Annotated in this window: 60 protein-coding genes (2 of these 60 cut by a window edge); 25 read left to right on the top strand and 35 right to left on the bottom strand. The window is 62.6% G+C overall.

All coding sequences use genetic code 11. The features are described from left to right. Window positions 1-68, top strand: partial view of a hypothetical protein gene (locus AC244_RS20605; RefSeq protein ID WP_053250785.1) — the final stretch only. Its footprint begins 346 nt before the window's first position; 68 of the gene's 414 nt are visible here — the last part of the coding sequence; its start codon lies beyond the left edge, outside the window; the stop codon is at window positions 66-68. A gap of 277 nt (window positions 69-345) precedes the next feature. Here the strand turns inward: AC244_RS20605 and AC244_RS20610 are convergent, their stop codons facing one another. Further along, window positions 346-525: a hypothetical protein gene (locus AC244_RS20610; protein ID WP_053250786.1), complete on the bottom strand. Its 180-nt coding sequence runs from the start codon at window positions 523-525 to the stop codon at window positions 346-348. 599 nt (window positions 526-1,124) lie between these two features. Beyond that, window positions 1,125-1,499: a hypothetical protein gene (locus AC244_RS20615; RefSeq protein ID WP_152976040.1), complete on the bottom strand. Its 375-nt coding sequence runs from the start codon at window positions 1,497-1,499 to the stop codon at window positions 1,125-1,127. 257 nt (window positions 1,500-1,756) lie between these two features. Here AC244_RS20615 and AC244_RS37625 point away from each other — a divergent pair, with 257 nt between their 5' ends. Continuing rightward, on the top strand, window positions 1,757-1,900 hold the full coding sequence (locus AC244_RS37625) for a hypothetical protein (RefSeq protein WP_202596099.1): 144 nt from the start codon (window positions 1,757-1,759) through the stop codon (window positions 1,898-1,900). Window positions 1,901-2,032: 132 nt separating this feature from the next. Here the strand turns inward: AC244_RS37625 and AC244_RS20620 are convergent, their stop codons facing one another. The 5 genes from AC244_RS20620 to AC244_RS20640 form a co-directional block, all read right to left on the bottom strand. Then, entirely contained in the window at window positions 2,033-2,227 is a 195-nt protein-coding gene (locus AC244_RS20620) for a hypothetical protein (RefSeq protein WP_053250691.1), read from the bottom strand. A gap of 148 nt (window positions 2,228-2,375) precedes the next feature. After that, a complete protein-coding gene (gene cysN, locus AC244_RS20625) occupies window positions 2,376-3,881 on the bottom strand; it encodes a sulfate adenylyltransferase subunit CysN (RefSeq protein WP_053250692.1) in 1,506 nt (501 codons plus the stop codon). Continuing rightward, window positions 3,881-4,834 (bottom strand): sulfate adenylyltransferase subunit CysD, encoded by a 954-nt coding sequence (gene cysD / locus AC244_RS20630; protein ID WP_053250693.1) that lies wholly within the window; start codon window positions 4,832-4,834, stop codon window positions 3,881-3,883. The genes cysN and cysD overlap by 1 nt, the downstream gene beginning before the upstream one ends. Window positions 4,835-4,880: 46 nt before the next feature. Continuing rightward, a complete protein-coding gene (locus AC244_RS20635; RefSeq protein WP_053250694.1) occupies window positions 4,881-5,636 on the bottom strand; it encodes a phosphoadenylyl-sulfate reductase in 756 nt (251 codons plus the stop codon). 258 nt (window positions 5,637-5,894) lie between these two features. Beyond that, window positions 5,895-7,805 (bottom strand): methyl-accepting chemotaxis protein, encoded by a 1,911-nt coding sequence (locus tag AC244_RS20640; protein WP_053250695.1) that lies wholly within the window; start codon window positions 7,803-7,805, stop codon window positions 5,895-5,897. Window positions 7,806-8,199: 394 nt separating this feature from the next. Between AC244_RS20640 and AC244_RS20645 the strand changes: the two genes are divergently transcribed. Both AC244_RS20645 and AC244_RS20650 read left to right on the top strand, forming a co-directional pair. Then, the gene (locus AC244_RS20645; RefSeq protein ID WP_053250696.1) at window positions 8,200-8,589 is read left to right on the top strand and encodes a DUF6152 family protein; all 390 of its coding nucleotides are present in this window, start codon (window positions 8,200-8,202) and stop codon (window positions 8,587-8,589) included. Continuing rightward, complete coding sequence (locus AC244_RS20650) at window positions 8,586-9,065, top strand: hypothetical protein (RefSeq protein WP_053250697.1); 480 nt, start codon at window positions 8,586-8,588, stop codon at window positions 9,063-9,065. Before AC244_RS20645 ends, AC244_RS20650 begins: the two co-directional genes overlap by 4 nt. Window positions 9,066-9,073: 8 nt before the next feature. Here the strand turns inward: AC244_RS20650 and AC244_RS20655 are convergent, their stop codons facing one another. The 6 genes from AC244_RS20655 to betI (AC244_RS20680) all read right to left on the bottom strand — a co-directional run bounded on the left by AC244_RS20655 (window position 9,074) and on the right by betI (AC244_RS20680) (window position 16,548). Further along, on the bottom strand, window positions 9,074-9,709 hold the full coding sequence (locus AC244_RS20655) for a flavodoxin family protein (RefSeq protein WP_053250698.1): 636 nt from the start codon (window positions 9,707-9,709) through the stop codon (window positions 9,074-9,076). 159 nt (window positions 9,710-9,868) lie between these two features. Continuing rightward, a complete protein-coding gene (locus AC244_RS20660; protein WP_053250787.1) occupies window positions 9,869-10,765 on the bottom strand; it encodes a sigma-70 family RNA polymerase sigma factor in 897 nt (298 codons plus the stop codon). Between the two features lie 335 nt (window positions 10,766-11,100). Then, window positions 11,101-12,750 (bottom strand): choline dehydrogenase, encoded by a 1,650-nt coding sequence (gene betA, locus AC244_RS20665; RefSeq protein ID WP_053250699.1) that lies wholly within the window; start codon window positions 12,748-12,750, stop codon window positions 11,101-11,103. Between the two features lie 198 nt (window positions 12,751-12,948). Beyond that, window positions 12,949-14,412, bottom strand: coding sequence for a betaine-aldehyde dehydrogenase (betB, locus tag AC244_RS20670; RefSeq protein ID WP_053250700.1), 1,464 nt, complete (start codon window positions 14,410-14,412; stop codon window positions 12,949-12,951). 1 nt (window position 14,413) lies between these two features. Next, a complete protein-coding gene (gene betC, locus AC244_RS20675; protein ID WP_053250701.1) occupies window positions 14,414-15,949 on the bottom strand; it encodes a choline-sulfatase in 1,536 nt (511 codons plus the stop codon). Next, window positions 15,946-16,548, bottom strand: coding sequence for a transcriptional regulator BetI (gene betI, locus AC244_RS20680; protein ID WP_053250702.1), 603 nt, complete (start codon window positions 16,546-16,548; stop codon window positions 15,946-15,948). The genes betC and betI (AC244_RS20680) overlap by 4 nt, the downstream gene beginning before the upstream one ends. Before the next feature lie 145 nt (window positions 16,549-16,693). On the opposite strand from betI (AC244_RS20680), the gene AC244_RS20685 reads away from it, so the two are divergent. Continuing rightward, window positions 16,694-17,242, top strand: a complete 549-nt coding sequence (locus AC244_RS20685; protein ID WP_053250703.1) for an HdeD family acid-resistance protein — start codon at window positions 16,694-16,696, stop codon at window positions 17,240-17,242. Window positions 17,243-17,246: 4 nt separating this feature from the next. Here AC244_RS20685 and AC244_RS20690 read toward each other — a convergent pair whose 3' ends face one another. After that, window positions 17,247-17,828 (bottom strand): TetR/AcrR family transcriptional regulator, encoded by a 582-nt coding sequence (locus tag AC244_RS20690; protein WP_053250704.1) that lies wholly within the window; start codon window positions 17,826-17,828, stop codon window positions 17,247-17,249. Between the two features lie 84 nt (window positions 17,829-17,912). On the opposite strand from AC244_RS20690, the gene AC244_RS20695 reads away from it, so the two are divergent. The 3 genes from AC244_RS20695 (at window position 17,913) to AC244_RS20705 (ending at window position 20,783) form a co-directional block, all read left to right on the top strand. Further along, the gene (locus AC244_RS20695) at window positions 17,913-18,314 is read left to right on the top strand and encodes a hypothetical protein (protein WP_053250705.1); all 402 of its coding nucleotides are present in this window, start codon (window positions 17,913-17,915) and stop codon (window positions 18,312-18,314) included. A gap of 34 nt (window positions 18,315-18,348) precedes the next feature. Then, complete coding sequence (locus AC244_RS20700; RefSeq protein ID WP_161807884.1) at window positions 18,349-18,786, top strand: DUF3995 domain-containing protein; 438 nt, start codon at window positions 18,349-18,351, stop codon at window positions 18,784-18,786. Between the two features lie 200 nt (window positions 18,787-18,986). Then, window positions 18,987-20,783, top strand: a complete 1,797-nt coding sequence (locus AC244_RS20705; RefSeq protein ID WP_053250788.1) for a GGDEF domain-containing protein — start codon at window positions 18,987-18,989, stop codon at window positions 20,781-20,783. A 54-nt stretch (window positions 20,784-20,837) separates the two neighbouring features. Here the strand turns inward: AC244_RS20705 and betI (AC244_RS20710) are convergent, their stop codons facing one another. After that, entirely contained in the window at window positions 20,838-21,425 is a 588-nt protein-coding gene (betI, locus tag AC244_RS20710) for a choline-responsive transcriptional repressor BetI (protein WP_053250707.1), read from the bottom strand. A gap of 103 nt (window positions 21,426-21,528) precedes the next feature. Between betI (AC244_RS20710) and choX the strand changes: the two genes are divergently transcribed. The 3 genes from choX to AC244_RS20725 are packed head-to-tail and all read left to right on the top strand — an operon-like array spanning window position 21,529 to window position 24,364. Next, window positions 21,529-22,464 carry a choline ABC transporter substrate-binding protein gene (gene choX / locus AC244_RS20715; RefSeq protein ID WP_053250708.1) on the top strand — a complete coding sequence of 312 codons (936 nt, stop codon included), beginning with the start codon at window positions 21,529-21,531 and terminating at the stop codon, window positions 22,462-22,464. Window positions 22,465-22,466: 2 nt separating this feature from the next. Then, the gene (locus AC244_RS20720) at window positions 22,467-23,321 is read left to right on the top strand and encodes an alpha/beta fold hydrolase (RefSeq protein WP_152976041.1); all 855 of its coding nucleotides are present in this window, start codon (window positions 22,467-22,469) and stop codon (window positions 23,319-23,321) included. Window positions 23,322-23,353: 32 nt separating this feature from the next. Further along, window positions 23,354-24,364, top strand: coding sequence for an NAD(P)H-quinone oxidoreductase (locus AC244_RS20725; protein ID WP_053250710.1), 1,011 nt, complete (start codon window positions 23,354-23,356; stop codon window positions 24,362-24,364). 350 nt (window positions 24,365-24,714) lie between these two features. Here the strand turns inward: AC244_RS20725 and AC244_RS20730 are convergent, their stop codons facing one another. Next, window positions 24,715-25,452 carry a DUF3750 domain-containing protein gene (locus AC244_RS20730; RefSeq protein WP_053250711.1) on the bottom strand — a complete coding sequence of 246 codons (738 nt, stop codon included), beginning with the start codon at window positions 25,450-25,452 and terminating at the stop codon, window positions 24,715-24,717. Window positions 25,453-25,524: 72 nt separating this feature from the next. On the opposite strand from AC244_RS20730, the gene AC244_RS20735 reads away from it, so the two are divergent. Further along, window positions 25,525-26,532, top strand: a complete 1,008-nt coding sequence (locus tag AC244_RS20735) for an asparaginase (RefSeq protein ID WP_053250712.1) — start codon at window positions 25,525-25,527, stop codon at window positions 26,530-26,532. 80 nt (window positions 26,533-26,612) lie between these two features. On the opposite strand, the gene AC244_RS20740 is transcribed toward AC244_RS20735, so the two are convergent. Then, entirely contained in the window at window positions 26,613-27,365 is a 753-nt protein-coding gene (locus AC244_RS20740; RefSeq protein ID WP_053250713.1) for a DeoR/GlpR family DNA-binding transcription regulator, read from the bottom strand. A 93-nt stretch (window positions 27,366-27,458) separates the two neighbouring features. Between AC244_RS20740 and AC244_RS20745 the strand changes: the two genes are divergently transcribed. Then, window positions 27,459-27,830, top strand: coding sequence for an NUDIX hydrolase (locus AC244_RS20745; protein WP_053250714.1), 372 nt, complete (start codon window positions 27,459-27,461; stop codon window positions 27,828-27,830). Between the two features lie 83 nt (window positions 27,831-27,913). Here AC244_RS20745 and AC244_RS20750 read toward each other — a convergent pair whose 3' ends face one another. Next, on the bottom strand, window positions 27,914-28,645 hold the full coding sequence (locus tag AC244_RS20750) for a DUF4198 domain-containing protein (RefSeq protein ID WP_053250715.1): 732 nt from the start codon (window positions 28,643-28,645) through the stop codon (window positions 27,914-27,916). A 140-nt stretch (window positions 28,646-28,785) separates the two neighbouring features. Here AC244_RS20750 and AC244_RS20755 point away from each other — a divergent pair, with 140 nt between their 5' ends. Further along, window positions 28,786-29,406: a glutathione S-transferase family protein gene (locus tag AC244_RS20755; RefSeq protein ID WP_053250716.1), complete on the top strand. Its 621-nt coding sequence runs from the start codon at window positions 28,786-28,788 to the stop codon at window positions 29,404-29,406. Between the two features lie 9 nt (window positions 29,407-29,415). On the opposite strand, the gene AC244_RS20760 is transcribed toward AC244_RS20755, so the two are convergent. Further along, entirely contained in the window at window positions 29,416-29,832 is a 417-nt protein-coding gene (locus AC244_RS20760; RefSeq protein WP_053250717.1) for a hypothetical protein, read from the bottom strand. Window positions 29,833-29,961: 129 nt separating this feature from the next. Continuing rightward, window positions 29,962-30,888: a bestrophin family protein gene (locus AC244_RS20765; RefSeq protein WP_053250718.1), complete on the bottom strand. Its 927-nt coding sequence runs from the start codon at window positions 30,886-30,888 to the stop codon at window positions 29,962-29,964. Between the two features lie 252 nt (window positions 30,889-31,140). Between AC244_RS20765 and AC244_RS20770 the strand changes: the two genes are divergently transcribed. Together AC244_RS20770 and AC244_RS20775 are read left to right on the top strand one after the other, a co-directional pair. Continuing rightward, window positions 31,141-31,719 (top strand): dihydrofolate reductase family protein, encoded by a 579-nt coding sequence (locus AC244_RS20770; RefSeq protein WP_053250719.1) that lies wholly within the window; start codon window positions 31,141-31,143, stop codon window positions 31,717-31,719. Window positions 31,720-31,813: 94 nt separating this feature from the next. Next, window positions 31,814-32,362, top strand: coding sequence for a GrpB family protein (locus AC244_RS20775; RefSeq protein WP_268750771.1), 549 nt, complete (start codon window positions 31,814-31,816; stop codon window positions 32,360-32,362). A gap of 24 nt (window positions 32,363-32,386) precedes the next feature. On the opposite strand, the gene AC244_RS20780 is transcribed toward AC244_RS20775, so the two are convergent. Both AC244_RS20780 and AC244_RS20785 read right to left on the bottom strand, forming a co-directional pair. Further along, window positions 32,387-32,773 (bottom strand): MmcQ/YjbR family DNA-binding protein, encoded by a 387-nt coding sequence (locus AC244_RS20780; protein ID WP_053250721.1) that lies wholly within the window; start codon window positions 32,771-32,773, stop codon window positions 32,387-32,389. Further along, window positions 32,770-32,979 carry a hypothetical protein gene (locus AC244_RS20785; protein ID WP_053250722.1) on the bottom strand — a complete coding sequence of 70 codons (210 nt, stop codon included), beginning with the start codon at window positions 32,977-32,979 and terminating at the stop codon, window positions 32,770-32,772. The genes AC244_RS20780 and AC244_RS20785 overlap by 4 nt, the downstream gene beginning before the upstream one ends. A gap of 90 nt (window positions 32,980-33,069) precedes the next feature. Between AC244_RS20785 and AC244_RS20790 the strand changes: the two genes are divergently transcribed. After that, window positions 33,070-34,011, top strand: a complete 942-nt coding sequence (locus AC244_RS20790) for a LysR substrate-binding domain-containing protein (protein ID WP_053250723.1) — start codon at window positions 33,070-33,072, stop codon at window positions 34,009-34,011. Between the two features lie 36 nt (window positions 34,012-34,047). Here AC244_RS20790 and AC244_RS20795 read toward each other — a convergent pair whose 3' ends face one another. After that, window positions 34,048-34,707 (bottom strand): glutathione S-transferase family protein, encoded by a 660-nt coding sequence (locus AC244_RS20795; protein ID WP_053250724.1) that lies wholly within the window; start codon window positions 34,705-34,707, stop codon window positions 34,048-34,050. Window positions 34,708-34,929: 222 nt separating this feature from the next. On the opposite strand from AC244_RS20795, the gene AC244_RS20800 reads away from it, so the two are divergent. From AC244_RS20800 to AC244_RS20815, 4 genes are all read left to right on the top strand, one after another. Beyond that, window positions 34,930-35,283, top strand: a complete 354-nt coding sequence (locus AC244_RS20800; RefSeq protein WP_053250725.1) for a hypothetical protein — start codon at window positions 34,930-34,932, stop codon at window positions 35,281-35,283. Between the two features lie 160 nt (window positions 35,284-35,443). Further along, on the top strand, window positions 35,444-36,820 hold the full coding sequence (locus AC244_RS20805; protein ID WP_053250726.1) for a PepSY-associated TM helix domain-containing protein: 1,377 nt from the start codon (window positions 35,444-35,446) through the stop codon (window positions 36,818-36,820). Between the two features lie 170 nt (window positions 36,821-36,990). Next, window positions 36,991-39,324 carry an EAL domain-containing protein gene (locus AC244_RS20810; protein ID WP_053250727.1) on the top strand — a complete coding sequence of 778 codons (2,334 nt, stop codon included), beginning with the start codon at window positions 36,991-36,993 and terminating at the stop codon, window positions 39,322-39,324. A 181-nt stretch (window positions 39,325-39,505) separates the two neighbouring features. Then, the gene (locus AC244_RS20815) at window positions 39,506-40,294 is read left to right on the top strand and encodes a L,D-transpeptidase family protein (protein ID WP_053250728.1); all 789 of its coding nucleotides are present in this window, start codon (window positions 39,506-39,508) and stop codon (window positions 40,292-40,294) included. Between the two features lie 153 nt (window positions 40,295-40,447). On the opposite strand, the gene AC244_RS20820 is transcribed toward AC244_RS20815, so the two are convergent. Next, window positions 40,448-40,924, bottom strand: coding sequence for a MarR family winged helix-turn-helix transcriptional regulator (locus AC244_RS20820; protein WP_053250729.1), 477 nt, complete (start codon window positions 40,922-40,924; stop codon window positions 40,448-40,450). A gap of 117 nt (window positions 40,925-41,041) precedes the next feature. Between AC244_RS20820 and AC244_RS20825 the strand changes: the two genes are divergently transcribed. Further along, complete coding sequence (locus AC244_RS20825; RefSeq protein WP_053250789.1) at window positions 41,042-41,464, top strand: organic hydroperoxide resistance protein; 423 nt, start codon at window positions 41,042-41,044, stop codon at window positions 41,462-41,464. Window positions 41,465-41,660: 196 nt separating this feature from the next. Here the strand turns inward: AC244_RS20825 and AC244_RS20830 are convergent, their stop codons facing one another. Then, the gene (locus tag AC244_RS20830) at window positions 41,661-43,223 is read right to left on the bottom strand and encodes a helicase HerA-like C-terminal domain-containing protein (RefSeq protein ID WP_053250730.1); all 1,563 of its coding nucleotides are present in this window, start codon (window positions 43,221-43,223) and stop codon (window positions 41,661-41,663) included. 359 nt (window positions 43,224-43,582) lie between these two features. Between AC244_RS20830 and AC244_RS20835 the strand changes: the two genes are divergently transcribed. Next, window positions 43,583-43,975 (top strand): DUF2780 domain-containing protein, encoded by a 393-nt coding sequence (locus AC244_RS20835; protein ID WP_053250731.1) that lies wholly within the window; start codon window positions 43,583-43,585, stop codon window positions 43,973-43,975. A gap of 87 nt (window positions 43,976-44,062) precedes the next feature. On the opposite strand, the gene AC244_RS37200 is transcribed toward AC244_RS20835, so the two are convergent. Genes AC244_RS37200 through wrbA form a run of 3 tightly spaced genes read right to left on the bottom strand, consistent with a single transcriptional unit; the run spans window position 44,063 to window position 46,063 of the window. Then, the gene (locus AC244_RS37200; protein ID WP_161807886.1) at window positions 44,063-44,221 is read right to left on the bottom strand and encodes a hypothetical protein; all 159 of its coding nucleotides are present in this window, start codon (window positions 44,219-44,221) and stop codon (window positions 44,063-44,065) included. After that, window positions 44,175-45,431 carry a CynX/NimT family MFS transporter gene (locus AC244_RS20840; RefSeq protein WP_063934130.1) on the bottom strand — a complete coding sequence of 419 codons (1,257 nt, stop codon included), beginning with the start codon at window positions 45,429-45,431 and terminating at the stop codon, window positions 44,175-44,177. Before AC244_RS20840 ends, AC244_RS37200 begins: the two co-directional genes overlap by 47 nt. Continuing rightward, complete coding sequence (gene wrbA, locus AC244_RS20845; RefSeq protein ID WP_053250790.1) at window positions 45,431-46,063, bottom strand: NAD(P)H:quinone oxidoreductase; 633 nt, start codon at window positions 46,061-46,063, stop codon at window positions 45,431-45,433. Before wrbA ends, AC244_RS20840 begins: the two co-directional genes overlap by 1 nt. A 129-nt stretch (window positions 46,064-46,192) precedes the next feature. On the opposite strand from wrbA, the gene AC244_RS20850 reads away from it, so the two are divergent. Further along, window positions 46,193-47,101, top strand: a complete 909-nt coding sequence (locus tag AC244_RS20850; RefSeq protein ID WP_053250791.1) for a LysR family transcriptional regulator — start codon at window positions 46,193-46,195, stop codon at window positions 47,099-47,101. Window positions 47,102-47,110: 9 nt separating this feature from the next. Here AC244_RS20850 and AC244_RS20855 read toward each other — a convergent pair whose 3' ends face one another. The 3 genes from AC244_RS20855 to AC244_RS20865 all read right to left on the bottom strand — a co-directional run bounded on the left by AC244_RS20855 (window position 47,111) and on the right by AC244_RS20865 (window position 50,496). Then, a complete protein-coding gene (locus tag AC244_RS20855; RefSeq protein ID WP_053250732.1) occupies window positions 47,111-48,271 on the bottom strand; it encodes an MFS transporter in 1,161 nt (386 codons plus the stop codon). 119 nt (window positions 48,272-48,390) lie between these two features. Then, window positions 48,391-49,227 (bottom strand): aldo/keto reductase, encoded by an 837-nt coding sequence (locus tag AC244_RS20860; protein ID WP_053250733.1) that lies wholly within the window; start codon window positions 49,225-49,227, stop codon window positions 48,391-48,393. Between the two features lie 87 nt (window positions 49,228-49,314). Continuing rightward, window positions 49,315-50,496 carry an MFS transporter gene (locus AC244_RS20865; RefSeq protein ID WP_053250734.1) on the bottom strand — a complete coding sequence of 394 codons (1,182 nt, stop codon included), beginning with the start codon at window positions 50,494-50,496 and terminating at the stop codon, window positions 49,315-49,317. 140 nt (window positions 50,497-50,636) lie between these two features. Between AC244_RS20865 and AC244_RS20870 the strand changes: the two genes are divergently transcribed. Beyond that, window positions 50,637-51,530 carry a LysR family transcriptional regulator gene (locus AC244_RS20870; RefSeq protein WP_053250792.1) on the top strand — a complete coding sequence of 298 codons (894 nt, stop codon included), beginning with the start codon at window positions 50,637-50,639 and terminating at the stop codon, window positions 51,528-51,530. A 47-nt stretch (window positions 51,531-51,577) separates the two neighbouring features. Here the strand turns inward: AC244_RS20870 and tam are convergent, their stop codons facing one another. The 4 genes from tam to AC244_RS20890 all read right to left on the bottom strand — a co-directional run. Beyond that, window positions 51,578-52,351: a trans-aconitate 2-methyltransferase gene (gene tam / locus AC244_RS20875; RefSeq protein ID WP_053250735.1), complete on the bottom strand. Its 774-nt coding sequence runs from the start codon at window positions 52,349-52,351 to the stop codon at window positions 51,578-51,580. A gap of 12 nt (window positions 52,352-52,363) precedes the next feature. Then, window positions 52,364-53,026, bottom strand: coding sequence for a haloacid dehalogenase type II (locus AC244_RS20880; protein ID WP_053250736.1), 663 nt, complete (start codon window positions 53,024-53,026; stop codon window positions 52,364-52,366). Window positions 53,027-53,207: 181 nt separating this feature from the next. Further along, a complete protein-coding gene (locus tag AC244_RS20885) occupies window positions 53,208-53,768 on the bottom strand; it encodes a phosphatase (protein ID WP_053250737.1) in 561 nt (186 codons plus the stop codon). A 113-nt stretch (window positions 53,769-53,881) separates the two neighbouring features. After that, window positions 53,882-53,990, bottom strand: the 3' end of a protein-coding gene (locus AC244_RS20890) for a zinc-dependent alcohol dehydrogenase family protein (RefSeq protein ID WP_053250738.1). Its footprint extends 932 nt past the window's final position; 109 of the gene's 1,041 nt are visible here — the last part of the coding sequence; the start codon falls outside the window, past its right edge — the gene reads right to left on this strand; it ends in the stop codon at window positions 53,882-53,884.

Below are 53,990 nucleotides of genomic sequence, written 5' to 3' on the forward strand. Positions count from 1 at the left end.
GGCAGATGACCTCCAAGGACATCGTGCGCGACGGTCTCTGCAACATCATTCGCTCGGCGACGGAATAGCCGTCAGGCAGTATCTCTGGCCGCCCGATTGCGAAGTGATCCGCAAATCCATTCGAGATGGTGGAGGCAGAATTGTACGGTGGACGGCTCGCTGCCATTGTGCGACCTGATGGGGCGGCAAGCGAAGGGCTCCGATCAGCGCGGCCACTGCATGTGTCCTTAAATCCTAGCCGATTTAAGGACAAAAACATGCAGCAATTCAAAGCGCTACAGCGACCTTTGCGCGTCTGATAAGACGCGCGGCGCTGTAGGTGGCCGCATCGACCGGCCGGCATTCTCAGCCCTGCTTTTCCAGAGCCTTCAGGAAGGATTGGCCGATTGCCTGCGCCTGCAGCATCGAGGAAAAATTTCCCTGTGCCGGATGGGTGACGCCGCGATACTTTACGACAAAGCACCATTTGCCGTTCATTCGTTTCTCGACGGTCACGGTCGTTTCCGGTTTTTTGTCCGTGGTCATCTTCGTCTCCCTGAGATGCTGCGCGTCGTCGCGTGAGAACTGGATATCCGCATGATGCGGCTGATGTCCATATGCATCGGGTTTGTCATGGCTTGACCGGCACAAGGTCGGGACATCCGGCCGCTTTTTGGGCATGTCGATGCGGTAGGCCAGGGCGCCGAGCCGGCGTCAGTACGCGCTGATCGAGAATTGGACAGTAGATGATGGGAGAGGGCTCGCAAGGGCCCTTTCTTGTTGCCTGGCCGGATCCTGAGCGGATCGATGGTCAGGCGGACTGTCCCACGACGTTCGGAAACGATGAAACAGCCCTATCGATCATCATGATCGACGCGCCAACTTACAAATGCGTCCGCGAATTTGAAGACACGTATTTCGCGACCGCCGATCAAGGTGAAGCAATTTCGAGGGGTGTCCCATTTCGGGACAATCCCGCTTTCGTCATTGCAAGGACTACGATCTCTCGACCGTTATCGCGGCGGCGGAAGCCTCGGGTGAGGGGCAGTCTCCATCGCTGCATCCGAAGCGCTCGCCGTGTCGGCATCTGATCCCTGCGGATGCAGATCGACGAATTCAAGCCGCGTGTTCGGGGTATCGAGGCTCTAGCCGGTGACGCGGCCGCCGCCTTTTTCGCGCAGGGGAGCAGCACCCGTCAGAACGAAACCCGGCAGGCCCGGATCGTAGCCGCCGGAAACGGTATAGGCCGCCGCGTCGCATCCCCTGCGGAAGGTGAACGCGGTTCCACGGGTTTTACCGCGCGGCGTAATCTCGCCGGAAAAGGCGACAAGGCCGGGTCTGACGAAAGCGCTCAGCGACGATTTCACCGTCTGGTAGGGTGATGCACCGCGCTGGTAGTCGATCGCCATCAGCGAGCCATTGTGGTCGAAGAGCGCCTCGTCGGCACGTGCCGCGCTCAACGCTGCAGTGAGCGTGGCAACGACGGCGAAGCTGCTCGATAGCGTCTTGGGCGCAATCATCTGCGTGTTCACGTCTCGCGGGTTGGCCGGATCCTGTCTGAAGTGAAGCAGATCGGTGGACGGAGTCAATCTCCCGGCCCGTTCTCGGTACCGGGATCCGAGACGCGACGACAGCGTAGGGAAAGCGCATGGGCGCCCAACGCGTCACGCTCCGTTATTGTTCAATTTGAAACGGCCTGTTCACTGAGTGATGTCTTATCAGGGTGAACAATAAAGGCGATATTGTCTTCAACAATCGTTCTCCCCGTGAGGCTCAGATGTTGAAGGAACCGATATTCACATTTCGCGAGATCGCCATATGGTCTGCCATCCTCGGCAGCGTGGTCGGCTACCAGCTTTGGCAGCACGCAGATCCCGCCCCGCTGACGATGGTGCTTCCGGGCATCGAGCAACGGTCGTGATTGACTGCATTATTCCTTGAATCGAAATCGATCTAAGGGGAAAATCATGCAGCAAGATTAAAGCGCTAACCGCGTCCTTTGCGCGTCATCTTTGACGCGCGGCGCTGTAACGGCATTTCGGCGCAGGTGGTATTACTCCTCCGGCATTCCGTTGCGCCGCGCGGCCTGCAGCAGTTCGATCTCGCCGGCCTTGGGGCCAAACTGGCTTTGGAGCCGTTCTGTTTCCTCCGCGTCGAGCCGATACTTTCGTGCGAAGGCCTCGATCGTCACGGCCCGCCCAGGAAAGCCTCGGCGCGGCACCTCTTCCCGTTCATGGTTCAGCATCATGGCTGCTCCTCCTTCCCGATCCCTGCGAAGTAGCGCGACAGGTCGTTTCGGGAAGGTGCGCCGGAGCAATTTGGCGAGGTGTCGAATAGAGATGCAGAAACGGAAAAGGGCCCGGAGGGGCCCTTTTCTGATCTTGGTTGACCGGCGGTCAGCCGTCGATCGTGTCGATGATCTCGCTCGCCTTGCCGGCGCTGACGCGACGCACTTCGGCATCCTCGCGACGACCCGCGAACAACTCGGTTGCCATCAGCTGATCGGCGAGATCGGCAGGCAGCGACAGGATCACACGGGCGTCTTCCGTATGGATGCCGCCGAGTGCCGAGCGCTTGGCCGTGATCATGCCGCCGGCCACCGTGTTGTTGGTGTCGGGGTCGATCAGGATGAAGGCGCCCGTCGTCCGGTTCTGCTCGTAGGGATCGAAAATCGCCTGTTCGTCGAAGACAAGGTGAATCTTGCCGATCGCGTTCATCGACAACTGCTCGGCGTGTTCCCATTTGCCCGTCTGCAGGTCCAGCTGGCTTGCCGGCTGCACCTGGACACGCTGGCGGCGGCTACCGCTCTTCAGCCAGTAGCGCTTGCCCGGCTGGATGCCGTCCGGCTGCAATGCAACGATATGGGCGTCGAAGGCAAGGCCCGTCAGCGGCTGGCTGTCGATGGCGACGATCATGTCGCCGCGCGAAACGTCGACCTGGCGGTCGAGCACCAGCGTGATGGCATCGCCGGCAACCGCGGCGTTGCGCACGAGGTCGAAGGTGACGATCTTGGTGACGTTGGCGACCATGCCGGAGGGCAGGATCACGACGCTGTCGCCCGGCTTGACCGAGCCGCCGGCAACCGTTCCCTGGTAGCCGCGGAAGCTTTCGCCCGGGCGCGAGACGCGCTGCACCGGCAGGCGGAAGCCGACGGTCTGGGCGGAGCGTGTCGTCGCCAGCTCAAGCACCTCGACCAGTGTCGGGCCATCGTACCAGGGCATCGAAGCGCGGCCGTCGTAAACGACGTTTTCGCCCTTCAGCGCCGAAAGCGGAATTGCCGTCACCTGGCGCACGCCGAGCGACAGTGCCAGCTCGCGAAACTCGTGGCTGATCTGTTCGAACCGGGCGCGGTCGTAGTCCGTCAAATCGATCTTGTTGACCGCCAGAACGAACTGCTTGATGCCCATCAGGGTTGCGATGGTGGCGTGCCGCCGGGTCTGCTCGAGCAGCCCGACGCGGGCGTCGACCAGCAACACCGCGAGGTCGGCCGTCGAGGCGCCGGTTGCCATGTTGCGGGTGTACTGTTCGTGGCCGGGCGTGTCGGCGACGATGAAGGATCGTTTGTCGGTCGAGAAATAGCGATAGGCAACGTCGATGGTGATGCCCTGTTCGCGCTCGGCCTGGAGGCCGTCGAGCAGAAGTGCAAAATCCGGCAGACCCAGATCGTTCTGCTTGCCGTTGGAATCACGCCGCAGCGTGGCCGCCTGGTCTTCCTTGACCGCCTTGGTGTCCCAAAGCAGCCGGCCGATCAGCGTCGACTTCCCGTCGTCGACCGAACCGCAGGTGATGAGGCGGAGGGGACGGCTGTCGCGCGTGGCGCGCGCCGTGTCGGCGGCCGGAAACGCCAGAACGTGGCCGGCTGCGTCTTCCTGAACGGCATTCGCGGTTGCTGGTGCGGTCATCAGAAATATCCTTCGCGTTTCTTCTTTTCCATCGAGCCGGATTGATCGCGGTCGATGGCGCGGCCCTGGCGTTCGGATACGGTCGCGGTTTCAAGTTCGGAGATGATGTCGTCGAGCGACGTGGCGTCGGAGCGGATCGCGCCGGTCAGCGGGAAGCATCCGAGCGTGCGGAAGCGGATCACTTCGTCGCGCTTGGTTTCACCCGGCAGCAGTTCGAGGCGCTGATCTTCGGCAAGGATCATCATGCCGTCGCGTTCGACGACAGGGCGCTTCTTGGCGAAATAAAGCGGCACGATCGGAATGTCTTCGGCCTGGATATAACGCCAGATGTCCACTTCGGTCCAGTTCGACAACGGGAAGGCGCGCACGCTTTCGCCCTTGCGCACCATGCCGTTATAGACGTTCCAGAGCTCAGGGCGCTGGTTGCGCGGATCCCAGCGGTGGTCGGGGGTGCGGAAGGAGTAGATGCGCTCCTTGGCGCGCGAGGCCTCTTCGTCGCGGCGAGCGCCGCCGAAGGCGGCGTCATATTGGCCGGCGTCGAGCGCCTGGCGTAGCGCCTCGGTCTTCATGATGTCGGTATAGAGCGCCGAACCGTGGCTGAACGGCGTGACGCTCTCGGCGGCACCGCGCGGATTGACGTGCTCGATCAGGTCGAGATCGTAGCGCTTCACGATCTCGTCGCGAAACGCGATCATCTCGGCGAACTTCCAGCCGGTGTTGACGTGCAGCAGCGGAAAGGGAACGCGGCCGGGATAGAAGGCCTTGCGCGCCAGATGCAGCAGCACCGAGGAATCCTTGCCGATCGAATAGAGCATCACCGGCCGTTCGAACTCGGCGGCCACTTCGCGGAAGATGTGGATCGCTTCGTTTTCCAGGGCCTTCAGATGCGGATCAAGCGGCGGCTTGGTGCTCTGCGGATTGTGCAGTTCCGTTTCCGGATGGGTATGGGGCATTTCAGTCTCCGGGAGGATCTTTGTCTTGGGAGGAGCGCGCCAGCCCTCAGGCGGCGCTGCTCGAGTTCGGGATGGTTGAGACGGCAGCTTCAGGCACGTGAAGACCACATTCGCGCTTCTCGTCGTTTTCCCACCACCAGCGGCCGGCCCGTTCGGGCTCGCCCGGCTTGATGGCGCGGGTACAGGGCTCGCAGCCGATCGAGGGGTAACCGCGGGCATGCAGCGGGTTTACCGGGACCGCGTTGGTAGCGACGTGAGCGCGAATGGTTTCGATGTCCCAGTCGGCCAGCGGATTGATCTTGATGAGGCCACGTTCGGCATCCGCTTCGGCAAAGGGGGTCGCTGCCCGGTTGCCGGACTGGCCGCGGCGAAGTCCCGTCACCCAGTAGCTGGCGCCCTCAAGTGCGCGCGCAAGCGGCTTCAGCTTGCGCACGTCACAACAGGCATGCCTGGCCTCGACGCTGTCGTAAAAACCGTTGAGGCCATACTGCGCCGCGTAGGCGTCGACGTCGGCCTTTTCCGGATGGTAACGCTTGATCAGGATGCCGTAGGTCTCTTCCGTCTCGTCGATCAGTGCCACCGTCTCATTGAAGAGGCGACCGGTTTCAAGCGTGGCAACATCGACCGCCAGCTTGTTCTTGCCGATGACGGCCGTGATCACCTGATCTTCGATGCCGAGCGACGTCGTAAAGACGGTGCGACCTTCAAGGCCGGCAACGAGCGCCAGACGCCCTGCGAGATCCAGGCCTTCAAGCGCTTCGTTCAGAGCTTTTGCGGTGGCGTCGAGGGATGACGTGGTCATGGCTGCGTCCTGTTCCAACTTCAGCGGAATATCGCAGCCAGGTGTGACGAGGGACAGAAATAGCGGTTTCTAATGCTGCGCGTTTGGAGCAAATCTGCCTCTCAGATCGAAAAGCAGTGAAAAACACAAGATAAGCTAGTAAAATACTAGACTTTATACTTCAATTCGCGGTCGCTGATGTCGAGCCTTTGAGCCGTATCCGCTGCCATTTGCAGCTCTACCCCGGGGACGCGCTTGTTCGCGCCCCCGGGGTAGAGCTCAGAATTCGGTCCAGTTGGCGGCCTGCTGCGCCTTGCCGCCGAAGGTGCCCGCCAGTTTACGGCCGAGAGCATGGACAGGGGAGGGCGCGGCCTCCCGCATGGTCGTGGTGGCTGTGACAGACGTGGGCGCCTGGCGCTCGCTGCCGGTCTTGAAGCGCATCAGCAGATCGTTGAGCGCACCGGCCTCGCGGGCGAGGCTGTGGCTTGCCGCCGTCGACTGCTCCACCATCGCCGCATTCTGCTGGGTGCCCTGGTCGATCGAATTGACCGCGGTGTTGATCTGCTGGATGCCGGCCGCCTGCTCGCGGGCGCTTTCGACGATCGCCGTCACATGCGCGCTGATTTCCTGCACCTCGGCAATGATGCCCTCGAGCGCGGATCCGGTTTCGCGAACCAGGCTGACGCCGGATTTGACCTGGGCGCCGGAGGTGGCAATCAGGACCTTGATCTCCTTGGCGGCCTGCGCCGAGCGCTGGGCGAGTTCGCGCACCTCCTGGGCAACGACGGCAAAGCCCTTGCCGGCCTCACCGGCGCGGGCAGCCTCGACGCCGGCATTGAGCGCCAGCAGGTTGGTCTGGAAGGCGATATCGTCGATCACGCCGATGATGCTGGAGATCTCACGGGAGGAGGCCTCGATGCCGCTCATGGCGGTGACGGCATTGCCGACGATTTCGCCGGATTTTTCCGCCGCGCCGCGGGTTCTGGCCACCAGGCTTCCGGCTTCCTCTGCGCGCCGGCTGGCATCCGCCACGGTCGTTGCGATCTGGTCGAGTGCCGCGGCCGTCTCCTCGACGGAGGCCGCCTGCTGTTCTGTCCGTTTCGACAGGTCGCCGGCCGCCGAGCGGATCTCGCTGGCGCCGGCATTGATGCTGCGGGCGTTGTCGCCGACGGAGCGCAGGGCATCCTCGAGATTGCCGACCGAACTGTTGAAGTTGGTGCGAAGCGCGTCCAGCCGATCGGCAAGTGCTGCGCCGATGCGATAGGTAAGGTCGCCTTCGGCAAGGCGACCGAGCCCGAAGGCCAGCGCTTCGACGGCCGCCTGGACTTCGGCTGTTTCTCGGGCTTTTTGTGCCTCGCGCTGTTCCCGTTCACGCTCCGAAAGCGAGCGATTTGCCTCCGCTTCCTGCTCCAATCGCTGGCGCTCAAGCGCGTTGTCGCGGAAGACGGCGACGGCGCCGGCCATCTGGCCGATCTCGTCCCGGCGTCCTTCGCCGGAGATCGCCACCTTGAGATCGCCGGCGGCAAGCCGGCGCATGGCTTCGCGCAGTTTCGTCAGCGGCCGGAAGAGGCCTGAGATGACGAACCACACTGTCGCTGCGAGTATAGCCAGTGCGAAGCCGGTGATGACGGTTTGCCAGAGGGTCAGATTGTCCTTTTCGGCCTTGGCCGCCTTGAGTTCATTGTTTGCCTCGGAAAGCTGCAGCTTGATCAAGTCGCTGATCGGCGCGGCGAGGGGGTCGACGGAGGTATAGAGCCTGATATCGACGAAGCGTTCGAGTTCCGCCTTGTCCTGCCGCTCCAGGATCTGCATGAGATCGCGGATCGAGGCGTCGCTTGCGACGCGGGCACTGTCGAAGGTCTCCTTCAGTCTCTCTTCTTCCGGTGTGAGGCTTGTCGCTTCGTAGCTGCGCCATTGCGCGTCGATGGTGGAAAGCGCGGCGTTGATCGCTTGCCTGCCAGCACGCCAGTCGAGCGCGCCGCTTCGCACCTTGTGGGTCGTGTCGACGATCTCGACGGCATACATGTCCGAGACCGTCTTCAACTGATCGACCGGCAGCAACCGATCGGCAACGATGGATTCCGTGCGCTTGGAAATCGATGTCATCGCATTGAATGCCGTGACGATCATGACCAGCATGGCCACGGCGAGCAGCGACAGACACACGAGCAGGCGTGCTTTGATTGTCATGAAAACGCTCTTCGGTTGCCCGCAAGGCAAATTCGTCCTCATCCGATGGCTGCGGACGGCGCCGCAAAGTCATCAGTTGGCGTGCTTGCCTTGGCAAGGGAGATGACGATGATCCGATGGAGCACGCAAACTCATGCAGCAAATTGCCGTCATGGCACATCCGCCAAGCGTTCACTCCGTCTTATCTAGACATAACAACCGGAGATTAAGAATGGCTAAATTTTAAGCTGTTGAGCAAGGATAATGCAACCATCAGTTCGCGGTGGTGCGACGCGTGGCGATGCCACCATCGCCTGACAGCCGGACTGCTCAAGATTTGTTGAACGAGCGATGCTTTCCCATCCGACGCTTCGGGTTCAATCTTGCCGCCCCGAGGCAAATCAGGGAGTGGGAGATGATGACATCCTTTCCTGGCCGCATTCTTGCCGGAAGCATGGTGACGCTGCTTCTGGTCACAGGCGCCTATGCCCATCACGGTTGGTCCTGGGCGGAGGCGGACCAGATCGAACTCGCCGGCACGATCCGCGAGATTTCGATGGCGCCGCCGCATCCGACGCTTCAGGTCGAAACCGAAAAGGACGGGCTCTGGCGCGTCGAGCTGGGCAATCCCAGACAGACGGAACGGTCAGGCTTCGTCGAAGGTGTCGCCAAGGTTGGCGACCAGATCGTGGTGCTGGGCAATCGCTCGCTCGATCCGAACGAGAAGCGCATGAAGGCGGTGCGCGTGACGGTGGCCGGCAAGACCTTCGACATTTACCCGGAACGTATCCGGACCGGTGGATGAGTGCGGCGGAGCTACTGGAGTGGCTCGCCGCGTGGCCGCTGGCATCGGCGATGCGGCGATCGGCGATCCTCTACCTCGTCGTCAACGCGGCCCACATCTTAGCGATCGCGCTTCTGATCGGCGCGATCGTGCCGTTGGATTTGCGGTTGCTCGGTTTCTTCGGCAACACCTCGCTTGAAGTGCTCGGGCCGTTTCTGTCGCGTGCTGCCGCGGTCGGTCTGGCCCTGGCGATCACCACTGGCTTCTGCCTCTTCAGCGTGCGCCCGGCGGCCTACATCGCCAATGCTGCCTTCGTCACAAAGATTGTCCTGCTCGGGATCGGTGCCGCCAACGCTGTCAGTGTGCATATGGGCGGCGCCTGGCGGGCCGCCGTAAATGGCGGCCCGGTCTCATGGCGTCTTCGCATCCGGGCAGCCGTCTCGCTGGCGGTGTGGCCGGCGGCGCTTCTGGCTGGGCGCTGGATCGGCTTTCTCTGATGCTGATTCTATCGGTCGTTTGCCGTTCTCCACACGGGGAGGGCCGGCTCCTGCTTGAGCGTTCTGCCACGCACGAACTGCAGCGTTGCTTCGGCCACGCGTTCGCCGAGATGCCGTGCGGTGGCGAGATCGGATTGGGGCGGCGCCAGATCGGCACCCTGGTCGACATTCGACTGCGCCCCTGCGCCCAGCCAGAAGCCTAACCGGTTGAGATCATCAGGAGACCCTGTTGTCGAGTGGTTGGCCGGTGGCAGGTCGAGGTTGATCCAGTGCATACCGTGCTGGGCAGCAAAGAGTGCGAGTTGCATTAGTGTCGCGAGCTTGTCGCCGGAAGCCGTTCCCGAATTGGTGAAGCCGGCGGCGATCTTGTCTTTCCAGAGATAGCCTTTGGCCATCACCGCGTTTGAACTCGCCTCCTGGAAAGATTTGAACGCGGCCGACGGGCCTCCGACATAGGTTGGTGTGCCGAAGATGATTGCCTCGGCCGAGAGCAGATCGCTCCAGCGCGCCGGTGCCTCCTCAACGGTCAAGGGCAGGCATTGCGTGCCGTCGACACGCTCGATGCCGGCTCTGACGGCTTCCGCCTGGCGTGCGGTATGACCATAGCCGCTGTGATAGATGACGGCGATGCATATGTTGTCCATGGTTTGGTTTCCTTTGGTTTGTGGTGATGGTTTGCCGCGCGAGCAAAGACGCGGGCCGTCGGCGCGTTGCACGTTGACGGCAAGCTTCGCAGGGTTGGTGGTGTGGCGTGACCGGCTTCGGGGACTGCGCGCGCTCGCCGGGGCGCAGTCACGCGTCGTTCAATGAAAGACGTGACTGTGCAAATGCTTCAGCGTTTCCGGGAGATGCTTCAGCTTCTCGGGATTACGCGTGACATAGATGGCGGTGATCCGGTCCTGTTCAATCTGAAGGGCGGTCGTCTGTAGGATTTCGCCGTCTTCGATGGTGATGAACCCGGGCAGGCCGTTGATGAAGTCGTAGCGAACGAGCCGTGACATCGTTTCTGCAAAGATCAACGCCAACGACGCGTGCAGCTTCATCACCTGATCGAGGCCGGCGATCGGTCGTCTTGGCGCCACCGTCTTGCCGCCGCCATCGGCATAGACGATCGCCTCCGTTGCAAGCAGCGAACGAAGCTGCTGCATGTCGCCGCTACGGGAGGCCACGAAGAAGGCGGAGGCGATTTCAAGGCCCTGCTCACGCGGCATGACAAAGCGACGGCGTGCACTGCGGATGTTGACGCGGGCGCGGCTGGCGAGCTGGCGGCAGGTCGCCGGTTTGCGGCTGATCGTCTCGCCGATCTCATCGAAACTGAGGCCGAAGACATCGTGCAGCAGGAACGCCGCCCGTTCGAGCGGCGACAGGCGCTCGAGCGCCATCATCAGCGGCAAGGTGATATCGTCAAGGTCGTCGCTCTGCTCGATGACCGGTTCCGGCAGCCACGGCCCGAGATAGGTTTCCCGCCGCCGCCGCGCCGACTTCAACTGATCGAGGCAAAGGCGTGTCACGATCCGGCGCAAAAACGCGGATGGTTCCTTGACGGCCACACGGTCGGCGTCGAGCCAGCGCAGGAATGCCTCCTGGACGATATCCTCGGCCTCGCTGACGGAACCCAGCATCCGATAGGCGATGCGGATCAGTCGCGGACGCAGCGGGTCGAAGGTCGTTCTGACGTCTTCATCGGTCATCTCGGCCATCACGCCCACCATCGCTGCACGGCACAATCAGCCGAGGGATAGCCGACCCGCACGAGGGGCCATGATGGCATCGCCGGGGCAGTAGCGGCAAGCGGGTCGAGCCTCAATGTCATGTTCGTCTCCTTCATCTCGGGCTTTCGAGAAGACAGGACGAGATAGCGTCAGTGAATGTGACATGCCGCAGACATTGCGGCTGTCGAATGCGAGGAAAGCGTGCCGTCTAGAGCGTCCCGCTTTCAAGTGGAATCACTGAAAGCGGATAAGATGCTCTAGAATCAAAGTACTAGAGCGCCGTGCGTTCGTCTGAACGCACGGCGCTCTAGTGCATGCGATCCTTATCGGTCGCTGACCTCCCAGCGCGGGTTGATCCACGGCTCCTGGTTGGAGCGCGCCAGCGGCTGCTTGCCGAGAACGTGGTCGGCCGCCTTTTCGCCGGTCATGATCGAGGGGCTGTTCAGGTTGCCATAGGTCACGTGCGGGAAGATCGAGCTATCGGCGACGCGCAGGCCATCGACGCCGATCACGCGGGTTTCCGGATCGACCACCGCCATCGGATCGTCCTTGGCGCCCATCTTGCAGGTGCCGCAGGGGTGATAGGCGCTTTCAAGGTGCTCGCGCAGGAAGTCGTCGATCTGCTCGTCGCTCTGCACTTTTTCGCCTGGCTGGATTTCCGGGCCGCGATAGTGGTCGAAGGCCTTCTGGCCGAAGATCTCGCGGGTGAGGCGCACGCAGTGGCGGAACTTTTCCCAGTCCTCCGGGTGGCTCATATAGTTGAAGCGGATCACCGGGTCAGCCATCGGATCGGACGAGCGCAGCGTGACGTTGCCGCGCGACTTCGAAAGATTGTAGCCGACATGCACCTGGAAGCCGTGCGTGTTGGCGGCGGCCTTGCCATCATAGCTGATCGCCACCGGCAGGAAGTGATACTGGATATCGGGCTGCTTGACGCCGGCAGCGGAGCGCAGGAAGGCACAGGCCTCGAACTGGTTGGAGATGCCGAGACCCTTCTTGAAGAACAGCCACTGCGCGCCGGCCACACCTTGCCAGAACCAGGGCAGCCAGGAGTAGAGCGACACAGGCTTGGTCGAAATCTGCTGGAAATAGAACTCCATGTGGTCCTGCAGGTTCTGGCCGACGCCGGGGCGATCGACCTTCACCTCGATGCCCATGTCTTTCAGGTGCTGGGCCGGACCGATGCCCGAGAGCATCAGCAGTTTCGGCGAATTGAACGACGAGGCCGAGACGATCACCTCGCGGTTCGCCTTGACGATCTCGATCTTGCCGCCGCGCTCGATCTCGACACCGGTCGCCCGGCCGTTCTCGATGATGATCCGCCGGGCGAAGCAGCGCACGAGCGAGACGTTCTGCCGCTTCATCGCCGGCTTCAGATAGGCGTTGGCCGCCGACCAGCGCCGCCCCTGCCAGACGGTCTGCTCCATCAGCCCGAAACCTTCCTGCTTCGAGCCGTTATAGTCGTCGGTGAGCTCGAAGCCTGCTTGCTTGCCGGCCTCGATGAAGGCGTGGAACAGCGGGTTGTGAACCGGGCCGCGCCTGACATGCAGCGGACCGTCGGTGCCGCGCCAGCCGGCTTCGCCGCCATGCGAATTTTCCATGCGCTTGAAGTAGGGGAGCACGTCCGCATAGGACCAGCCGCGCGCGCCGAGCTCGTCCCAGCGGTTGAAGTCTTCCGCATGGCCGCGCACATAGACGAGGCCGTTGATCGAGGAAGAGCCGCCGATCACCTTGCCGCGCGGCGCCGTGATGCGCCGGTTGTTGAGGTTCGGCTCGGGCTCGGAGAGATAGCCCCAGTTGTAACGCTTCATGCTCATCGGCCAGGCAAGTGCGGCCGGCATCTGGATGAAGGGGCCGATGTCGGATCCACCATATTCCAGCACCAGCACTGTGTTCTTGCCGTCTTCGGAGAGGCGGTAGGCGAGCGCCGAACCGGCGGAGCCGGAACCGATGATGATGTAATCTGCCTGCATAAGCGTGGTCTTTCTTCTACCTGACTGCCCTCGGCATGCCCCTCATCCGGCTGCCGCCACCTTCTCCCCGCTTGCGGGGAGAAGGGACCTTGCTGCAACGCTCCGTTCCCTCTCTGGCGTCCCGGCCGGGCGTTTCGATCGGCCACGTCCCCTCTCCCCGCGCGGGGAGAGGGCTAGGGTGAGGGGCAAGCTCAAACCTCAATACGGCGCCTGCACTGGCCCCATGCCGACATAGACGGTCTTCAACTCGCTGTAGTGGTTGAGCGCCGCCACGGAATTCTCGCGCCCGAAGCCGGATTGCTTCGAGCCGCCGAAGGGGATCTCCACCGGGCAGAGATTGTAGGTGTTGATCCACAGCGTGCCGGCTTCGAGCTGGTCGACCACCCGGTGGGCGCGGGTGATGTCAGCGGTGAAGACGCCGGCCGACAGGCCGAATTCGGTGGCATTGGCGCGCGCGACGACGTCCGCCTCGTCTTCGAAGTCAAGAACGCACATGACAGGCCCGAAGATTTCTTCGCGCGCGATGGTCATCTCGTCGGTGACGTCGGCAAAGACCGTCGGTTGGATATAGGTGCCGTCGGCGCTGACCGCGTTCGGGATGCCGCCGCCGGTGACGAGACGCGCGCCCTCTGCCTTGCCCTTTTCGATATAGGAGAAGACCTTGTCGCGTTGCGCCCCTGACACCATCGGACCGAGCTGGGTTGCCTCGTCCATCGGATCGCCGATGACGATCGCTTCGGTGCGCGCCTTGAGGCGATCAAGGAATGCATCCTTGATGCCCTTCTGCACGAAAACGCGGGTGCCGTTGGAGCAGACCTGGCCGGTGGAATAGAAGTTGCCGAGCATGGCGCCGCCGATGGCGCTTTCGAGGTCCGCATCGTTAAAGACGATCAGCGGCGACTTGCCGCCAAGCTCCATCGTCACGTGGCGAAGGCCGGCAGCGGCGGCCTCATAGACCTTGCGGCCGGTCGGCACCGAGCCGGTAAGTGAGACCTTGGCGACGTCAGGGTGATTGACGAGCAGCGGACCGGTCGTCCGATCGCCCTGGATGACGTTGTAGAGACCCTTGGGCAGGCCAGCCTCGATCAGGATCTCGGCGATCTTCAGGGCGCCGAGCGGGGTGTTTTCCGATGGCTTGAAGACCATGGCATTGCCGGCGGCAAGCGCCGGCGCACCCTTCCAGCAGGCGATCTGCTGCGGATAGTTCCAGGCGCCGATACCGACGCAGACGCCGAGGGCCACACGCTTGGTATAGGCGAAGTCGCCGCCGAGCGGGATGTAATCGCCGTTGAGGGCGGTGGCGATGACGCCGCCGAAGAACTCGAACGAGTCGGCGCCGGACGTCGGGTCGGCGACGATCGTCTCCTGGATCGGCTTGCCGGTGTCGAGCGTCTCGAGCTCGGAAAGTTCGCGGTTGCGCTCGCGCATGATCTCGGCAGCGCGCTTCAAGATGCGGCCGCGCGCCGTCGGGCTCATGGCCGCCCATTCCGGCTGCGCGCGCTTGGCAGCGGCAATCGCCTTTTCGACGATCGCAGGTGTTGCGGCGTGCAGCCGGGCGATCACCTCGCCGGTCGCGGGATAGATGCTTTCGATGACGGTGCCGGCGATGTCCTCGACATACTCGCCGTCGATGAAGTGCGAGGCTTGCGGTTGGGCTCTCATGTCATTCTCCCCGCGGATAGCGTTTGGATTCCTCGAGATTGTCGAGGTTCATGTGGTTGCGCATGTAGCGTTCAGATGCCTTTTGCAGCGGCTGATGGTCCCAGGGATAGTAGGCGCCGTTCCGCAGCGCCTCGTAGACCACCCAGCGCCGGGCCTGGTTTTCGCGCACCGCGGCATCGAAGGCCTCCATGTCCCAGTGGGCGGCGCACATGTCGCGAAACGCATTGAGCGTTGCCGCCTGCACCGGTGTCTCCGGGTTTGCTGCGAGGTTCTTCAGTTCCAGCGGATCGGTTTCGAGATCATAGAGCTGATCCGGGTCAAGCGCGCAGTGGATATATTTCCACTTGCCCTCGCGAATGGCGACCAGCGGCGCGTAGGACGCTTCCGCAGCGTACTCCATCAGCACCGGCTCCGTGCGCTCCTCGCCGTTGATGACAGGCACGAGGCTGATGCCGTCCGTCCAGGGCTTCACCTCGTCCATCGAGATACCGGCAAGGTCGCAAAGCGTCGGCGTCACGTCGAGGTTCGATGTCGGTGCCAGATGCAGGCCGGGCGCTACGCTGGGGCCGGCGACCATCAGGGGCACGCGCGCCGAGCCTTCGAAGAAGTTCATCTTGAACCACAGGCCGCGCTCGCCCAGCATGTCGCCATGGTCTGAGCAGAACAGGATCAGCGTGTTGTCGAGCATCCGGGTGCGCGTCAGCGTATCGATCAGTTCGCCGACCTTTTCGTCGAGATAGGAGATGTTGGCGAAGTAGGCGCGACGCGAGCGGCGGATGTTGTCTTCCGTGAGGTCGAAATTGACGTAGTCGCAGGAATGCATGATGCGCTTGGAGTGCGGATCCTGCTCTTCCTCCGGCAGCATGCCGATCTCGGGCAACAGATGCTCGCAGTCCTCGTAGAGATCCCAGAATTTCTTGCGCGCGACATAGGGGTCGTGCGGATGGGTGAAGGAGACGGTCAGGCACCAGGGGCGGCGACCGGCATCGTCGTTCTCGCGCGACAGCTGGTAGAGCTTCTGGTTGGCGAGGAAGGCAACCTCGTCGTCATACTCCATCTGGTTGGTGATCTCGGCGACGCCGGCGCCCGTGACCGAGCCGAGGTTGTGGTACCACCAGTCGATGCGTTCGCCCGGCTTGCGATAGTTCGGCGTCCAGCCGAAATCGGCGGGATAGATGTCGGTCGTCAGGCGCTCCTCGAAACCATGTAGTTGGTCCGGACCGACGAAATGCATCTTGCCCGACAGCGCCGTGTAATAGCCGGCGCGGCGCAGATGATGGGCATAGGTCGGGATCGACGACTGGTATTCGGCGGCGTTGTCGTAGACGCGGGTGCGGCTCGGCAACTGACCGGCCATGAATGAGGCGCGGGCCGGCGCGCAGAGCGGCGATGAGGTGTAGTTGTTGCGAAAGCGGGCGGAGCGGGCGGCAAGGGTCTTCAGGTTCGGCGCATGCAGGAATTCCGCCGGGCCGTCCGGAAAGAACTTTCCGTTCAGCTGGTCGACCATGATGATCAGGATATTCGGTCTGGCGGTCATATGGCCCGTCCTTGGCGGTGGAGCTGGTCAAGATGCGAGGTGACGTAGTCTTCCGTCAGCGCGATCGAGGCCTCGATGCCGATCGGCGCAGAGCGCAGACTCTGGCGGATGTAGAGCCCGTCGATCATCGCAGCTGCGCCTTCCGCGATGCGTTCCGCGTCATCGACAGGGCAAAGCGCCTTGAGGCTCGCCATCAGGTTGGAGCGCAGTCGCCGGGCATAGACGACGAGGAAGCGGCGCACGTCCTCCGAGCGCTGCGCTTCGGAATAGAAGGCAAGCCAGGCGGCGATGGTGTCAGGCGCAAACTGGCTTGCCTGGAACGACACGCGGATCAATGCGCTCAGCTTCTCGCGCGGCGTTGCCGCTACGCTCAACGCCGTCACCGTATCGTCGCGCAGCTGCCTTAGAAGGCTGCGGACTGTCTCGATCAGCAACTGTTCCTTGCTGCCGAAATAGTGATGGGCAAGCGCTGGGGAGACGCCGGCATTGCGGGCAATCTCGGACATGGTGACGGCCAGCGTGCCCTGATCGCCGATCACGCGCAGCGCTGCATCCACCAGCGCCTTGCGACGCACCGGCTCCATTCCGACCTTGGGCATCCGTCTCTCCCTTGACGAGGGTCAGTTTATTTTTGATTGACTCATCAATCAATAAAAATCTGCGATGTTTTCTCTTTCTTTTTACAGAGAAATCCGGCTCAATCCGTTGGTAGCGTTCTGGATACTCGAAGGACTGGAGGTTGAAATGACCGATGCATTCGATCCGGCTGGCAAGGCGGCGATTGCCGGCAAATGGGGATGGTTCGTCGCGCTCGGCGTGCTCCTGATCATGTGCGGCGGTCTTGCCTTCGGCAATCTGCTGATGGCGACGGTGGCCTCGGTCTATTATGTCGGGCTGATCATGCTGATCGGCGGCCTGCTCAATCTCGCCCATGCCTTCCAGGTCAAGGGCTGGGACAGCGTACTCTATTGGGTGCTGAGCGGCGCCTGCTACGCCATTGCCGGGCTATTCGCCTTCATCAATCCGGTGCTGGCTTCGTCCGTCCTCACCTTCCTGATGGCCGTGGCGCTGATCGTTGCCGGTTGCTTCCGCATCTGGGTCAGCTTCAAACTGCGGCCGATCCAGGGCTGGGGCTGGGTCGCACTCGGCGGCCTGGTCACGCTCGCCGCCGGTCTGATCATTGCTGCCGGCTGGCCGGTCAACAGCCTGTGGATCCTCGGCCTGTTCCTGGCGGTCGATCTGGTGATGCAGGGCCTGTCGCTGATCGCGTTTGGGGTTTTGGCGAAGGGCTAAGCCGCTAGGCTCGTGAGCTGTCGCCACCCTGGAGAAGTGCTGCAAGCAGCGCAAGCATTTCAGCGCGTAGATCGGCGAGTTCGCCTGAGGCGAGCGCCTCCAGCCCGATCAGGGCGCCATAGAGAATGTTTGCGCCGCTTCGGCTAAAGGCGGTGCAAAAGCCGCATCGCTCGAACAGTTCGGCGACATAGGCGAGCCGCCGCTGGTCCACCGCCCTGAGTATGGTCGCGGCAGCGCTGTCGTAACGTGCCCATTCGCGGATTGCGCCTTCCGCACGAACGCCACCATAGGCGAGGTTGCGATCGTCGGTGGCAGCCTCCACCAGCAGCCTCAGCTGTTCGCGCCCCGACCCGTCGTTCGCTTCGAGATCCGCGATGATCGCATCCGTGGCTTGGCTGGACCAGTGCGCGAGCATCTGCGCCTTGAGATCCGGCACATCCTTGAAATGCCAGTAGAACGAACCCTTGCTGACTTTCAGATCGCGCGCGATCGCCTCGACCCTGATTGCCTGCACGCCTCCGCGCGACAGCGCACGGAAGGCCGCCTTGATCCAGTCGTCGCTCGAAAGGGATGTTTTTGTTGTCATTTCGCATCCATACGCCACCGTATTGACTCACGCAACAGGTGTGCGTACATACGCTACCGTATGGTTGGTTTTGGAGATGAGACCATGAACCTTTGGCTTCTTTCGGCAGCGGCACTTTCATTTCTGACCACAGGCATTCATGTGCTGGCGGGCGGACCCGACGTGCATGATCCGTTGCTTGCGGCTGATATTTCGCCCGTCCTCAAGGTCTATGTGTCGCTGCTTTGGCATGCGACATCAGCCGTCCTTGCCGTCAACAGCGTCGCCTTGCTTTGGGCATCGGCCGCCCGCCGCCATCGGCAGACGCTCGCCGGTGCCGTCGTTGCGCAATATCTCGCCTATGCCGGCCTCTTCATCGGCTACGGGCTCGCCTATGTCGGCACCCTCTGGCAGACGCCGCAATGGATCGTGTTCCTGCTGATCTCCGCTCTCGCACTGTTGGGGTTGCGTTCAACGCCCTTGAAGTTGAGCAAGTTGGCCGCCTGAGCGCAGCGGCCAGAACCTTTCGATGGAGGATAAGTTGGTATCACTTGTGTCTGCTTCGGCAATTTGCCTTGTTCTTTCGGTGATTGCCGTCCTTCACGCCTATTGGGCTTGGGGTGGCCTCTGGCCGGGTCACGACGAAGCGTCCCTGGCGAAAACCGTCGTCGGCGCGTCCGGCTTGGAAACCATGCCATCCGCCGGCTTGACGGTGTTGGTCGCGATCCTGATCTTCATCGCAGGCCTGTTGCCACTGATATTTGTTTCTGGTGTGCCATCGATCTTGCCGGCGAGCTTGGTATGGATGGGAATGGTGCTGATTGCCGCTATCTTTCTTGTCCGCGGCGTCCTTGCGTTCACGCCGATCTTCCGTGGCCGCCATCCGCAGGAGCCTTTCGCCACTCTGGACCGGCGTCTCTATGGGCCTTTGTGCCTGGTTATCGGTGTCGGCCATGTCCCCGTTCTTGCTCTCGCCTGAACCTGCAGCGACACGTTATCCGCAGTTTCGAAAAGCTAGATGAAACTGCTGATTTTATTAGCAAGTTCGACAGTGATCAGCGCGGGCGGAGCTGTCATGTAGCTTTCATCAAAGCTTCATACAGGGGAAAGACTTCGTTGACTCTTGGCCGCCATGCTGCGGCCGTCCGATCGTCCGTTCTCAAGTTTCTGGAGCCCGGCATGTCCGCCGCCCCCGCCGAAATTCTCTCGCTTCGCCGGTTCGGCGACGACCAGATCGTAACGCTTGCAAAGCTTGTGATCGAAAGCGCCTTCCAGCCGATCGTCGAGGCGGCAACCGGCGCCGTCTTCGGCTACGAGTCGCTGATGCGCGGCTTTCAAAAGCTGGGCTTTGCCTCGCCGCTGGAATTGCTCGATAAGGCCGAGGAGGCCGGCCAGCTTCTGGCGCTTGAGCATATGGTCAACAGCCGCGCCGTCGCCGCATTCGCGACGTTGCCGGAGTTCTCCACCCGCACGCTGTTCCTGAATTTCGATTCCCGCCTCGTCGGCGGCGAAAACGCGATTGTCGAGCGCCTCGTCAACCACCTGAAACGCGCCAACATCGCGCCGTCGTCGCTGTGTTTCGAGCTGTCCGAGCGCTTCGACAGCGGCAAGATGCCGGATTTCTCGGCGCTCGTCCGCGAGCTCCGGCTGGCCGGTTTCAAGCTGGCCATCGATGATTTTGGCGCCGGTTTCAACGGCCTCAAACTGCTCTGTGATCAGCCCGTCGATTATGTGAAGATCGACAGGCACTTCATTTCCGGCATCGAGGCGGATGCGCGCAAGCGTCACCTCGTGCGCCACACCGTCAACACCGCCCATGTGCTCGGCACTCGGGTCATTGCCGAAGGCGTCGAGACCGAGGCGGAATTCCAGACCTGTCGCGACCTCGGCTGCGACCTGGTGCAGGGCTATTTCATCGCCCGACCGACGACGCACTTGAGCGAATTGCAGCCGGCCTATCCGCATCTGGCCGTGAATGGCGGCGGTCACCGGTCGTCGGCGACGCTCGACAGCATTCTCATCCGCAAGCAGATCGAGCAATTGCCGACGGTGCGCGAAAGCGACGAACTCGAATCCGCGTTCGATCTCTTCCGCCTCAATCCGCGCCAGCCATTCTTTCCGGTACTCAACGCCAATGGCGAGCCGCGCGGCATTCTGCACGAATACCACGTCAAGGAGATGATCTATCACCCCTTCGGCCGCGATCTGCTCAAGAACCGGCTCTACCAGCGCCGCATCTCGCATTTCGCAAGCCCGGCGCCGATCGCCGATCTCGATACGCCGGCCGACGAGATGCTGAAGATCTTCGCCGGCATGGACGGCAGCGATTGCGTGATCCTGACCGAGAACATGCGTTACGCCGGCATTCTGTCGGCATCGTCGCTCCTCAAGATCATCAACGAGAAGCAGTTGAAGACGGCGCAGGAGCAGAACCCGTTGACCGGGCTGCCCGGCAATCGCGCCATCCGCGATTACGTTCAGGACGCGATCCTCGACGGCGATCAGCCGCGCTATTTCTGCTACTGCGACTTCGACAATTTCAAGCCGTTCAACGATACCTACGGTTTCCAGAAAGGCGACCTGGCTATCTCGCTTTTCGCGGCATTGCTGCGACGGCATTTCATCGGCGAAGAGAAGTTCCTCGGTCATGTCGGCGGCGACGATTTCTTCGTCGGCATCAGCGGTTGCTCGGTCGATGAGCTGCAGGCCATCCTTCACCGCCTGCTCGACGATTTTGCCTCCGATGTCCGCCAGCTCTATCTGCCGGAGCATCAGGCAGAGGGGCGCATCAGCGGTCACGGTCGCGATGGCACGGCCAAGGATTTTCCGCTGATGCGCTGCTCAATCGCCGTGCTCGGGCTACCGGAAGGCTTCGTCTTCTCCGACACCCAGGCCGTGAGCGCCCGGATCGCCGAGATCAAATCTCGCGCCAAGACCAGCGCCAGCGGCCTCGTTCTGGAGGCGCTCGGCGTCTAGCGCGCGTGGATCGGCAAACACGTTGCCGTCTGCATTTAGTGCCGCTGCGTCCATTTACGTCTGGGTTTTCGGCAGGCGGTGGACGAGGTAGTCGCGCATCTGCGCCAGCGCCATGTCGCGTGTCAGTCCTTCCGACTGCAGCCCGAGCCGCAGCCACAACCCGTCGATCAACGAAGTAATCGCAAGCGCCACATCTTCGCACTCGCTCGCAGGCAGGATGTGCGTCAGAGCCGACAGCAGGTTCGACCGCATCCTTGCGTGAATGATCGTCTGAATCCGCGCCAATTGCGGTTCGCGCGGCACCTCGGCGCAAAGCGACAGCCAGGCATGGCAGACGGAAGGCTGGAAGAAGCGCTCCTCGAAATTGGCCTCGATGATTGCCTCCAGCCGCTCAAGCGGCGTGCGTGCGCGGTTCAGCCGTTCGACCACCGCTTCTTTCAACGAAGCATTCGCTTCGCGCATGGCGTGTTCGAAGAGCTCCTGCTTGTTGGCAAAATAATGCAGCACGATGCCCTTAGAGGCGCCGGCATGCGTCGCCACTTTCTCTAGGGTCGCCCCGGCCATTCCCTCTTTCTGCAAGACCTCGAAGGCCGCCCGCCGCAGCTCGCGGCGCCTGATCTCGCTGATCTTCGTCAATCGCATGCGTCTTCTCCCCAGCGATTCTCACATTGACAAACTTTCCAGGAAGATCAATTGTTGACCCATGGGTCAATTTAAAGTCCGAATGGACAATTGAGGGATCGCGATGCTGTATTTGAAGAGCCTGATATCTGCCGCTGCTCTGTTGACCGCCACGAGTTCCGCCTTTGCGGGCGATCCGCAGGCATGCAAAAGCGTGCGGTTGGCGGAACCGGGCTGGAACGATCTGGCCTTTACGACCGGCGTCGGGCTGAGCCTGCTGAAGGCGCTTGGATATGAGCCGGAAAGCAAGCTTCTCGGCATCGACGTCATCTATACGAGCCTGCGCAGCAAGGATCTCGACGTCTTTCTCGGCTACTGGGATCCGGCGATGGTCGCCTACTACAAGCCCTACCGGGAGGACGGTTCGGTCGAGACCGTGCGAACCAACCTTGAGGGGGCAAAATACACCTTTGCCGTTCCCGACTACGTCTGGGACGCGGGCGTCAAGGATTTCTCGGATCTGAAAACCTTCGCCGACAGGTTCGAAAGGAAGATGTATGGCATCGAGCCGGGCTCCAATCAGTTGATGCTCGATGCGATCAAGGATCCGGATCTTGGTCTGGCAGACTGGGAAGTGGTCGAGTCGAGCGAGCAGGGCATGCTGTCCGAGGTGACGCGCCGGGTTCGTGACAAGGCCTTCATCGTGTTCCAAGGCTGGGCGCCACATCCGATGAACACCGTGTTCTCGGTGAAGTACCTGGCAGGTGGTGACAAGTTCTATGGTCCGAATTTTGGCGCGGCGACGGTGGCCACCCAGGTCCGCAAGGGGTACCTGCAGGAATGCCCGAATGTCGCCCGACTGCTGAACAACCTTGTTTTCGATGTCGATTTCGAGAACCGCGGCATGGGTTACCTGATGAATGACGGCCTGTCGCCCGACGAGGCAGGGCTTAAGTCGATCAGGCAAGAGCCGCAGCGTCTTGAAACATGGCTTGCGGGCGTGACGACCTATGACGGGCAACCGGGGCTGGCCGCGGTCAAATCCGCGCTCGGTCTTTGACGGTGATCGACCAGCAGTCGTGGGCGGCGGCCAAGCGGCGGATAGAACTGCCCGGAGGCCGGCAATTCGCCTATGTCGATCACGGGCAGGGGCCGGCGCTCCTTCTGTTGCACGGTTACTCCGATACCAGCCGCAGTTTTTCGCTGATCGCTCCATCCTTGGGCGGATATCGCCTGATCATTCCGGACCTTGGCGGGCACGGTGGTTCGATGCCCAAGGAAGGGCTGTCGGTTGCCGAACTCGCCCACGATGTCGATCGTCTGGTCGATCGGTTGGCCATTCACGAGTTTGCGCTTGTTGGTCACTCCATGGGAGCGATGGTCGCGATCGAGATTGCCGCGCGTCGCCGGCAGGCGGTGCGTGCATTGGTCCTGCTCTCGGGAAGCCTCAAGCCAGACTTCGGTCCAAGGACGGATGTTGCCCGGGCAATACGCGGGCTCAAAGACCCGCTTGGTCCCGATGACGACTTCTTCGACCACTGGCATGCCTGCAGCCGGCTGGTCGACACGGCGTTCCTAAGGCATCTGCGCCGCGAAGCTGCAGCCATCCCGATGACGACTTGGCGAACACTCCTAGATGCGCTTGCGGTGACGGACCTCAGATCGCGTGCGGCTCAGGTCAGGGCGCCGGTGCTGTGCATCGCCGGAGCACAGGATCCGCTTTTTGATATCGGGCATCGGCAAGTTCTTGCCGAGACCTTCGCCTCCGTGCACTCGATCACGCTCGACGGTCATGGCCACAACCCACACTGGGAGAGCCCCGCCGATGTCGCAGCGCTGATCCTTTCGTTTTTCGGCGACGAGGTCAGCCAGCCCAGATCGACATCGGACCTTTCCGCGACGCACCGGCGGCGCTAGGTATGGCGCTTGAGAGTCCTTGAGGTAAAGCCATGTCCCTTCCAGTTGAAATGACCTTCGTCGATCTTCCGTCCCCGGGCGGTGCGGAAAACATGGTGCTGTCGAAGGGGCCGTTGCCGACGCTCAAGCCGGGCGACATTCTGGTGCGCGTCGAAGCGGCAGGCATCAATCGGCCCGATGTGCTGCAGCGTAAGGGCGACTACCCGCCGCCGCCCGGTGCCAGCCCCATTCTCGGGCTGGAGGTTGCCGGCGAAGTGGCGGCTCTGGGTGAAGGGGCGCAAGGTTTTTCGATCGGCGAGAAGGTCTGCGCGCTCGCCAACGGCGGCGGTTACGCCGAATATGCGGCAGTGCCCGCGACGCAGGCGCTAGCCTGGCCGAAAGGTTACGATGCGGTGAAGGCGGCAGCGTTGCCGGAAACGTTCTTCACCGTCTGGGCCAATGTCTTCGACATGGCGGGGCTGAAGACCGGGGAGACGATCCTCATCCACGGCGGATCGAGCGGCATCGGCACGACGGCAATCCAGCTGGCGAAAGCGCTGGGCGCAGAGGTATTCGTTACCGCCGGCCGCGCCGACAAGTGCCAGGCCTGCGAGGCGCTCGGCGCGAAACGGGCGATCAACTATCGCGACGAGGACTTCAAGTCGGTCGTGCTTGAGGAAACCGGCGGCCGTGGCGTCGACGTCATCCTCGACATGGTTGGCGGCCGCTACTTCGACCGCAATATCGGTTCGCTTGCCAAGGATGGCCGGCTCTCGATTATCGCCTTTCTCGGCGGTGCCAGGGTCGAGGCAGCCAACATCGCCCCGATCCTGTCGAAGCGCCTGCATGTCATGGGTTCGGCACTCCGCCCGCGCACCGCGGCGGAGAAGCAGGCCATCCGCGACGGGCTGCTGGCAACCGCCTGGCCCTTGCTCGAGGCGGGCAAAGTGGCCCCGGTCATCCACGCGGTGCTGCCGTTCGAACAAGTGGCGGACGGGCACCGGATGATGGAAGAGGGTGACCACATCGGCAAGATCGTCATGTCTATGCGAGCCTCGTCATAACCATGCGATGCTCGTCATGACCACCCGAAATTCGCAGTGACGATGGCGTGAGTTACGACCTTCGTCGGCCTTGCAATATCGGGAAAAACACCTACCTTCGACTTATCGATAACGAACAGGAAGGAAGGTGATCCAATGTCTAATGAGATTTCGGTCGTCGTGACAGGCATGGGAGAGGTGAACACGTCGAGGCAACCTTCGGCCTGATCCCCGCCTTCCTTCGGGTCCCAAACCCGGGCCAGCCACTTGGCCAGAACTCATGGGAAGGGTCGCCTCGTGCGGCCCTTTTCAATTTTTACCCCGCCTCATTTTCTAGCGTTCGCTGTCGCTGCTTGATGGACTGGCTTACGTCAAATACCGAAACGCCCGAGTGCCGGGATCTTGATGCCCGGTCTGGCGATATCGAGGCCGGCGACGAGGCCGAAGAAATGCAGCTCCAGGCCGCTGCGCACCCCTGCCGAAACGCCCGCGAGGCCATAGAGCGTCGCATGCAGGTCGCGCCCGTCGGCGTCGACCTGAAACAGTTTTCCCTCCGGCAGATAGTCACGCCCAACCGCATCCGGCGGCAACACCGCGTTGAGTTCCGGCACTGAGCGCAGCACATGGGCAACGAAGGTGTTGGAGTTCGGGCCTGGCCAGATCCGGTAGCCGCCGGCCGATGAATAGGGGTAGGCGGCGATCGCTGCTTCGATCTTCGGGATCAGTCTGCTTGCCTCAGCACCGCTGGCGGTCGCGACCAGCCGCGGCTCGTTCGAATACCAGCGGGCGTCTGCCTGATAGGCGTTTCTGCGGATCGGCTTGCCCCAGCCGACCTTGTCGTAGCGGTTATAGGCCTGGGCGCCCTGTTCCTTGGTGACGATCCAGGCGTGGCTGGCGACGGCACCTTTCATGCCGCCCGTCGTGGCGGAGAAGATATAGACGGCCGCATCCGGGCTTTGCGCCGGCTTCGGCAGGATGCCCGCCGATGACCAATCGGCATCGCGCCAGCTCTGGGGGCGCGCCTTCACGTACCACCATCCGGCAGAGGCCAGAGCCGGCAAGAGGTAGATGACCAGAAAGGCGGCAACGAGCCTGCGGATGAATTTCATGAAAGTGCCGGTTTCCTGTTGTCCGATTCCTGCTAAATGCATGCACCAATCTAGGAAATTTGAGGGCAAGGCATGTCGAATCCCGTTCTCGTCGAAGTCACGCGCGGCAATCTGGTCGAAAGCCGTCACCGCGGCCTGGTTATCGCCGTCGACAGCGAAGGCCGGACGATCTTTTCGTTGGGCGATACCGACAGCGGTGTGTTCCCGCGATCGGCCTGCAAGGCGATGCAGGCGTTGCCGCTGATGGAAAGCGGCGCGGCTGACGCCTACGGCTTCGGCAACAAGGAACTGGCGCTCGCCTGCTCCTCCCATTCGGGCGAGCCGGAGCATGTAGCACTTGCCACAAAGATGCTGGCTGCCGCCGGCCGCGATGTTACGGCGCTCGAATGCGGCGCCCATTGGTCGTCCGACCAGAAGACGCTGATCGGTCAGGCCCGGTCGATGGGGGCGCCGAGCGCGCTTCACAACAATTGCTCCGGCAAACATGCCGGCTTCATCTGCGCCTGCTGCCATTCCGGCACCGAGGTGAAGGGCTATATCGGTTATGACCACCCGCTGCAGCAGGAAATCCGCGGCGCCATGGAGAGCCTCACCGGCGCGATCCTCGGCCGCGACAATTGCGGCGTCGATGGCTGCTCGATCCCGACCTATGCGGTGCCGCTGAAGGGCTTGGCACACGGTTTTGCCAAAATGGCGACGGGCGTCGGGCTCGGGCCCGAGCGCGCCCGTGCATCGAAGCGGCTGATCGAGGCCTGCATGGCCGAGCCCTTCTACGTTGCCGGCACGAGGCGCGGCTGCACCCGGCTGATGGAAACGGCGCCTCGCCGGATCTTTGCGAAGACCGGCGCCGAAGGCGTCTTCTGCGCGGCGATCCCGGAAAAGGGCATCGCCATCGCCGTCAAATGCGAAGACGGCGCGACCCGTGCGGCCGAGGCGATGGTCACCGCCACGCTGGCCCGCTTCTTCCGGGACGAGCCTGGCGTGCACGCGGCTCTGATGGCGCAGGCGAACCACACCATGAAGAACTGGAACGGCATCCCGGTCGGCGACGTCAGGGTGACGGAAGCCTTCGCCGCCTGATATCCCTCGGAAGGACGCGCGGGCTAGAAGTCCGTCCGCGCGTTTTTGCACCCGTCTCGCGGCGGACGGTGCTCCGCCTTTCAGGCGGGCAGAAGCATCATGCCCTTGTCGCGATAGGGGTCGAGAACATCGCCGGTCATATCTTCCGGCACGATCAGGCCGGCAATATCTTCCGGGTCGGCGACGTGATGCGGCGAGGCTGCGCCGAACTTTTCGACTGTCGCGATGACGAACGTATCGGCGGCTTGGCCGAGGATGGCGCGCTTGACCGCGGCCTCCTCGTAGTCGCCGGTCGAAAACCCGTGAACCGGATGGATTGCCGTGACGCCCAGGAAGAAGACGTCGACACGGATAGCGGCGATGGCCGCCAAGGCGGCGGCACCCGTTGCCACCATTGAGTGCTTGTAAAGCCTGCCGCCGATAAGAATTACATCCGCGTCATGTCTCTCCAGTTCGGCCGCAATGGTCGGGCTGTGCGTGACGATCGTCAGCCGCATCTCGCGTGGAAGCGCTCTGGCGATTTCGGCGTTGCTGGTGCCGCCATCGAGAAAGATCGTTTGCCCGGGAGTGACGAGCCCGGCTGCCTTGCGTCCGAGCCTGCGCTTGACGTCGCCGGCAATCTCCTGACGTGCGGCAAAGTCCGGCAGGGGAGGCACGAGCGGCAGCGCGCCGCCGTGCACCCGCTTTAGCAAGCCTTCGGCTGCCATTTCCCTGAGATCACGGCGGATCGTATCTTCGGAAAGCTGCAATTCATCCGCCAGGTGCTTGGCGACGATCTCGCCATCGCGGCTTAGCCGCGCCGAAATCAGCGCCCGTCTCTGTGTGGTCAGCATTATTTTGCTCCTTGACTATTCACGATATTGCACGAAATATCGTGTATACTCCAGAGTTATCTGGATGAATCGTGCAAAAATAAGGAAAAAATCATGTTGATCCTGATTGCGGGCCCCTATCGTTCGGGCACTGGCGACGATCCGGCCAAGATGGCAGACAATTTGAAGCGGTTGGAGGAACCATCCTATGCCCTGTTTAAGGCAGGTCACGTGCCAATGATCGGGGAATGGGTGGCGCTGCCGGTCTGGCATGCGGCCGGCGGCACCAAGATCGGCGACGAACTCTACGAGGAAATCTTCCATCCCGTCGCCGGACGGCTGCTGGCGCTTTGCGATGCCGTGCTGCGCCTGCCGGGCGACAGCAAGGGGGCGGACAACGATGTGCGCATCGCCCGGGAGCGCGGCGTACCGGTATATTACAACCTCGAAGATGTGCCCGGCTGCAGCCAGGCGCGGGTCGCCTGAGCCAAAGCAGTCCCGACGGGTATAATCCGCCGGGGCTGCCTCGCACGCGTTAAGCCTGTCGCGTCGCCCGAGAAGGCGACGATCTATTCGTGCACGTGCGGCTCGGCGACGAAGGTCAGCGTTGCCGTCAGGCCCTTCTTGTCGGCGGCAGTATCGTTCTCGAGCGGAATTGCGTGGCTGACGGCAAGAATGTTGACGCCGGCATTGCGCAGGGTCACTTCGGCTTCGCCCTTCGCGTCCGTTTTTTCGGAAACGAGCTCCGGCAGCCCGGTGTAATCGACGCTGATTTCCTTGCCTTCGAGCGGCTTTCCATCAAGCAGCAAGCGGACGCGAAACTTCTCGCCGGGCTTCAGCCCGATCGGATTGTCGAGCGGCACGATCTGCAGCGGCTGGGCCGGGAAGGTCGGCATGTCGCCATGCACGTGGACAAGCGCGATGCTGTATTTCACCGAGTGGCTCGCCTGCTTGGCACCGGGCACCTCGCTCTTCGGCTTGTTCACCCATTTGCCGTCGGCACCCTCGCTCCAATAGCCGTTGTCGAATTCGAGCGCGAGCAGCGCCGGCTCACCATCAAGCTTCAGCAGCGCATGGGTGCCGGCCGGTTCGATCGTGACGGGCAGTGCCTTGCCATCCTCGCCAAGTGCCGAAACGGATTTCACTTTTGCCGGATCATAGGCCTCGTCGGCGGGGCCATGGCCGTAGATCACGGCAAGGTCGCCCCAGCGCTCGCCGACCCAGGCGCCATGCGCAAATGCCGGTGTGGCTGCCGCAGCCAACAGACCGGCGGCAAGCAGGGAGGAAATGAAGGTTTTCATGAGTGACTCCGAAAATATGTTATAACGTAACGCAAACTTTGTATTGAATACAGATTTGGCTTGTCAACCGTGGAGACTTCATTTCTTCTGCGGCCCGAAAGGCGGCGCCAGGGCCGCCCTTGAATGGCAAGGAGAGTAACGTGCTGAAATTGTTCTATGCCCCGGGAACCTGCTCGCTGGCCTCGCACATCGCGCTGGAGGAGGCAGGCGTCGATTACACGGCCGTACGGGTCGATTTTTCTAAGGCGGAGCAGACCAAGCCCGATTATCTCGCGGTCAACCCGAAGGGCCGTGTTCCGGCGCTCGTGACCGACCGCGGCACGATCACAGAGACGCCGGCAATCCTCACCTATATCGCCCAAAGCGTTCCGCAATCAAAGTTGGCGCCACTCGACGATGCCTTCGAGTTTGCACGGATCCAGTCATTTCTGAGCTATCTCTGCTCGACTGTGCATGTCGCTCATGCCCACGGCCGGCGCGGTGCGCGTTGGGCTGACGATCCGGCGGCGCATGAGGCGATGAGGGCCAAGGTTGCTTCGAACATGACGGATTGCTTCGAACTGATCGAAACCAGGATGCTCGCCGGTCCCTTCGTCACCGGCGACACCTATTCGATCGCCGACCCCTACCTGTTCACCATCGCCGGTTGGCTCGAGCCGGATGGCGTCGACCCGACACGGTTCCCAAAAATCCTGGATCACCGCAACCGCATGACGCAGCGGCCGGCGGTCGCCCGGGTTCTCGCGGTTCTGAAGGGTTAAGGTTCAGGGCTAACGGCCTGCAAGTCTCTCGGGCAGGTCGAGCGGGGGTTCGTCTGCCCAGGCGACGAACTCCTCATAGCTGATCTTATCGTCGATAATGGCACGGACGAATAGCAAGCAATAGGCGGCCGGGATTTCTGCCAGCCGCACATCCAATCTGGACGCCAGCTTCACCAGGTCGACGTTGGCGATCCGGCCCTCGGTAATGCGCTTTTCCATGCCGAGCCTGCATCCAGTTGCTGCGCGCGACCTGGCATGTGACCCTTCCCGAAGAGCAAGTTTTCGTACCTCCCACTCTTCGACGGTGAGGCCATCAGCGTTGGAGGCACGGCCGAACTCGGCCACCCTGAAATTCATCACAAGCATGAGAACAACGATGAGGCCGAGGCTGACGATGAGCCCGTTCAATGCCTTGCGGAAACGCATTCGAAACCTTCGTTTTAAGACAACCTGCATAGCAAATAGGAAATAAAGCCGGAAGCTGCAAGGTGCTGCTTTGGCCATCCTGACGTGCGTCGCCCGCTACCCGCGTACCGGTCCTTGGAAGTCTCCCGACTACATCAGCATGTAGTTCTGCGGTTGCGGCAGCTCGGGCAGGTTCGTCTCCCCCAGCGCCTCGCGCAGGTTGATCTCGATCATATCGGCAAGCGCCACGATCGGCAGGTCGTTCGGCAGCGTGCCGAAAGGCTCCTCCAGTTCGTCGCCAAGCGCGTCGAGGCCGAAGAAGGTATAGGCGACGAGCGCGGTTACGAACGGCGTCGCCCAGCCCAGCGCGTCGGCAAAGCCAAAGGGCAGGAGGAAGCAGAAGAGATAGGCGGTGCGATGCAGCAGCAGCGTATAGCCGAAGGGAACCGGCGTGTTGCGGATACGCTCGCAGGCGGCAAGCACGGCCGACATGCGCCCGACCGTGCCGTCCAGCATCATGTACTGAATATCGCTGATCCTGTCGGCGGCACGCAGGCTGGCAAGCAGGGCGCCGATTTCGCGCAGCAGCAGATCGGGGGCGTTGCGGCTGGCCTTGTAGGCCGGCACAAGGTCTACGGGCAATCTCCGTAACGCCTTGTCTTGCTGGTTGCCCGGCCGCAGGTGGCAGACCAGGGTCTGTGCAAAGGTGATCACCAGATTGAGCAGGCGTGCACGTGCGCCGTCCATGCCCTCCGCACCACTCGCGCCGAGGATCAACGTCTGGCGGGCAAAATCGCGGGAGACGAAAATCAGCTGTCCCCAATCCTTGCGGGCCTCCCACCAGCGGTCGTAGCAGGCATTGTTGCGAAAGCCGAGAAACACGGAAAGGGCAATGCCCAGCAGGGCAAACGGCCCGCTGTTGACGCTCGGCACCATCGCCGGAAAGGCCTGGTGGGCCCAGACGACGCCTCCGGACAGGGCGAAGACAAACAGCACTTGTGGGAAGATCCGCTGGATGACCGAGCCGCGCAGGATGAAGAAGAGCTTGAGAAGGCTGGGGCGGTCACGAACGATCATCGACGGCTACCTGTGCGGCAAGGATTGAGCATGGGTATAGGCGGGACGCGAAAATTGGAAGAGCGCGCGATGTCGATCAGCGTTCTGATCCGTCCCCACGGTACAACCGGCAATGGAAATTGGTGGTCTGCCCGCTGCCCGTCGTTATCGTGATCGGCGCGGTTGCACCGGCCCCCGACAATATTTCAACGACCCAGTCGGCACGCGGACGTCCCGCTCGTCCTTGATGAGAGGATCGAAGAGGAGACGGAAATGCGCAAGGTTGTTGCCGGCATGCAAATGTCCATCGATGGCAAGATCGATGGTCCCGATGGATATGCCGACTGGGTCGATTCCTGGTCGGATACGTTCGACCTGTTGCCCGAAATTGATGCCTGCGTGCTCGGAAGGGGCATGTATTCGGGCTATGAACAATATTGGAGCGCGATCAAGGCCGACCCACACAGCCCGCTCGAATTGAGCGGCAATCTGCCGACTGCGGAGGAAATCGAATACGCCGATTTTGCCCTGAGCACGCCACATTATCTGCTGTCCAAGACGCTCGACCGCGTACGCTGGGCGAACACGACGGTGCTCCGCGATGCTGCCGAAATCGATGTTTTGCGGATGCGGCCGGGCAAGACCATCTATGTCGTCGGTGGCGCGCAGACGGTTTCGGGCTTGCTCGACCGGGGTTCCATCGATGAACTGCGCCTGACGATCCACCCGCTGGTGGTGGGGGAGGGCAAGGCGCTGTTTGCAACGATCGCGCGGCGGCATCGTCTGCAGCTCAACGAAGCCAAGTCGCGCCCGGACGGCACCGTCAGCCTCGTCTATACCGTCGGCAACTGACCAATCCGGTTGCCTCGGTTCGAATGTGGAGCATCGACGACGTAGCGGAATCGGCGACTGTCGGGTAACAACCCGGTGATCCGCCGTGCCTGATGTGACGAGGAGTGTCGATTTGCCGCCACCGATCAAAGTCGAATTGCTGTCGCATGACCCGCGATGGGCCGAGCAAGCGACTGCAGAAGGCCAATTGTTTGCTTCTATCGTCGGGTCGTCTTCGATTGCCGTGCACCACATCGGCTCGACGGCCATTCCGACGATCCACGCCAAGCCGGTTCTCGATCTCATGCCTGTTGTTAGGGATCTGGCGGAGCTCGACGGCCGCCGAGGCGAGATCGAGGCGCATGGCTATGAGTGGTGGGGCGAACTCGGTCTGCCCGGTCGCCGCCATTGTACCAAGAGCGACCCGGCGACCGGACGCCGGCTCGTTCAACTGCACTGCTATCGCGAGCGCTCGCCGGAAGTCGAGCGTCATCTCGCCTTCCGTGACTATCTGCGCAGCCATCCGCAGATCGCTGCCGCCTATGATCGCGAGAAGGCAAGATGCCGGGACCTTCATACGGAAGATTCCCACGCCTATAGCGATTGCAAGGACGCGTGGATCAAGACGGTCGAGGCGCAGGCCCTGGCGTGGCGCCGGTCCTGATCGACGCGCAACGGCCGCAGACGTTTACGCCGAAAAGCCGGCGGACAGCTTACTCGGCGCCTTTTCGCGCCAGGCGGCGATCAGCCTTTGGGTCAGGCTGGCGTCGTCGATCGCGCCAAGACGCACCAGCATCGCCGGCCATCCCTTATAATGGTCTGTTTCGAAGAACAGTGCCGGATCGAGTTCCAGCAGCATTTCCTTTTCTTCAAGCGCACACATGACCACCAGGGTTTCGGCATCCTTCATGCGCACGAAGCTCTTGCCCTTCACCAGCAGCGCCGGCGTACCATAGGAAGTGCCGAGCGAAACCTCCGGCAGGCCGGCGGTTTCTGCCAGTTTCACGACGCGGGCAAAACGGCTGTCGAGGTCTTCGTTCGAGCGCCCGCTATATGCGGCCGGTGGGTGGCTCATCGCCCACCTGCCGGCAAGCAATCGCAGCCGCACTCGGCTGCCTTCGGCCACGGCCAGCCCGGAAAAGGCAGGTCGCCGAGCTCGCGCCCGTCCATCCGTTCGAGATCGGGATGTTGCAGCGGATCGCGCGCCCAGGAGAGCAAGGCGTCCTGCCGGGCGTCTGTCAGAGATCGTGTCGGCTTCAACAAGGAGAAAATCTTCAGCATGGCGGGCCATCCTTTCGATGCTTGAGAGCATCTGCCTGTTTGGTCACAATTTCAATTGAGATTGCCGAACGGCAGGTTTAGAAAAACTATATGAGAGACTTGAATGCCATTCATCTGAACGGCTTGCGGGCGGTCGAGGCGGTCGGCCGCCTTGGCTCGCTGGCGGCGGCTTCCGATGAGCTGGGGGTGACACCCGGCGCGGTCAGCCAGCAGATCGCCAAGACCGAGGCGCAGCTCGGCCGCATCCTGTTCGAGCGCACATCGCGCGGATTGGTGGTCACGGATTTCGGCCGGCTGTTCCTGGCGCGGCTGAGCAATGCGTTTGGCGAGCTGGCCGAGGCGGTTGCCTCCGCGCGCCGGCGGGATGAATCGGTGCTGACGATCTCCGTCGCCCCGGTGTTTGCCGCCCGCTGGCTCGTCTACCGGCTCAATCGTTTCGCCGAGCGCCATCCGGACATCAGGCTGCGCATCGACGCGACCACCCGCCTCGTCAATCTCGATACTTCGGATGTCGACGTCGGCATTCGCGTTGGTGAGGGGCGTTGGCCGGGCGTTAAATCGGAGCTGTTGCTGGAGCAGGAGGTTTTCCCCGTCTGCTCGCCGGCAATGGCTGAAAACCTGCGTGAGCCTGCAGATATTCTAAAGATGCCGGCGGTGATCGACGGCCATTCGATGTTTACTTGGGAGGTCTGGCTGCGCGAGGTCGGGCTTTCCGGCGCCGAATTGGGCGTGCGCCATACCTTCAACGAGGCTTCGCTCGTGCTCGATGCCGCGATCGCCGGCCAGGGCGTGATGCTCGCCTGGCAGACGCTTGCCGGCTTCGCCGTGACCGAAGGCAGCCTCGTCGTTCCCTTCGGTATCCGCGCAAAGACGGGCTTCGGCCACTATTTCGTCAGTTCGCCCTCGCGGCGGGAGAGCAAGGCCGCCACCGCCTTCAAGCGTTGGGTGCGCGACGAGGTCGAAGAGGGCATGCGACTGCTCGACCTCAAGGCGCCGCGCACCCGTTTTAAGCCATCGCCAGCGAAAGACTAGCGGCGCTCCGACGGCGCCGCGTTCGATGGCAGAAGCCTATTCGGCTTCGTGCGACCGAACCTCCATCATCGCCTTGAAGGCGGGACGCGACTGGCAGCGCTCTAGCCACGCCTTGACCTTGGGATGCCTGTCGAACAATTCGGTCTGGCTCATGGCGTAGCGGAAAACCTCCGCCAGGTTGAGATCGGCAACGGTGAAGCGATCGCCGACGATGTAGTCATGGCCGTCGAGATGGTTTTCGAGGCAGGCAAAGGCCTTGCCCAATGCCGCCACGGCCGCCGTGATCTTGGCCTTGCCCTCATCGGTGTTTTCAGCGCGGTCGTCATAGGTGAGAATGATGCGCACGGCGTGCGGCTCGACTTCCGTTGCCGCCCACATCGTCCAGTTGCCCATCAGCCCTTCTTCCTGGACGTCGCTTGGTGCAAGCGGACCACCGTATTTGCGGGCGAGATACAGATTGTTGGCAAGCGATTCCGTCAGAATAAGGCCATCGTCCTCGATCGCCGGGATCAATCCCATCGGATTGACGGCGAGAAAGCGCGCCGACTTGGTGTTGATGGGCGCGTCTTCGGCCAGCGGATCGGCCAGCCGGCGCGCCTGGATCACCGGCACGGATTTGAAGGGAATGCCGAGTTCTCCCGCCATCCAGTAATTGCGCGATGCGCGCGAGCGATAGACGCCATAGATCGTCAGCATATCCGGTTTCCTCCTGCCGTTTGCCTGTCCTCGTCATAGGCAATCGCGGGGAACACAAGAACCCGCGAGCGTTGATATCCCGCATGAAATCTTTTGATGAGACGATCGGTGCGACGGTAAGGCCGCTTGTCTTTCAGGCCTTCGCACTCTAGCAATCCGAGCATCGATATGGGGGCTTGATTGGCGCGACCGCGGCGAGAGAGGATGAGGATGGACCTAGCAGTGCGTGTTTTCTGCGCGCTGGTGTTCGTCGTATCCGCCCTGGTGCAACTGCCCGCGGGCGCTGCCATGTCGGCAGCACCAGAGATGGCAGCTTATGTTCTGCCCGACGGCTCGCTTCCCGACCTCTGCCTCAGCGGCCATGACGATCCGGATGGCAAGGGCGGTACGAAAACCCATGGATGCCAATCCTGCTGCCTCGCAGCGCCGGTGGTCCTGCCCACGCCGCAGGCGTTTCACGCCAAGCCCTCGTCTGTCTTCCTGGCGCTCTCGTCGCCCGCAGCGGAGCTGCTGCTTGCCCGACCGGTCCTGCTGGCCGGCTCCGGGCCTCGCGCGCCTCCGCGGCTTGCCGCCTGATCTGCCTTCGAAAGGGTTGATGCCATCATGAGGCACCGCCGGCGAGAGGGTCTCGGCCGGCGCGTTCGCTCTGAGACCTGGCACAATCACGACATCCAGACTTCAAGCAAGGGTAAGCCGCCGGCTGATCATCGCCGGGCTTTTCCCGCGGGGGACACCCATGACGACTGCATCTCTTTCCGGCGCGGCGCGACTGCCCGATGTCGCCGCACGCGGCATTTCGCTTTACCGCGCCATATGGCGTTGGCACTTCTTCGCCGGCCTTATGGTCATTCCATTCATGATCAGCCTCGCCGTGACCGGCGGGCTCTATCTCTTCAACGACGAGATCGACGACACGCTCTTTGCCTACCGCAATATCGTTCCGGTCGGGGAAATGTCGCTGCCGCCCTCGGCCATCGTCGCCAATGCCGTCGAGGCGGTGCCGGGCAGCGCGGCAGTCGTCTATCGCACGCCGGCCGGCGCCGATCGGTCGGCACGCGTGACGGTGGGAGCAGGCGCAGGGCGCCTGATGGTCTATGTCGACCCCTATACCGCCGACATTCTCGACATGGTCGCTCCGAGCGAGGAGTTCAACCAGGTGGTCGAAGACCTGCACAGCCTCGACTATTTCGGCAAGCGTGTCGAAACGATTATCGAGATCGTCGCGGGCTTTGCGATCCTGCTCGTCTTCACCGGCATCTATCTCTGGTGGCCGCGACAGCAGACCGGCGGCGTCATCACGGTTCGAGGTACGCCGGCGCGGCGGGTGTTCTGGCGCGACCTACATGCGGTTACAGGTATCGCCTCGGCGCTGCTCATCGTCTTTTTCGCCTTTTCCGGCCTGCTTTGGTCCGGCTATTGGGGTTCGACCGTCAATGGCCAGCTGACGGCGGCCGGCATGGGCTACCCGGCCGAACTCTGGGACAATGTGCCGACCTCGATGAACGTGTCGACCGACGTGCTCTCGAAGGCCGGCTGGCTGGTCGAGAACGCGCCGGTTCCGTCGTCGTCCAACGTTGGCGGTCCGGTTCCGTCCATAGGGGTCGACAGGGCTGTCGCGATTGCCGACAAAGCCGGCATGTTGCCGGGCTATGAACTGGCACTGCCCGGTGATGCGACCGGTGTCTACACCGCGGCGATCTTTCCGGCAGACCTTTCGCGCGACCGCACGATGCACATCGATCAATATCCCGGCGGGCCGCTGGGCGACCTCCCCTTTGGCCAGTCCCCGCCACTCGGCAAGGCGATCGAATGGAGCATCAACGTTCATAAGGGCCAGGAATGGGGGCTCTTCAACCAGTTCCTGATGCTCGCGGCCTGCGCGGCGATCATACTCGTGTCGGTTTCGGCGGTTGTGATGTGGTGGAAGCGGCGTCCGGCCGGACGCGTCGGCGTGCCGCCGATGCCGCCGCGCCGCAGCATCTATGCGGGATTGTGGCTGATGGCGTTGCTGTTCGGGCTGGCCTTTCCGCTGACCGGTATCGCGATCATCGTGATGATCGTCGCGGACCAGGCACTGATGCTGGCTCCGCCCTTGCGCAGGGTTCTGTCCTGAATCGGCATGGGGCGGCTCGCGCTGCCCCATCTTTCCGGCTATGTTGGACACCGAAATGCAACCTTTGCACGATTTTCCCTGTCTTATTTAGGGAGGGCTAACCTTTGGTCGCCTATCGTGGGTTGGGGAAAGTCAGACCGATCTCGACACTGTGCTTCTGGAGGCCTTGCTTGGCGAAGAACACGTCCCGCAATCCGCGTTATGCGGCCCTCAATGCGGGCGGCAACGAGGATACGCGTCGCCTGATCGACGCGAGCAATCGTCTGGCCGAAGAGATGAGCCGGATTTTTCCAGCCGACCCTGACATTGCCGACCGGCATTACTGGTTGGAAACGATCATCAACCACGTTCCCGACTATATCTACGCCAAGGATATCGAGGGCCGTTTCCTCATCGCCAACCAGGTCACCATCGCCGACAACGGACTGGAATCGCTTCGCGACATCATCGGCAAGACCGATTTCGACCTGCATCCGCCGCATCTGGCCAAAATCATCGACGACGTGGAGCGCCGGGTGATCGAGACGGGCGAGCCGATCTTCGGCATCGAAGAGCGCGCGATGGTAACCAAGGGCCGCGATCGCTGGCTGATGACGTCCAAAGTGCCATTGCGCAACAAGTGCGGCAAGATTGTCGGCATCGTCGGGGTGTCGCGCGACATCTCAGACCGAAAGGCCGCCGAACGACTGCTTGAAGGGCAGGCGCATCTTCTGGAGATGATCGCCAACGGCCGGCCGCTGGAAGAGTTTTTCCGCGAACTGATCCTGCTGATCGAGGCGCTGGTGCCACGGATCCGCGGCTCTATCCTGCTGCTGTCGGCCGACGGCGGCCGCTTGCTGCATGGCGCCGCACCGAACCTCGACGAAACCTATTGCGGCATGATCCACGGTGTGGAGATCGGGCCGAAAGCCGGCTCCTGCGGCACCGCCGCCTGGCGGGGCGAGCAGGTGATCGTTGCCGATATCTTCACCGATCCGCTCTGGGAGGATTATCGCGAGATCGTTCAGCTCTACGAGTTCAGGGCCTGTTGGTCGACGCCGATCCATTCGCGTGAGCGAAAGGTGCTCGGCACCTTTGCCCTCTATTCCGAGGCGGTGTGTGTTCCCGACGAGTCCCAGAAAGAATTGATCGCCATGGCCGCTCATCTGGCTGGCATTGCGATCGAGCGCAAGCAGGCTGAAGACCGCATCAGCTTCATGGCTCACCACGACGCGCTGACCGGCTTGCCGAACCGGGCACTGTTCGAGGAGCAGGTCGCCGAGGCCCTGGAGGCGTTGCGCGGGACGGGGCATTGGGCGGTGCTCGCCTTCCTCGATCTCGACAACTTCAAGCTCGTCAACGACACGCTCGGCCATGCAGCGGGCGACGAACTGCTCAAGATGACCGCCACGCGCATGCGCGCATCGGTGCGCAAGTCCGACATTGTCGTCCGTGTCGGCGGCGATGAATTCATTCTTCTTCTGAACGGCCTGCCATGCGAGCGCGATGTCGTGCTTGCCCGTCTCGAGGATATTCGAGCGGCTATCGCTGCTCCCATGCAGATCAACGGCCACAGCCTGCAGATATCCTGCAGCATGGGCGTCGCCTGCTTCCCCAACCAGGGCAAAACCGTCGGCGAGTTGCTCGCCAATGCTGACATGGCGATGTATCGGGCCAAGGAGCTCGGTCGCAACAATCTGCAGGTCTTTACCGAGGAGATGGCCGGCAAGGCGCACGAAAAGCTGCTGAAACAGGCGGAGTTGCGTGAAGCGATCTCTCGCGAGGAGTTCCTGCTGCACTTCCAGCCGCAGATGAATCTTGAAACCGGCCGGGTGTTTGCCGCCGAAGCGCTGCTTCGCTGGCACCATCCCGAGCGCGGCATGGTTTCGCCGGCGGATTTCATTCCGCTGGCCGAGGAGACCGGGCTGATCGTGCCGATCGGCGACTGGGTGCTGCGCGCCGCCTGCCGACAGTGCAAGGCCTGGCATGACGCCGGGCTGCCGTTGCTGATCGTCAGCGTCAACGTTTCCGCGCGGCAGTTCCGCGAGCGAAACTGGGCCGCGCATGTTGCTGCCGTTCTCGCCGAGGTCGGACTTGACCCGCGGTACCTCGAGCTGGAGCTGACCGAGAGCCTGATCATGCAGGACGTGCCGGGTGCATTGGCGACGATGCACGAGCTGGAAGCGATCGGCGTTCATCTGGCAATCGACGATTTCGGCACGGGATATTCGAGCCTCAGTGCATTGAAGCGGTTTCCTGTGCGTCGCCTGAAGATCGACCGCTCCTTCGTCGAGGACATTCCGGCCAATGTCGACGACAAGGCCATCACCGCGGCGATCATATCGCTGGCGCAGAATCTCGGCCTGCGGGTGATTGCCGAAGGGGTAGAGACCCAAGCGCAGGTGGAGTTCCTGCGCCACAGCGGTTGCGACGAGATCCAAGGCTATTTCTTCAGCCGGCCGCTCGCGTCCGCCGATTTTGCTGCGCTGTTGCGCCAGCCCGGCTTGAACGCAGACGGCATCTGATTTGTGCCGTCGCATCCGCTATCAGGCTGCCGGAAATGTGAACCGACGTTGATTGGCACAAGCCTCGTTCCAGCCGTAGATGCCAGCTTTCTCAAATTGAGCGGGTCTGCGCGAATCGTTTCATTAATCAATTTCGTGCAGCACTCCAGTTCGTCGCCGCACTCAAGCCTTTCAGAGTTCGATGTCCTCTTCAGTCATTTTCTCCCGCCGCCAGTTCCTCCGCACATCAGGCATCGCGCTTGCCTCGGCAGGCCTTGCAAGCTGCACGTCCTCGATGAACACCGACCGCTTCCGCCAGGAAACCGCGCCGGTCTTCCGCAACCCAGCTCTTGAAGGGGGTTGGGTCGATCCGCGTGCCGAGGGCATTCTGGAAGGGCCGATCAATGAAGGTCCGCTGCCGATGGGCCTGCCGCCGCAGAGCGCCTATTACGGCAACATTTACGCTGCTATCGACGATGGCGGTTATCAGATTCCGGCCGTGCCTTACCGCCAGATCGACGCGCGTTTCTATCGCCAGGAAGTCAGCGACCCCTTTGGCGAGCGCCCAGGCACCATCGTCGTCGATACCGGCGACCGGTTCCTCTATCTGATCCAGCCCGGTGGCAGCGCACTGCGCTACGGTGTCGGTCTCGGTCGCGAGGGTTTTGCCTGGTCCGGCCGCGGCGTCATCCAGTGGAAGAAGAAGTGGCCGCGCTGGACGCCGCCCGATTCGATGATCGCACGTCAGCCGCAACTGGCGAAGTATTCCGCCGGCAATGGCGGCATGGCGCCGGGGGTCGGCAACCCGCTGGGTGCCCGTGCGCTCTACATCTTCCAGAACGGGCAGGACACGCTTTACCGCGTGCACGGGTCGCCCGAATGGAAGTCGATCGGCAAGGCCGTTTCGTCCGGTTGCGTGCGCATGCTCAACCAGGATGTCATGGATCTCTATGACCGCGTGCGCGGCAAGGCGCCGATCCTCGTCGTCTGATCTGCCTTTGTAGCGCCGCGCGTCAAGACAGTCCGGGTGCCCGCACCACGGCGCCCGGTTCCTGTTCCGCGCAAAATCGGCGCGGTCACCGCGATCTCGGCAAGCTTCTTAAGTCTTGACGTTTCGACGTTGCCATCGGTGCGATGGCGACGATTAGCTTTCGCTCTCGCCCGAGGAGAGCTGTCGCGTCAACTGATGCAGGGTTTCCCTGATTTCGCCGGCTTCCTCCAGGCTGCATCCCGACGCCTTGCCGATATCTGCAAGAATGCCGAAGGCCTCTGTCTTGAGGTCGCGGCCTTTCGCCGTCAGGCTGACGATCACCTGCCGTTCGTCGCCGGGATCGCGTTGGCGACCGACATAGCCTGCCGCCTCCAACCGCTTCAAGAGAGGGGACAGCGTTCCCGAATCGAGCCCAATCTCCTCGCCGATGCGCTTGACCGTCATTTCGTCCTGTTGCCAGAGCGCCAGCAGCACGAGATATTGCGGGTAGGTGAGGCCGAAACGATCGAGCAGCGGCTTGTACGCGCGGTTGAAGGCATGCGCAGCAGAATAGACGGCGAAACAGAGTTGTTTTCCGAGCGTCAGCGCCTCGTCCGGGAGCCTATCGAATTGTGCCGCTTTGGTCGTCATTCCGGCATTGTTGCAAATTTAGGTCGAAAATGCAATTTGCAAAATTAATTTGCGTGCAATTTAATTTTGCGATATGTGATCCGCATCGACATCGAAACCGCAAAGGAGACCCCGCCAATGCCCATTCTCTATCGTACCACTGCATCCGCAACCGGTGGCCGTGCAGGCCAGGCCAAGAGCGCCGATGGCGTTCTCGACGTCACGCTGACCGTGCCGAAGGAACTGGGCGGCGACGGCGCCCGCGGCACCAATCCCGAGCAGCTTTTCGCAGCCGGCTATTCCGCCTGCTTCCTCGGTGCGCTCAAGTTCGTCGCCGGCAAGGAAAAGGTAAAGCTTCCCGAAGACACCACGGTGACGGGCACGGTCGGCATCGGCCCGCGTGAGGACGGCACGGGCTTCGGCATCGACGCCGCGCTCGAAATCTCGTCGCCGGGCGTCGACAAGGCGGTTCTCGAAGATCTTGTCCAGAAGGCGCATATCGTTTGCCCCTACAGCCACGCGACCAAGGGCAATATCGACGTCACGCTCACTGTCGCCTGAGGCCCTCATTTCGCTGAGAAAATAACAAAGCCCGGCGGGATGGTTCCCGCCGGGCTTTGTTGTATGCCTTGATGCTCAGATCCTCGCGTCATTGACGGCGAGATGGAGCGCTATCCGATGCAGGCACGCCCTGATCCGGCGGACCAGGGCGTTCAGAAATCGTCATTCGTATAGTCTTGGCGGACAGCGTCCGCGACTAGCGCCTGCTGAGGCTGCCGAGGATGCCGCGAACCAAAGCGCGACCAACCTGGGTCGCAACGGTGCGGGCAACCGATTTCATCGCCGCTTCCACCACGGTCTCCCGTTGATATCCGGAGGAACGCGGACGGGCCTGCTTTCCGGCAGGCGCCGCCGGCTCGTCGTCGCCGAAGCCCGGAAGCGTCCAGCGGCTACCGCCGGTATTGGCTTCCACCGGTTCCTGCTCGGCCTGCTGCTGCGCTTCCGCCGCTTTCTTCGCCCGTGCCGTCAGCATTTCATAGGCCGATTCACGGTCGAAATCTTCGTCGTACTGGCCACGAACGGGACTGACATCCATGACCTTCTGCCGCTCGTCCGCCGTCAGCGGGCCGACGCGGGACTGCGGCGGTCGCACCAAGGTGCGCTCCACCATCGTCGGCGCGCCCTTGCCTTCGAGGGTGGAGACCAGGGCCTCGCCGGTGCCGAGATTGGTGATGACCGTCGCGCAGTCGAACTCCGGGTTCGGACGGAAGGTGTCGGCGGCGGTCTTCACCGCCTTCTGGTCGCGCGGCGTATAGGCGCGCAGCGCATGTTGGACGCGGTTGCCGAGCTGGCCGAGGATCGTTTCCGGTACGTCGAGCGGGTTTTGTGTCACGAAATAGACGCCGACGCCCTTGGAGCGGATGAGGCGCACGACCTGTTCGACGCGCTCGGTCAGCACTTTTGGCGCATCGTTGAACAGCAGATGCGCTTCGTCGAAGAAGAACACCAGCTTCGGCTTTTCGGGATCGCCGACTTCGGGCAGCTCCTCGAACAGCTCGGACAGCAGCCAGAGCAGGAAGGTCGCGTAGAGGCGCGGGTTCATCATCAGCTTGTCGGCGGCAAGCACCGAGATCGCGCCGCGCCCGTCATTGGTCGTGCGCATGATGTCGGTGATCTTCAGCGCCGGTTCGCCGAAGAAATGTTCGGCGCCCTGCTGTTCCAAGATCAGCAGTTCGCGCTGGATCGAGCCGACCGAGGCCTTGGAGATAAAGCCGAACTGGTTGGAAAGCTGGGTGGCGTTCTCGCCCATGTAGTTGAGCAGCGCCTGCAGGTCCTTCAGATCGAGCAGCGGCAGGCCGCCCTGGTCGGCGATCTTGAAGGCGATGTTGAGCACGCCTTCCTGGGCATCCGTCGCGTTCATCAGTCGCGACAGGAGGAGGGGACCCATTTCCGACATGGTGGTGCGGACGCGGTGGCCCTTTTCCCCGTAGAGATCCCAGAAGATCACGGGAAATTCCTGGAACTCGTACGGATTGGTCGGCAGGCCGATCTGTTCGGCGCGCTTGAGGATGAAGTCCTTGGTCTCGCCGATCGCGCCGATGCCCGAGAGGTCGCCCTTGACGTCGGCGCAGAACACCGGGACGCCGGCGTTCGCAAACCCTTCGGCGAGGATCTGCAGGGTGATGGTTTTGCCGGTGCCGGTGGCGCCGGTGATGAGCCCGTGGCGGTTGCCGAATTTCAGCTCGAGATATTCGCCTTTGTTGATCGAATCGTCCGGCTTGCGGCTGGCGCCGATAAAGAGCTTGCCTTCTTCCACCATGTGGGCTTCATCTCCGTTTCATCAATGAAAGCGGGCGGTTCGCGACTTGTCTGCCGGGGCCCGTCATCGAAATGTGGCTCGACCCTGTTATAGGCGGTGCCGCTCCACCCGGCAACAAGGCGATTGTGGCGTGCAACCGCGAAACATGTCCCTTCAGCCGGGGGCCGATCGGTCGCATTGCCAACCGGTCACGACCGTGAAACGATTGTTCTGAGCTGTGGAATTGCTTTGCTGCGAGACGCGCTACGGGCTGCCCGAAAGCTGGTGGATTGCTCGGCATTCCATCCATAGTCGCTTGTTATTTCGCAAGCGATCATTTACCTTGACGTCAACGTCAAAATTCAACGAGGGAGTTTTCCATGAATGAACTGGTCACGCGCGTAGCGGAGAATGTTGGCCTTGAGCCTGCGACGGCTGAGAAGGCTGTCGGCATGATCCTCGGCTTTCTGCAGCGCGAAGCGGCCGACGGCCCGGTTGCCCAGATGATCGAATCGATCCCGGGCGCAACCGACCTGATCGCACAGTATAACGGCGAGGGCACGGGCGGCGGCGGTCTGCTCGGCGGCCTGATGTCGGCGATCGGCGGCGGCGGTGTCATGGCGCTCGGCCAGCAGCTGATGAGCCAGGGCCTTGGCATGGGCGAGATCACCTCGCTCGCCAAGGAAACCATCGCTTTCGCCAAGGAAAAGGCTGGCGCCGACGTGGTCGACGAAGTCGTCGCCTCGGTCCCGGGCCTCAGCCAGTTCGTCTGATCGCTTTCGGACGCGTTTAAAGAAAAACCCACCGGCGCTCGTGCCCGGTGGGTTTTTTGTTGTCGGGGCGTCATGCCCTGGACGGCGCTAACCGTCCGCGCCGTGCTCCAGCCGCCGCATCGCCTCGATCTGGCTTTCCGTTTCCCGTGCGTCGGCTCGGTGAAAGGGCAGTCCTTTTGCCAGGCTCGGCACCAGCACGTCAAAGGGCAGCGTCTTGATCAGTGCCAGCGAGGCGAGATAGGCCACCCGGTCGCTGCTCCCGGGCCCTGGCGCCAAGGACGCGATCGAGGGTTGTCGAAAGCAGGATGCAGAAGAGCGCGCCCACGCCGATGAAGGCAGCACCCGACGTCCAGCCGTAAAGTTCGATCGCGGTCCCGACGGCGACGGGGCCGACGAGCTGCCCGAGATTGCTGCCTTGCATCAGCAGACCCATCGCCATCGGCGCGAGCGCCGGGCGTGGCGACAGCATCGGCACCGTCGAGATCAAGGTCGCGGGGATCAGCCCGCCGATCGCTGAAAACAGCACGCACAGTGCAAACGTCACCGTGTCACCCGATTGCGAAAGGAAGATCCACAGGCCGGAGGCGCCCATAAGCGTGGCTGCAATGATAACGAGACGACTGCGGCCGATGCCTCGAGACAGCATGTTACCCGCCGCAAGATTGCCGATGACGTTGGCAAGCGTGATGAGGGCGCTGAGCACGCCCGCAGGTCCAAGCGAAACGTTCATGCGCGCGACGAGCAGGATCGGCAGGAAGCTGGACAGCGTGAACGACATCAGGCTGTAGAGGGCGAAAAGCGCAAAGAGCAACACCGGCCCGCGGCTTGTCAGCGTTGCGGTCGCGTCCGTGCGGAAGCCGCTGGCGGATGCGCGGGGCCCGCTCTGCGACGGTGAGACCGCTGCGATGACCGTCAACAGGCTGAGGAGCGCAATCAGGCCGTTGATCCACCAGATCGCCTGCCAACTCGCAAACAGCGGGCCTGAGAGCATCGCGATCGCCATGCCCGCCGGCATGAAGCAGCTCCAGAGCGCAAGGACGAGATCGCGCCGCGCGGAGGCGACAATGCGCATGAGGATCGCCGGACCGGCCACGACAACGAGCAGGAAACCGAACCCCTCGAAGATGCGGGACAGGATGAGCAGCGTGAAATTCGGGCTTGCGGCACCGATCATGATGCCGAATGTGAGGATGCCCATGCCGACGCCGAGCATACGCCGGTCGCCGATCGTGGCGACCATGGCTCCGGCCGGCATGCCGCCGACGACGCCGACGATTGCGAAGACGGAGGTCAGCCATCCAAGCCCGGTCAGGTCGAGCCCGAGGTCTGCCTGCAGCAGAGGGCCGGCGATCAGCCCCTTGCCGACCTGCATCGCTGCGACCATGCCGGCCGCAACGACTGCGGTGACTGCGATCCAGTCGGTTCTCTCCGGGGTAAAAGCGACGACCGCCGACATCAGGCCAGCTCCGCCACGCGTGCCCTGCCGGCGACCAGCGCTGATGCCAGTTCGGCGACGTGTCGGCCCTGGAATCGCGCGCCATCCAGTTCGTTGCGGCTCGGCTGCCGGTCGCCGCCCTTGCCGTCGTCGGCGAGTGTCGAGGCACCATAGGGCGAACCGCCGCTGATTTCATCCATGCGCATCTGGCCCTTGAAGCTATAGGGCAGGCCGGCGATCACCATGCCGAGATGCAGCAGCACCGTATGTGTCGCGAGGATCGTCGACTCCTGGCCGCCATGTTGGCTGCCGGTCGAGGTGAAGACGCTGCCGATTTTCCCGACCAGTGCATCCCTGGCCCAGATGCCGCCCGCCTGATCGAGAAAATTCTTCATCTGCGCGACCATGTTGCCGAAGCGCGTCGGGGTGCCGAAGATGATCGCGTCATAATCGGGCAATTCGGCAACGCTTGCGACCGGTGCATCCTGGTCGCGCTTGTAGCCGGCATTGATCGCGACAGTTTCGGGGACGATCTCCGGCACGCGTTTCAACGAAACGCTCGCACCGGTAGCGCGGGCGCCTTCGGCAACGGCTGCGGCCATCGTCTCGATGTGGCCGTAGGAGGAGTAGTAGAGCACGAGGATCTTTGTCATTTCGGTTTCCCTTGTTCCGCTTGTGTCGGCCCGCGGCGCGTTCGCGCTGCTGATGTCAGGGAGGATGGAGGCTTTCACTGATCTGAAAAAGTGATATAATTTTCATCAAATTGATCTATGGAATCGATCATGCTTGACGCCTTGACCCTCGACCAGATGCGGACTTTCGTGGTGGTCGCCGAGAGCGGCAGCTTCCGTTCCGGTGCGGCCCGGCTTTCGCGCGTCCAGTCTGCAGTCAGCCATGCCATCGCCAATCTGGAGGCCGGGCTCGGCGTTTCCCTGTTCGACCGCTCCGGCCATCGACCGGTGCTGACGCCCGAAGGGCAGGCTCTGCTCGCCAATGCGCGCGATATCCTGTTGCGCGTCGATGCCATGCGTGCCCGTGCGCGCGGCCTCGGTGAGGGCATCGAGCTGGAATTGTCGCTGATCGTCGATACGCTGTTCCCGATTGCGACCGTCGGCGCGGCGTTGAAGGAGATGCGGGTGGCCTATCCCTCGGTTGCCATCAGGCTCGCGGTCTCGCCGCTCGGCGGCCCGCTCGATGGCCTGATCGAACGGCGCTTCACCCTCGGCATCATGGTCGGCGAGGATTTTCGTGATCCGGCGATCGGCCGGCAGGCACTGACGGACGTCCATTTGATCGCGGTGGTCGCCGCTCAGCATCCGCTGGGCCTGAACGCCGTCAACGGCGTGCTCGGCAGCCCGGAACTCGCCGACCATCTGCAGATCGTCCAGTCGGACCCCTCGCAGCGCTCGGAAGGTCGCGACTTCGGCGTGCTTTCGCCGCAGACCTGCCGCGTCAGCAACCAGGACACCAAACATGCGATGATCCTGGCGGGGCTCGGGTGGGGGCGGCTGCCGCTCTGGCAGGTGGAGAGGGATCTGGCCGAGGGCCGGCTCATCCGCTTGCCGACGGCCTCGCTTGGCCGCAACAGCCAGGTCGCCGCCGAGGCCTATCTCGCGCACCGGATCGACGAGCCGCTCGGGCCGGCGGCGCGTGTTTTTGGCGATGCGCTCGCTCGGCTTTGCGGGCGCTGACGGCCGGGCCTATCGCCGGCCGGCGACGGCGAATATCAGCGTGAAGACGACCAGCACCATGCCGACGCCGAGCGGGCCGGCGGTCGGGTTGATCAGCGCCATGAGAAACCCGGTGGCGCCCGATCCGGCCGCACTGCCGGCCGCATAGGCGAGCGAGAAGGCGGCACTTCCAGCCACCAGCATGCTGCCGCGATATTGCTCGCCGAGCATGGTCAGTGCCGCCGTATAGAGCGCGAAGCTGGCAGCGCCGATCAGCGCGAACAGCGCCAGCAGCAGCGGCGCCGACGTGACCAGCGGAATGGCGAGATAGCCGGTTGCCGCCACCGCAGCTGCCGAGATCGCCACCCGTCGACGGGGCAATTTGTCGAGCAAGACGCCGATGAAGGGCTGCGCCAATGCTGTTGGCACCGCGAGCACCGTCACGCTCAACGCCGCAAAGGCCTGGGAATGGCCCGACTTGACGAAGTAGACTGGCATCGCCGAGATCGCCGCAATATCGGCAAAGCCGAACATCAGCACCATCAGGATCAGGATCGGCGCATGCCGGAAGAAGGCAAAGAGGTCGCGCGTCGACGACGGTTCCGGCCGCGTCCGCGCGCCCATGGTCAGAAGGCCGGTCAGGAAGGCGACGAGCGCGATGTAGATCGCCAGCAGCGCAAAGCCGAGACCGCCGCTGGTGCCGAGAAGCGGGATCGCCAGCGGTCCGGCCGCAAAGCCGCCGCACATGCCGGCGCCGTATAGGCCGGAAACCCGACCGCGCAGCCGGTCCGGGCAGGCGGTGTTGAGCCAGGCCTCGCCCAGCATGAAGACCATGCTGACGAAGAAGCCGAGCGCGAAGCGGGCAACAAACCAGATCGGCAGCGAGGACGTGGCTGCAAGCGTTGCGAGGCAGAGCGAACAGCCGCAGAGGCTGGCGATGATCAGCTTGTCGACAGAGGCACGCCGCGTCAGGTGCCCGAGCAGCAGGGTCGCCGCGGCAAGGCCGGCAGCAAAGCCCATGGCATTGAGGCCGATCGTGGCGGCCGAGACGCCGCGGCCTTCCAGCGAGAGCGAAATCAAGGGGTAGGTAAGGCCCTGTGCGACGGAAAAGGCGGTCACGCCAAGCACGACGGCAATGATGGCCGGCCAGTCCGGAGCGATGTCGCCCACCTCAACGGTTTTCGACGTCATCGACCCCTCCCTTCGACAGCTCGTCCCCCGGGGAGATCGGCATCGATCCCCTCGGGGATCTGCATAGATCATCCGCCGTCGGTTTGGAACTCGACCGGCGGCGGATCGGCAAACTATTGTCAGGCGGCCTTGTCCCAGACCGGCGACAGGTCTTCGGGGCTGACGATGCGGCCGTCCGGACGGGCAAGCGCGTGAATCGCTGCCATCTCGCCGTCGCCAAGCGCGAAGTCGAAGATGTCGAAGTTTTCCTTCAAGCGCTCGATCGTGGCGGTCTTCGAGAGCGTGATCACGTCCTTCTGTTGCACCAGCCAGCGCAAGGTCACCTGTGCCGCCGTCTTGCCATGGCGCGCGCCGATATCCTTCAGCAGCGGATCGTTGGGGACCTTGCCGTTGGCCATGGCGTAGTAGGCGGTGATGGACATGCCGTGCTTGCGGGCGGTGCCGAGCACCCTCGTCTGGTCGAGATAGGGGTGATATTCCACCTGGTTCGTGGCGATCGGCGCGTCGCTGAGTCTTACCGCCTCTTCCATCTGCGCGGTGTTGAAGTTGCTGACGCCGATATGGCGAACCTTGCCGGCCTTATGGACTTCGTTCAACGCGCCGATACGCTCGGCCATCGGCACGTCGCTACCGCCCGGCCAATGCAGGAGTAGCAGGTCGACGTGATCGGTCTTGAGCTTCGTCAGGCTTTCGTCGACCGAGGCGAGAAAGTCGCGATGGGCATATTTGTCGACCCAGACCTTGGTGGTGAGGAAGATGTCGGCACGCGCGATGCCCGACTGGTGAATGGCTTCGCCGACCTCGGCCTCGTTGCCGTAGATCTGGGCGGTATCAACGTGGTGGAAGCCGAGCTTCAACGCTTCCGGCAGCACGCGCAGTACGTCGGCGCCGGGCATGCGAAAGGTGCCGAAGCCGAGCGCCGGGATGTTGGCGCCGTTGGAATTGACCGAATGCATGTGGGAACTCCTTGTTTTTGCAGAGCACCCGGCCATCGGCCGGGCGGGAAAGAGACGAGGATATAGGTGGGCCTGACGGTCGCTTCTTCAAGCGGGTTGGCCGACGGTTTCTGCCTTGCGGTCAAGTGCGCCGCTGAGAAGTGTGAGCAGCAGGGCGGCCAGCACGAGAACGGAACCGACGACCGGCGTCATGCCGAGGCCGAGCGGCGAGGCGACGATGACGCCGCCGAGCCAGGCGCCAACGGCAATGCCGAGGTTGAAGGCGGCAATGTTGAGCGCCGAGGCGACGTCGACGGCGCCGGGCCGATGCTGCTTGGCAAGCTGCACGACATAGAGCTGCAGGCCGGGCACGGTGGCAAAGGACAGGAAGCCAAGGCTGGCCAACGTCAACAGCGTCAGGGCTTGAGAAGTAGCCGTGAAGGTGAAGAGCACAAGGACGATGGCTTGAGCAAGGAACAGCCCAACCAGCGCCTTCACCGGATCGCTGTTGGCGATCTTGCCGCCGGCGATGTTGCCGATCGCGATCGCGACGCCGTAGAGCACCAGGATCAGGCTGACGGCGCCCTCGGAAAAGCCGGTAATTTCCTGCAGGATCGGCGCCAGGAAGGTGAAGGCGACGAAGGTGCCGCCGTAACCGAGCGCGGTCATAGCGAAGACGATCAGCAGCCGGCCGGAGCCGAGAACGCGCACCTGGTCGATCAGCCGTGCCGGCGGCGCCTTGGTCAGCGTGTTCGGCAGCAGTGCTGCAATCGCGGCAAGAGCGATGACACCAAGCCCGGTGACGGCCCAGAAAGTGGCGCGCCAGCCAAATGTCTGGCCGATCCAGGTGCCGAGCGGCACGCCGGTGACGATCGCGACCGTCAGGCCCATGAACATCATGGCGATGGCCGAGGCGCGACGGTCCTCGGGCACGAGGTCGGCAGCAATGGTCGAGCCGACGGAGAAGAAGACGCCGTGGGCGAAGGCGGAGATGACGCGGGCGATCAGCAGCGGCTCGTAGCTCGGCGACAGCGCCGCTGCGGCGTTGCCGACGATGAACAGCGCCATCAGGCCGACCAGCAGCGGCTTGCGTTCGATCCGGCCGGTAAGAGCAGTCAGGATCGGCGCGCCGAAAGTGACGCCGAGCGCGTAGACGCTGACGATGAGGCCGGCAAGCGGCAGGGTGATGTGGAGGTCGCTCGCGACTGTCGGCAGAAGGCCGACGATGACGAATTCGGTGGTTCCGATCGCGTAGGCCGCGACCGTCAAGGCAAAGAGCGCAATGGGCATGACAAGACCTTTTCCCGCCGGGTTGGGAGGGACCGGGCGTTTTGGTGTTGATGGGTTCGAGGGGAATATGAGGGTGGAGAGCTTGCGCGATAATCCGTATAATCGGACAAACGACTGTGAACTGAATTCAAAGGTGGATGATGGACAACCGCGCCGGTGAGATGGAGGTCTTCGTTGCTGTCTGCGAAACGCGCAGCTTCTCGGCCGCCGGCCGGCGGCTGCGACTATCGCCATCCGCCGTCAGCAAGCTGGTCACTCGGATCGAGGATCGGCTGGGCACGCGCCTGCTGGTGCGCTCGACCCGGACCCTGCAATTGACGCCGGAGGGCGAAGTCTATCTGCAACGCGCCCAGCGCATCCTGACCGAGATCGCCGAGACCGAACAGCTGGTTGCCGCCGGTGGCCGGCTCTCTCCCCGCGGGCTTCTGCGCGTCAACGCATCGGTCGGCTTCGGCGAGCGTTATATCCTGCCGCTCGCACCTGAATTTCTTGAGCGCTATCCCGAGGTGCGCCTCGATCTGACCCTGACGGACAGCTTGATCGACGTGGTCGGCGAACGGGCCGACGTGGCGATCCGGACCGGCCCCTTGCGCGATTCGTCGTTGAAGGCCCGTAAGCTGATGGAAAGCCGGCCGGTGGTGATCGCGTCGCCGGCCTATCTCGCCAGACATGGCGTGCCGCAGACGCCGGCCGACCTGGAAAATCACAACTGCATTCGCTTCAACTTCCGCCGTAGTGTCGACGAGTGGGCCTTTCGTGCCCCAGGGCAGACCTCGGTCGAGCTTCTGTCCGTCTTCGGAAACCTGCAGGTCTCGAACGGCGCGATCGTCCAGCAGCTCTGCCTCGCCGGGGTCGGCATCGGCCGTATCGGCCGTTTCCACGCTGAGCCGGATCTGGCCGCGGGCCGACTGGTCGCACTGCTTGAGGACTACCGGCCTGACGAGATCGAGACGGTCTACGCCGTCTATGCCGGCCACGAACATCTCGCTGCCCGGATCCGCGCTTTCATCGACTTCCTGGCCGAACGGATCTGAAACGTGGGGGTCGCGCAGGCCTGGAAACCCGCTTCGTCTGATCGGACCTAGTCCGCCTTGACGGCGACGACGAAGAATCTTGGAAAGCGCAGGAGTACCCGGCCATCGTTCAGGGCCGGATAGGCGTCACGAATCCGATCGGTATAGGCCGCGGCAAAGGCGTCGCGTCGCTCCGGCGGCAGCGCATCGAGATAGGGGCGCAGTCCCGTACCCTTCACCCATTCGACGATCGCTTCGGCATTCGCCAGCCGATGATAGTAGATGGTATGCCAGACCTCGATGTGGGCCGCATGCTGCGACAGGCGCTCGACATAGACTGACGGCGACGGCAACGGATTGCGGCGGATCGTCCGGCCTTCGAAGGCGTCGGCGAAGTCCGCGCTGCGGGCGGTTTCTTCCATCAGCAGATGGGTCGGCTGGTCGAGATTGTCGGGCATCTGCACCGCAAGCGTGCCACCGGCAGCAAGGGATGCGGTCAGCCTTTCCAGGACGTCGAGGTGACCGGGCAGCCACTGGAAGACGGCATTGGCGAAGAATAGCGAGGCGCCCTTGGGCGGTGCCCAGGTTGCCAGATCGGCCTTCTCGAAGGTCAGGCCCGGCAGTCGCTTGGCGGCGGCCAGCAACATGTTCTCGTCGCTGTCGAGGCCGGAAAGCGGCGCGTCCGGAAATCGTTGCTGGATCAGTTCGGTCGAATTTCCCGGGCCGCAGCCAAGGTCGAAGGCAGGGCCCGACGGCAGGTCCGGAACCTGCGCCAGCAGGTCGCGGGCGGGCCGTGTGCGCTCATCTTCGAACTTCAGATATTGCGACGCCGACCAAGCCATTGAGACAAACCCTCAGATACCGAATTGCAGGCTTTCGAGCGAAGGCAGGATCAACGACGGGCCCTGGTCACGATATTCGTCGGGCATGTCCGCCCGGTTGATCCAGACCGTGCGGAAGCCGAACTTCGTCGCGCCTGCAATGTCCCAGCGGTTTGACGACTGGAAGGAAACCGCATGCGGGTAAAGCCGGTAGCGGGTGGTGACGAGATCGTAAACTGCCGGTGCCGCCTTGTAGGTCTTGACCGTGTCGACGGAGAAGACGTCGTCAATGACGATTTCGAGCGCTGCATTGTGCACGGCCGCGGCCAGCATATCAGGAGAACCGTTGGAAAGGATGGCCAGCCGCGCTCCGCGCTCCTTCAGCCCTTTGAGAACGGCGGGAACTTCGGGGTAGCAATCGAGCGTCCAATAGGCATCGAGCAGTCGTTTCCTCAGCTTGCGGTCAGCGGACGGGAACCGGGAAAAGGCATAGTCGAGCGACTGCTCGGTCAGTTGCCAGAAATCCTGATAGGCGCCCATCAGGGAACGCACCCAGGAATATTCGAGCTGCTTGGCCCGCCAGAGCTCGGAGAAGGCCTGCCCGTCCGGGCCGATCTCGGCAGCATGGCGCCGAACCGCCGCATGCACGTCGAAAAGCGTGCCGTAGGCATCGAACACATAAGCCGCGTGGGACATTCTTTCCTCCCGTCCGTCATCTCCGGCCGCACGGCGGGACAAGATTTCTCATCCCGTCAAAGCGTGTCCGAAAACAAAGGCTTACCGCATTGTGCCGGCGGAGGCACGTCGCGGATACCGTTCTTTTGCGTGATCATGTCAAAGATTTGTGCATTGCACAACGACATTGCGTCACCGGTCGTCAACCTTTGCCGGGTTTCCAGACCTTCGCGGGGAAGCGCAGGGCCTGCTTGGCAAGCTTTCCCTTGAGCCCAAGGGCCGTGTCGCAGAGCCCGACCACATGCCGGTTTGGCTTCGCCTCCGGCCGCAGCGCATGCAACGCGGCGGCCGCCTCTTCGGGCGACATGTATCGGGCAAGAAAGCCAAGGCTCAGCGCCGTCGCACGACCGATGCCGCGCAGACAGTGGACCAGGAGGTGCGCGTCTTCAGGCAGGCTGTCGATAAAGCTGAAGGCCGCCTCGATCGCGTCCGGCCGCGCGGCGTCGGGTGCATCGGGGTCGGTGGCGTCGCCGAAATAGAGTTCGAGGTGCCTTTCCGGTGGCAGTTCGATCATCGACAGCAACCGGCTCGCCGGCGCCCGCATCGAGATCAGGTGCGTCGGTGCCCAGAGCGCCCGATTGTGTCGGGCTTCCGTTTGCGAACTGATGATCATCCGGATGGGCCAGCCGGATGGATGGGCCGGATTGGCATCAAGGACAGGGCTGTAGAGTTCTTCCCCGGTGGCAGCTGCCGCTAGCGCCATGACAGGACCTCGTCGTGATTCTTCCTGTGATGATTTTGCCCTGAAAACGGTTCCGGCTTAAGGGCAAAATCGCATCCGCCTCCAAAAGCAAACAGCCTTTGAGGCGTGCCGGTTCAGAACCGGGTAATCACGCTGATGCCAAGGTCGGTGGCGCGGTCCATTGAAACGAGGGCAGGGATCGCCTCTTCGAGCGCGATTTCGCGGCCGATCAACTGCTGCGGT

Origin of the sequence: Ensifer adhaerens (genome assembly GCF_001270265.1) — a bacterium.
Classification (GTDB): domain Bacteria; phylum Pseudomonadota; class Alphaproteobacteria; order Rhizobiales; family Rhizobiaceae; genus Ensifer; species Ensifer adhaerens_B.

Excerpts from the sequence above, each read along its gene's own strand:
- AC244_RS20730 (WP_053250711.1), bottom strand. The coding sequence starts at position 25,452 with ATGAAATTCATCCGCAGGCTCGTTGCCGCCTTTCTGGTCATCTACCTC.
- AC244_RS20830 (WP_053250730.1), bottom strand. The coding sequence starts at position 43,223 with ATGGTGGAAGAAGGCAAGCTCTTTATCGGCGCCAGCCGCAAGCCGGAC.
- AC244_RS20885 (WP_053250737.1), bottom strand. The coding sequence starts at position 53,768 with ATGGCGCTAGCGGCAGCTGCCACCGGGGAAGAACTCTACAGCCCTGTC.
- AC244_RS20610 (WP_053250786.1), bottom strand. The coding sequence starts at position 525 with ATGACCACGGACAAAAAACCGGAAACGACCGTGACCGTCGAGAAACGA.
- betC (WP_053250701.1), bottom strand. The coding sequence starts at position 15,949 with ATGACCGCCAGACCGAATATCCTGATCATCATGGTCGACCAGCTGAAC.
- AC244_RS20820 (WP_053250729.1), bottom strand. The coding sequence starts at position 40,924 with ATGACGACCAAAGCGGCACAATTCGATAGGCTCCCGGACGAGGCGCTG.
- AC244_RS20740 (WP_053250713.1), bottom strand. The coding sequence starts at position 27,365 with ATGCTGACCACACAGAGACGGGCGCTGATTTCGGCGCGGCTAAGCCGC.
- AC244_RS20860 (WP_053250733.1), bottom strand. The coding sequence starts at position 49,227 with ATGCATTCGGTCAATTCCAACGGCGCCAACATCCCGGCGCTCGGCTTC.
- betB (WP_053250700.1), bottom strand. The coding sequence starts at position 14,412 with ATGAGAGCCCAACCGCAAGCCTCGCACTTCATCGACGGCGAGTATGTC.
- AC244_RS20760 (WP_053250717.1), bottom strand. The coding sequence starts at position 29,832 with ATGCGTTTCCGCAAGGCATTGAACGGGCTCATCGTCAGCCTCGGCCTC.
- AC244_RS20840 (WP_063934130.1), bottom strand. The coding sequence starts at position 45,431 with ATGTCGGCGGTCGTCGCTTTTACCCCGGAGAGAACCGACTGGATCGCA.
- choX (WP_053250708.1), top strand. The coding sequence starts at position 21,529 with ATGCTGTATTTGAAGAGCCTGATATCTGCCGCTGCTCTGTTGACCGCC.
- AC244_RS20735 (WP_053250712.1), top strand. The coding sequence starts at position 25,525 with ATGTCGAATCCCGTTCTCGTCGAAGTCACGCGCGGCAATCTGGTCGAA.
- AC244_RS20790 (WP_053250723.1), top strand. The coding sequence starts at position 33,070 with ATGAGAGACTTGAATGCCATTCATCTGAACGGCTTGCGGGCGGTCGAG.
- AC244_RS20655 (WP_053250698.1), bottom strand. The coding sequence starts at position 9,709 with ATGGACAACATATGCATCGCCGTCATCTATCACAGCGGCTATGGTCAT.
- AC244_RS20795 (WP_053250724.1), bottom strand. The coding sequence starts at position 34,707 with ATGCTGACGATCTATGGCGTCTATCGCTCGCGCGCATCGCGCAATTAC.
- AC244_RS20685 (WP_053250703.1), top strand. The coding sequence starts at position 16,694 with ATGACCGATGCATTCGATCCGGCTGGCAAGGCGGCGATTGCCGGCAAA.
- AC244_RS20770 (WP_053250719.1), top strand. The coding sequence starts at position 31,141 with ATGCGCAAGGTTGTTGCCGGCATGCAAATGTCCATCGATGGCAAGATC.
- AC244_RS20750 (WP_053250715.1), bottom strand. The coding sequence starts at position 28,645 with ATGAAAACCTTCATTTCCTCCCTGCTTGCCGCCGGTCTGTTGGCTGCG.
- AC244_RS20660 (WP_053250787.1), bottom strand. The coding sequence starts at position 10,765 with ATGGCCGAGATGACCGATGAAGACGTCAGAACGACCTTCGACCCGCTG.
- AC244_RS20835 (WP_053250731.1), top strand. The coding sequence starts at position 43,583 with ATGAATGAACTGGTCACGCGCGTAGCGGAGAATGTTGGCCTTGAGCCT.
- AC244_RS20620 (WP_053250691.1), bottom strand. The coding sequence starts at position 2,227 with ATGATGCTGAACCATGAACGGGAAGAGGTGCCGCGCCGAGGCTTTCCT.
- AC244_RS20635 (WP_053250694.1), bottom strand. The coding sequence starts at position 5,636 with ATGACCACGTCATCCCTCGACGCCACCGCAAAAGCTCTGAACGAAGCG.
- AC244_RS20645 (WP_053250696.1), top strand. The coding sequence starts at position 8,200 with ATGATGACATCCTTTCCTGGCCGCATTCTTGCCGGAAGCATGGTGACG.
- AC244_RS20850 (WP_053250791.1), top strand. The coding sequence starts at position 46,193 with ATGCTTGACGCCTTGACCCTCGACCAGATGCGGACTTTCGTGGTGGTC.
- AC244_RS20865 (WP_053250734.1), bottom strand. The coding sequence starts at position 50,496 with ATGCCCATTGCGCTCTTTGCCTTGACGGTCGCGGCCTACGCGATCGGA.
- cysN (WP_053250692.1), bottom strand. The coding sequence starts at position 3,881 with ATGACCGCACCAGCAACCGCGAATGCCGTTCAGGAAGACGCAGCCGGC.
- cysD (WP_053250693.1), bottom strand. The coding sequence starts at position 4,834 with ATGCCCCATACCCATCCGGAAACGGAACTGCACAATCCGCAGAGCACC.
- AC244_RS37625 (WP_202596099.1), top strand. The coding sequence starts at position 1,757 with ATGTTGAAGGAACCGATATTCACATTTCGCGAGATCGCCATATGGTCT.
- AC244_RS20745 (WP_053250714.1), top strand. The coding sequence starts at position 27,459 with ATGTTGATCCTGATTGCGGGCCCCTATCGTTCGGGCACTGGCGACGAT.
- AC244_RS20640 (WP_053250695.1), bottom strand. The coding sequence starts at position 7,805 with ATGACAATCAAAGCACGCCTGCTCGTGTGTCTGTCGCTGCTCGCCGTG.
- AC244_RS20880 (WP_053250736.1), bottom strand. The coding sequence starts at position 53,026 with ATGTCCCACGCGGCTTATGTGTTCGATGCCTACGGCACGCTTTTCGAC.
- AC244_RS20725 (WP_053250710.1), top strand. The coding sequence starts at position 23,354 with ATGTCCCTTCCAGTTGAAATGACCTTCGTCGATCTTCCGTCCCCGGGC.
- AC244_RS20815 (WP_053250728.1), top strand. The coding sequence starts at position 39,506 with ATGTCCTCTTCAGTCATTTTCTCCCGCCGCCAGTTCCTCCGCACATCA.
- AC244_RS20695 (WP_053250705.1), top strand. The coding sequence starts at position 17,913 with ATGAACCTTTGGCTTCTTTCGGCAGCGGCACTTTCATTTCTGACCACA.
- AC244_RS20855 (WP_053250732.1), bottom strand. The coding sequence starts at position 48,271 with ATGACGTCGAAAACCGTTGAGGTGGGCGACATCGCTCCGGACTGGCCG.
- AC244_RS20870 (WP_053250792.1), top strand. The coding sequence starts at position 50,637 with ATGGACAACCGCGCCGGTGAGATGGAGGTCTTCGTTGCTGTCTGCGAA.
- betI (WP_053250707.1), bottom strand. The coding sequence starts at position 21,425 with ATGCGATTGACGAAGATCAGCGAGATCAGGCGCCGCGAGCTGCGGCGG.
- tam (WP_053250735.1), bottom strand. The coding sequence starts at position 52,351 with ATGGCTTGGTCGGCGTCGCAATATCTGAAGTTCGAAGATGAGCGCACA.
- AC244_RS20705 (WP_053250788.1), top strand. The coding sequence starts at position 18,987 with ATGTCCGCCGCCCCCGCCGAAATTCTCTCGCTTCGCCGGTTCGGCGAC.
- AC244_RS20650 (WP_053250697.1), top strand. The coding sequence starts at position 8,586 with ATGAGTGCGGCGGAGCTACTGGAGTGGCTCGCCGCGTGGCCGCTGGCA.
- AC244_RS20780 (WP_053250721.1), bottom strand. The coding sequence starts at position 32,773 with ATGAGCCACCCACCGGCCGCATATAGCGGGCGCTCGAACGAAGACCTC.
- AC244_RS20785 (WP_053250722.1), bottom strand. The coding sequence starts at position 32,979 with ATGCTGAAGATTTTCTCCTTGTTGAAGCCGACACGATCTCTGACAGAC.
- AC244_RS20765 (WP_053250718.1), bottom strand. The coding sequence starts at position 30,888 with ATGATCGTTCGTGACCGCCCCAGCCTTCTCAAGCTCTTCTTCATCCTG.
- betI (WP_053250702.1), bottom strand. The coding sequence starts at position 16,548 with ATGCCCAAGGTCGGAATGGAGCCGGTGCGTCGCAAGGCGCTGGTGGAT.
- wrbA (WP_053250790.1), bottom strand. The coding sequence starts at position 46,063 with ATGACAAAGATCCTCGTGCTCTACTACTCCTCCTACGGCCACATCGAG.
- AC244_RS20615 (WP_152976040.1), bottom strand. The coding sequence starts at position 1,499 with ATGATTGCGCCCAAGACGCTATCGAGCAGCTTCGCCGTCGTTGCCACG.
- AC244_RS20805 (WP_053250726.1), top strand. The coding sequence starts at position 35,444 with ATGACGACTGCATCTCTTTCCGGCGCGGCGCGACTGCCCGATGTCGCC.
- betA (WP_053250699.1), bottom strand. The coding sequence starts at position 12,750 with ATGCAGGCAGATTACATCATCATCGGTTCCGGCTCCGCCGGTTCGGCG.
- AC244_RS20690 (WP_053250704.1), bottom strand. The coding sequence starts at position 17,828 with ATGACAACAAAAACATCCCTTTCGAGCGACGACTGGATCAAGGCGGCC.
- AC244_RS20825 (WP_053250789.1), top strand. The coding sequence starts at position 41,042 with ATGCCCATTCTCTATCGTACCACTGCATCCGCAACCGGTGGCCGTGCA.